The organism is Stenotrophomonas sp. PS02289, from assembly GCF_029960115.1.
In the GTDB taxonomy this organism is placed as follows: Bacteria; Pseudomonadota; Gammaproteobacteria; order Xanthomonadales; family Xanthomonadaceae; genus Stenotrophomonas.
This window is the reverse complement of record NZ_JASCOZ010000019.1, coordinates 1-44,583: the sequence shown is the minus strand read 5'-3', so window position 1 is coordinate 44,583 and position 44,583 is coordinate 1. Positions and strand designations below refer to the sequence as shown.

Here is a 44,583-nt window from a genome sequence, read left to right as displayed (position 1 = left end):
ACGGAAATACGTCGCGCCGGTTCCTCTGACGGTTCTTACCCTCCCGACTCCCCCGCCATTCCGGCGGGGGAGGACTACAGAGGATATACACCATGAACGAAGAGCCCGAAGACTGGGACGACCTGACCGAAGAACAGAAAGAATTCCGCCGCCGCTTCTGGCGGCCACCCAAGAGCATCATCGTCAACGCGCTGCGCCACGACGACGCGAAGACCTACCCGGGCTGCCCCTCCGTTCCGTGCTTCAAAACGCGAGGACTGTGGATCCGCGACCTGGGCATCGATGCCGGCACGAGACTCTACCTGTATCCCGAGTGGCGAGGCTTCCGCTGGCATGCCGACCCGCCGCCGAAGGATCAGGAGGCGGTGAAGGTGTTCCGGAAGGTTTCGCGCGGCAGGTAGGCTACGGTAGAACTCCGCCCCTCATCAGGTAGCGGCTCGAACTATGCGAGGGCGGCACGTCGTGCCGCCCGTCCCGTTCGCACTCAAGCGCACCCCGACCTACAACGGCTACCAGAGATCTCTGCTACTTCGTACTCGTCACCCTACGAAGCGCGGTCCACACGGACACAAAAAGCAAGAAGCCCGCCCATGGGATCGTCAGTAGCCACCAAAATCTTGCGAGAAAGGCAGCAACACCGCAAAGATGACCAGCGGCACCGACGCTACAACCCACCACCCAAGCTGACGCTTGTGGCTTCAGCAAGTCGAACAACGCGATCGACAGCCCCAAAGCAAGGACGAACAGCCCCAGTGAAACTGCCACCCTTCTCACAAAGACGCTCAGAACTCACCCGGTGCGTAGTCCACGATCATCAACGCTGCCATACACAGCAACGCCAGCATCATCGCTCCCCACAGCATCATGTGCACCAGCGAGGCGACGACTGCGGGCCGGCGCAGAGCGCCAGGCCGGATGACTAGCATGCAGGCATAAAACGTGTCCTGCAGATCCTCCACACTACGCGATGCCAGAATGGGTAACTTCGCGAGCACTTCCTCCGACTCGCTGCGCTGCTTTTCCCGGCGCGCCAAGATGACTGCGAATGGGCGACTAATAATGATCGCCAGCATGAGCCAGAAAGTGACGTGAGTCATGTCGTACCAATGAACTGTCATGGCACAGTTCCGGTCATGTCCACACCAACGAGGCGGCGCGACCTAAGATCTCGATGAATCCATCCCTGAGGTAAAGGCGCACCCTGCCCTGCTCTGCATCAACATGGCCGCCCACGACATTGCCGAAGCGATGTTCGCCGGAAAGCTTGGTGACATCCAGATGTGCGATGCAGGACGACACGCTCTCGAAGATCAGCGTGGCCATGGCGCGCTCGGAGAGGTTGGTTGACGTCCGCACCTGGATGCCCAATCGGCAGGTACTGGTTACGGGCGAAATCTCGATCAATTCCAGATGAGAGAAGTCGAGGTCAACGGCCTCGATAGACCTGAAGGATGCTTCCAGACCTTCGGCACCGGGGCAAGCAGAGACCGCCCCAATTGGGGCAATCTGGCTCAGCAAGATGCTCTCCGCAACCGCCTCCAGCGTTCCGCCCGTCAGATGCATCCGAAGCCGACTGTCGGTTGCATCTACATAGCCATCCTGAACATTGCCGGCCCACGCATTCTCGGCCAGATCAATGAAGTCGAATCGCCCGAAGACTGAAACCATCTCTTTGAAGAAAAATTCGCATACGGTGCGATCCTTCCCAACATCCCAATCGCCCAGTCTCAGGCCGATCCTGCAGGTGCGCTGCACAAGCGAGATAGAGACCTCGTTGAAGATCGAATCGTGAAACGCGATGTCATCAAGCGACATGGTAGAGCTCACGGCACCTCGCCCATCTGCTTGTATGCATAGAGTCTCGCGAGAACGTAGTACCCAAAGTCTGCGAGCTCCTTGTCATCAAACTTCATGGCTTCAAACCGCTCCTCGTCCAGCGCCCCCTCAGTGACAAACACGTCTCGCCTCCACAGGTCGGAGCCGATTTCGACCTGTACTGCATCATCCAGCCGGATCGCCAGTGCGACGTCTTTACGAATCACGCGAACGAGCACACCCCGCTTCGACTTCTCCCGCCCCATGGTTCACTCCTGATCAGAACAAGGGTGTCTGCCAGTTCCAGAGCACATTGGTACCGGGCTAGCTTACCAGCTCATACAACCCCACTTCGCCCAAAGCAGTGGCCAAGTCCAAGGCCGTCCAGCCCAGATCATTCCTGGCACCCCGATCCGCTCCGTTCTCGATAAGCCACTTGACTGCGTCTAAGGCCCCCTGTTCGGTTGCATTGTGAAGCGGGGTATAGCCATGCTCGCCAGGACTATTGATGTCGGCACCGGCAAGGAACAGAGCCTGCATCTCAGCAACGCTCCCTCTTGTGGCTGCGATGTTGATGGGCCTGTCGCCGAAAAGACTGACCTGGTTGACGTCTACGAGCTTCACTCCCGAGTACTCGGGGAGGCCTGCGTAGTCGGCGAGCACCTCAGATAGAAGCATGGTCAGTGTCGTGCAAACGGGGGGCCGTACAGGCCAGCCTAGCCATCAAGATCAAAAGAATATGCTTGCAAGAACTCAACCGCATACTCGTCTCCTTCCCGGGCCGAACGCCGGATTAGTGCCAGTGCCGCGCCAACATCCTGTGGCGCACCTATGCCATGGAACAGTGCGAGTCCATACTCGTACATGGCTTCCGGGTAGCCAGCATCGGAGGCCACTCGAAGCATTTCCGCGGCAAGGGTTACATCCATTTCAACCGAGTCGCCGAACCGATACCTCATACCCAAAGCGTAAACCGCGGGGATGTACCCCATTGACGCGGCCTCTTTCAGAGCCGCGTCGCTGGCAGCCTCGTTGTAGCGCTGATCGTCATCAATGATCAGGCAGTGCGACAAATAGATCGCTTCTGCGTTACCCGCCGCGAGATATGGCTCCAACAACTGCAATTCCTCCCTTGAGGTGGAATGCCGCTCGCGGAGGGCGTTAAACGCCTCCGTAAGTGCAGATGGCATGACATCACGTTGGGATTTGCGTGTCGCCATTGACGTATCCATCGTTACCGCTGGCTATGGTTCCGAGATACTCATGACCGAAGCCCCCTCCAGCGGGTGCAAAACCGTGATCTGCGGTTTTGCGCCCATATCCTTCCACTATGGTAAACCACATGGATCATGAGTCTGAGTTTTCCACAGAGTCCCAGCCGGTCCACTTCAGGCCAGCAGGATTTCCATCAGCGTCAGTAAGCCAGGCATCGCCCAGCATGGCTGTGACGAACTCGACGGCCAACTGACTGGCTTGATCCCCATCGATTCCTGCAATTTCCACATCGTGGTTGAAAAGCAACTCGGATCTGATCAAGCAGCGATACTCGACCTCCCCAAGCACGGGAACAGGCTCCGAGATGCATATCTCGATGGGGGAGTCCCCTCCTGAACTGCGCAAGAGACCGGTGAATCTCACAAACCACCTGATTGTCATCGACTGTCACCCGCACTGACGTCTGGATGCCTTGACACATCCGCAACCCGAACCTGATCTGATTTGACTGACACTGTTAGTGAGCCGGCAATTAAGAAACGCGCTTTAGCGGCCAATTCGATCACCTCAGATCTCCTCGACGAGGAACGGCTCGGACATCACAGAGCACTGGAACAAAAGGTCCCGAAACAGGACGGTGTAACGATGGCCGGCTTCTGCCTGCCCTCGAAAGACGGCATCACTTACTGCCGCCTTCACGACATGCCCTGGGCGGACGCTCAGCTCGCCAGGGGGACGCCTCCATGAGTCCAGTTGCACGCTGCGGGGCTTCCACCCGCCGCGACCGTCTTCGACTTGCACCTCTGCGTACATGTAGTGCATCACGCCCTTGCGGTCAGGCACCGCAAACTTATATACACCGTCCCCGGTGTTTCTCACTGAGAAGACTCCCACGGTGTCTTTCCCATAGGCGTTGCTAGTGCCCAGATATCGGATCTCCGCTGAACAGTTTTCAGCCGCGCTCGCGACTGAACTGGACCAACCAAACCCCGTGACGGCCCACGCAAGAACCAATGCAACAGGCAGGCAATGGAAGTACTGTGGCGCCATTCTCATCATGTCAGTTCACCGGATGCCCATTCTCACCATTGGCATATTGGAATGGGCAGGATTTCGTGGAGACTGCAACTTCGTAGCGAGACATCGTCAGAGCCTGCACCAGGTCATTGATCATCATTGAATCTGCCAGGCATGACCCTGCCGAAAATGGCAGTACTCACGGTCAGACTTCCTGCAAGAGCCCCGATACCGAGACTTAGCATCAGCATCACTTGCTCCGCCCTCACTGAAGCGACAAGCGCCAAACCTGTTGCCTGCGCAATGATCGCCAAGACTCCAATGTAGATAGTCTGCATAGGGTCGCCGAAATTGATTGGGCATCGACGAACTGAGGGCTTCTTCCAACCTTTCCCATTGCCGGATAGATGATAGCCCGAAGCGCCAACTGCGATGACCGCTAACGCAGCGGCGATCGCCAGCACGACAAGTTCCTTTGCCCCGCCTGACGCGACTGGCAGCGCAGCGCTGCCGCTCATCGTTGAGCCACCGACGACGTTCGCAATCAGGAAAATTCCGTTAACCCATGCCCAATGCTTCGCTTGCAACAACTCAGATCCTCTCAAGTGCACTCTGGACTGGTGAGGTTCTGGGTCGTCCAGAATTTCGAAGACTACGCAGAGCCACAATCAATGGTAACGAGAGAGGTGCCCACGAAATCTTGGCCGGTCCAGTCACTGATTCGTTGCCCGACCACGCCTTCACAGTTGTCATCGACACAGAATGTACTGGACAACTTGACGGAAAGGCCCGCAGTTCAGCAGCATACGCTCTGAACTCACTATCGAGCCGCCCTCCCTTGCCGTCAAATGTAACCAAGCCGATCGCCAGCCAGTTCGACGTGCCGCCCCCGCTCCGTTAGTTCGGCCAATGAAATCCCCTAGCCTGTCGCGATGATCAGCATTCCCACAAAGAAAAGGATCACTATCGCTATCCAGATAAGCGCGCCGAGCAGTACGAGTGCACCAGCTGGCCCGGTGACGCCCGACTTCAATACCGAGCGTACCGCCGCGAACCTGTTCCGCGCTTCGCCAGGCGAATTCAGAGGGAGAATGTCCAGCTCCCCAATCTGCTCTTCATTTCCGGACTTGTTAACAGTTCGCCTTGCGACGATTACGGCAGCAGCGCTTACCACCATCGCCGCCACCAGCAGATAGAACAGTGTCGGTACCAGCCAACTCAATGCCGTCATGGTGCGCATCCAGATTCAGTAATTTAATTGTGACGCGATAGCGTGCCTATAGGAGCCCGGCCGGTCCATCACTAAAAAAGTCGCTCTTCTGGAACGATTGTGTAGTGACACTACAACCAGTTTCACGATCAAACAGGTTCACAGAGAATTCCATCTCCTCCTCATGTGAACCTTGGCGAATACCCTCCATGCCAACTGCTACATTTGCCCTGTCCCCCGCCTTTACCTCAACGCTACCATCAGGAGGCGCAAAGGTACCCAGGACAATGTGCGGTATCCAGCTCGAATCACCGACACTGCGCGATTGGACAAAGTACGAGACCGGATGAAGTACTTCGACTTCATAACCCAGTTTTGGATCAAGTGCGCGCCCGCCCCAATCGAGTGAAATCACCTCATCGCCACTATTGCGCACGGAAACAATTCCGACAGAGCCGTGATCGGTCTCTGCGACATGGGTTAACACTGCCTCAACAGCTACACATTCTCTCATTGCCGCACCCGCCGGCTGCGCAATCATCATCGCCAGGGCAAACGCGAAGGAATGCACCAAAATGACTGTTCGATATCGTGAAAATTTCATCGAGCGACCTTTGACATCACCATGGATTGGTTTCGTGAAGACCACTTCGACCCCATCTCTGGGACGAATCCAGAATTGCCGCGATGATGCTGCCCCGCATGCGCCCCTACAGGATAGCCTCATTCTGCTGCTCGCATACGCGCGGATCCTGACGCGACCTATTCTTCAGCGTTGAATCAAGGCTCTCTATCCCCGGCGTCGCGCGATCACCCCACGTCCGAGAGTCGTTCACATGATCCACTTCTTTCGAGCGAACCGGGGACGCAAATTCTTCAGATACGCAGCCATGCCACAAATAGACGCGTTACATTCCGCCGATGATCTTTTGCAGATTACCTGATTCATCAAACGAAAAGTACTTCTCGTCCCCAAGGGCACCCAGGCATTTCCCATCCTCGGCGAATACCCTTGCGATCCTGACCGTCCTGCCTCCGCGTGTTTCGTACGCAGCTATATCGCAACTCGCCCCTTCGATACTGCAGTAGGCGAGAGTCTGCTTCGTTGCAACCTCCAGAATCTTCGATTCGACCTCGTTCGGGTTAGCAGGCTTTACGCTACCGCAAACCACATGCTCTGCGGAGCAGGCAGCAAGGAGGACCGCAACACCGGCAATGCAGATCCCCAGCTTAGTTTCCGTACGTCCCATCTCTCACCTTTGGAAGAATGCCATTTATGATGTCGTTGATTCTCTTTCTGACCACCGTTTCACAGTTATCCCCGATGCAGAACGCATCCGAGAATTTCGCCGCAAGGCAACGAAGTTCGGCGGTGTAGGCCCTGAACTCGCTGCAGCCTCGGCACCGACGTTCCTGTTTCCGACCAGAGGAGGTACGAAACAGGCGCATCACTCGTGTTTACAATTCGGAAAAGCCCGAGTAGCCAGCCATCAGATACTTCCATACGAAGGAACTTGAGCTCAATCGCCGAGTACTGAGGAGAGGAATAGACAGGCATTCCCTCGCTCGATGAGCTGACGAATGAGATTCCTAGCGCGACTGCGATTGCAATCCAGTGCTTCATAGATCCCTTGCGGCTCTGGAAACGGAAAGGCCCCGCTGCTGCGGGGCCTTCAAGTTCATCACTGCTGCGGCTTCGCGTCTGCCCGGGATGCAAGCAACGCCAGGAGCCTGAGCGAGGCGCTTGCTTGCGCCTGACGATCCAGACGTTGCCAGTATCGCTGCACCAGTTGTTGGGCAATGGCGGAATCACCTTCGGCCAGCGCCGCGTACTGCATGGATCCCATGATGTAGTAACCCGACACGGGCTCCTGCAGGAGGGCTTGGCCATGCGGGCCATCCAGCAGTTCAAGACCAGTGCGGATAACGTCCACATGACGTTCCTCGGCCACCGCCGAAACGAACTCAAGGACCCCCTTGAGCGCGTCATCCTGCACCGGGCAGCGCAACCATTCCGGCTTACCCCAGAGGCGACGCAGCCGCTCCGGATCAAGGTGAGCAGTTGTTTCACTGGCCAGCGAGAAGATCAGGTTCGCACTATGTTGCGGGCGGCTGTCCAGTTCGCATGCAGTAGCGAGACCGCGCAAGGCATCCACCTCCACATCATCTCGGACGGTCATGCTTTTGGTGGTGTCCTTGCTCCCCTCCACCAGCGACGCGAAGATCTCGCGCGCAACCTCGCCCTGCCTGACGGCATCCAGACCAAGACGATTGGTTCCCGCGGGCGTAGTGGCAGTACGGGCGGCCGGCCCACCCAGCCACCGCGACACCGGCCAGGGAGCCGCGCCCAACTCGACGAAATCGGTCACCGCCCCCCGCTCGAACCGGGCGCGCGGTGCCTGCAGCTTCAGCACCGGGAACATGTCCGAATTCATCTGGTGGGGATACAGGGTGAGGTAACCCTCCAACCCCTTCCGGTTCATGACCTGCGTGTCCTGCAGATCCCGCAGGCCGGACACCCCGATTCGCGAAAGATCTGCAGCCAGTAGGGGCTGCTGGAAGATGGCTCCGCCCAGCTCAGGCACCTGGCCGCGAGGGGACGCGACCAGAATCAGGTCGTTCTCATTTGCCAGGTAGGCCCTGACGTCCTTGAAATTGGACAACATGGCCGACAGCACAGAGTTCACCAGATCTGGGGTGATCTCATACAGCTGCAGCCACTGGACGAACAGACCATCGTCGTTGAGCTGCTTCGGAATGTAGCCGTAGAACTCGGTACTGAACAGCGACGCGGTACCGCCCACCCAAGGATTGGACGGTTCGGAGATGATGAGATCGTACTTGTCCGGAACCGAGGCGAAGTACGCCTTTGCGTCATCGATGATCACGTGTGAGCGGGGATCTGTGTACGCGCGGGCAACACGCTCGCCGAAATGACGGGCACCTTCAACCATTGCCGGCTCAATCTCGACAGTATCAACCCGACCAATCTTTTCATGGCCCATCAACGTATGGGTGCTCAATCCGGAGCCGAAACCGATGACACCCACCCGATCATAATGATCCCGCATCGACAGCGGCACCGCCGCCAGCAGGACCATCGTGGCCTCATCGGAGGTCGGGGACTGGGCGATGGAGCTGGCCATGCCAGCATCCACCTTTCCATTGGTGGAAATCATCCGAACGGCGTTGTTCCCGTCACCCACTTCGGACACCACTACTGTCGCGGTCTTTCCATCCTTGAAGAACAATGTCTTGACGTTGCCTTGCTGCTTGGTCGTGCCATGACGGAAGACCGAGGAGTTGAGCACCACAGGATCGAACGTCACGAACCAGGAGGCGCAGATCAGGGCAATGGCGGAGACGGCACCCGCTGGTGCCAGCGCCGGCACACGTGCCGACGAGGATGCCGGAGCAAAGCGGGCCAGCAAGATCAGACCAAGCGCAATATCAAGGGCTGCAGCAGCAAGCAGCGCATATTTCAGGCCCAGGACCGGCATCAGCACATGCACTGCTGCCAGCACACCAACGATTGCGCCCAGCGTGTTGAAGGCGTAAGCCTGGCCGATGGATTTCTCACCATGCCCCTCGCGAAGCAGCGCGAGCGTAAGCAGCGGAAGGGTCATGCCTGCGAAGAATGCCGCCGGGAACATGACGAGCAGGGCGATGCCCGCGCTGGCAAGGTTGAAGACGCCGTACCCCTCCGCTGTATGGGTGATCACCCTCATCAGCCAGCCGACCCATTCAAAGGCATTGGCGTACACAAACATCGACGCCAGGGCAGCAATGCCCATCCAGACCTGGATCCAGCCGGCCGTGACCAGTGGTGAGGTCAGCCGGTCGGCACGATTCTTCAGCCACAGGCCGCCCATGGCGATGCCCAGGATGAAGGCCGCCAGCATCAGCTCGAAGGAATGGATAGTGGTACCCAGCGCCAGCGACAGCATCCGGATCCAGGTGATTTCATAGACAAATGAGGCTGCACCGGTAAGACCTGCCACCAGCAGGACCAGCAGCGGCGTGGAGATCCCTGACTTCCCGATGTGCTCTTCGCGCGCGGCAGCAGGTTCCGGCACGGGAGCGACCGGCTCACCAGGTAGCGCGATCTCGCTCTTGCTGAGCGGATAGACCATTACAGCTACGAGGATGTTGATCAGTCCAGCAGAGAAGACCGTGCCGGGCATACCGATGGCCGGCAGCAAGACATAGGTGGACGCAAGAGCACCGATGGCCGCGCCAAGACTATTGGAGAAATACAGGCCTGCCAGTACGCGCCCTTCCGCATGCTCCTGCAGGCGGATGTACCCGGCGCTCATCAGCGGGAACGTGGCCCCCAGCAGGATACATTGGGGAAGGACCATCACTGCCGCCAGCAGCCAGCGCACATTCTGCAGCTGGCCGGCGGGAAGCATCGGCAACAGGTGACCGTAGGCCCAGCCCGTCAAGCCCTGGTAGATGCCGTCAAAGCACAGCCCCAACAGGCCAATTACAACTTCGATGATGGCGTACGCCAGCAGCGGTCGTCGCACCCGGCTGCTCCAGCGGCTGACCAACCAAGCCCCTACCGCCATGCCCCCCATGAAGAGGATAAGCACGAGCGACTGCGCGTAGGAAGAGTGGCCAAGGAACAGGCCCAGATACTGCGTCCAGATTGACTGGTAGATCAGCCCGGAAAAACCGGACAGCACAAAGATCCACAACAGCCAGGTACCCGCCCTGCTTTTCGCCAACGTCATGCTTGCATCCCCACTGCGTTCAGCCGGGCCAACTACCCGTATTCATGGTTGCAGCCAAGCGCGGCACCGTGGTCGGCACCGGCTGGCAATCGAATGTTGAATCCGGCTCCCCGCCGGCGTGTTGCGTTACCGATGGTAACAGGCCCGATCAATCCTTGGTCACGCGATTGATTTCGGCCAAGCTGGTCGTTCCCGCTGCCGCCTTGACCAAGGCAGACTGACGCAGGTCGTTGATACCTGCCTTCTGAGCAGCCTCGGCAATCTGGATGGCGTTGCCGCCGGCCAACACGATGACCGCGATTTCTTCGGTCATGGGCATGACCTGATAGATGCCGGTACGTCCCTTGTAGCCCTCTGTGCATTCTTCGCAGCCGACCGCTTCATACAGGGTGATACCCGCATCCAGCTGGGCCTGAGTGAAGCCTTCGGCCAGCAGCGCATGCGGCGGCAGGTCTACCGGCCGCTTGCAGTTGCTGCAAAGCCGGCGCGCCAGGCGCTGGGCAATCACCAGGGTCACCGAACTGGTGATGTTGAACGGGGCGATGCCCATGTTCATCAGACGCGCGATGGTTTGCGGCGCATCGTTGGTGTGCAGCGTGGAGAGCACCATGTGACCGGTCTGCGCGGCCTTGATGGCGATTTCCGCGGTTTCCAGGTCGCGGATTTCGCCGACCATGATGATGTCCGGATCCTGTCGCAGGAACGAGCGCAGCGCAGCGGCAAAGGTCATGCCGCGCTTGTTGTTCTGCTGCACCTGGTTGACACCCGGAAGGCGGATTTCCACCGGATCTTCGGCGGTGGAAATGTTGCGGGTTTCATCGTTCAGAATGCCCAGCGCGGTGTACAGCGACACCGTTTTACCCGAACCAGTCGGGCCGGTGACCAGCACCATGCCGTAGGGCTTGTGGATGGCTTCAAGGAACAGTTTCTGCTGCACCTCCTCATAACCGAGCTTGTCGATACCCAGCTTGGCTGCACTGCCGTCCAGAATACGAAGAACCACCTTTTCGCCGAACAGGGTCGGCAGCGTGCTGACGCGGAAGTCGATCTGCTTGGTCTTGGACAGATTGAGTTTGATGCGACCATCCTGCGGCACGCGCTTTTCGGCGATGTCCAGCTGGGACATCACCTTCAATCGAGCTGCGATGCGCTGGTTGAGCTTGACCGGTGCCTTGGCCACATTCTTGAGCAGACCGTCGATGCGGAAGCGAACGCGATAGTCGTCTTCGTAAGGTTCAAAGTGGATGTCCGATGCGCCCTTGCGGATCGCATCCACCAGCACCTTGTTGACGAACTTCACCACCGGGGTGTCGTCCCCCTTGGCATCAACGCCCGAGTCTGCGGCTCCGCCGTCCTCATCCCCCCCGGCCGAGACGTCAAGGTCTCCCATGCCGTCGTCGTCCCCCCCAAGGCCACCACCAAGGGCGTCATGCTTGGACTGCCACTGCTCCAGGGTACGACGGATCTGGTCTTCATCGACCAGGATCGGTTCCACCACCAGATTGGTGTGGAACTTGATTTCGTCAAGGGAGTGAGTCGGGTCACTGGTGCCGATGAACAGCTTGCCGCCACGCTTGAATAGCGGCAGCACATGATGCTTACGCAGCAGTTCTTCGCTGACCAGGCTGATTGCGCTCTGATTGGCGTCGAAGACCGACACGTCCAGCAACGGCATGCCAAATTCGAACGCGTTCGCAGCGGCCAGCTGAGCCGGCGTCACCAGCTTCTTGTCGGCGAAGAACTGCGGCAAAGGCTGCTTCGCCGCCGCCGCCTTGGTCATGGCATCGCGGGCGGCAGCCTCATCCAGCGCGCCGTCCTGCACCAGGCGGCGGGCGATGCCGGTGATGCCGACGAGATTGGCGGTCACTACTGCGTTCATAGAGGCGTCACGGCACGTTGCTCCGGGGGGCTACAGCTTAACCCAGACAGGGGGAAATCAATTGCAGTTGCGGGGGCGATGGATCTCACTGATTGCCGGAGCCGCGCACGTCCACTGGCCACCGGCATCACGGTTGAGGGTCAGGCTTGCTCCCTGCACGCGCGCGTTGCCAACAACTACGCAGTTGATGCGTGCTATACCATCGGCCCCTACCGTCGCCACAACAGCAGAACAGTGACTACTGGGTGACCGCAGCCCGATATAGGTTGCATCCACCGAGGTGGTCTGGCCGTTGGCCAAGGCTGTCTCGATCCCATTCTTGCCAGGCGCGATTTCAGACAGCGCCGCAGTCACCTGGGTCTTGGCCACGTAGTTCTGGTAGACCGGCATGGCAACGGCCGCGAGCACGGCAACAATGGCCACCACGATCATAAGCTCGATCAACGTGAAGCCTTTCGATTCGCACCGCATCAGAAATCCCCTGTTCTTTGCAACAGATGCAGCACAATCCGTGCCAGTTTCCCGACGATTAGCCAAAAAAAAGCCCCCGCTTCCGCGAGGGCTCTTTCTTTCAGGCATTTGACGCTATTAGGTGCACTTGCCCGGCTTGTACTTGGCGTCCAGGCCCGACGTGCAAGCCCAGGTACCGGCAGCCGCGTCGCGGGTCCAGGTGATGGTCTTGCCGTTGAACTTGGTGGCGTTGCCGCCCTTGGCCGTGCAAACGATGGTGGTGGCCGAGTCGGTGGACACGGTGCAGTACGAGGTGTCCTTGGTCACGCCGATGAAGCCGGCATCGGTGGCGGTCAGCGACGGGGTCTTGCCTTCGTTGATGGCCTGCTCGAAGCCAACCTTGCCCGGGGTGATTTCAGCCAGAGCCGAAGCAGCCTGCGAGCGGACAACGTAGTCCTGGTAGGCCGGAATGGCGATTGCGGCCAGGATGGCGATGATCGCGACGACGATCATCAGTTCGATGAGGGTAAAGCCCTGCTGCTTCTTCATGAGTACATCCCCTAGAGGTAGGTAAAGTTTTTGAACACCGGGCCTGCGCCTGGCCGGAAGCCGGCTGAGCAAGGCGATTGGCCTGTGCGGGTGGATCAAAGCAGGTTGCGTGCCAAGTCTTGGCGACGCTCCCCAGCGTTCCCCGGGCGCAATGATGGCACCAATCTTCAGGATTGGAACCCCCCTCCCCCCAAAATGCGACCCAGCCGGCATTGTGACCCCCTGCGTCACCTTGTGACGATAGCGGTCCGGAACCTCGGTCACGGATTGCCCCCGCCAAGGGGATGCCACACAGGCTCGGAACCGGCTACCATTCCGGGGAGAAGCCCGCCTGGGGATGGCGCGGCTGGGGAGCCTGTATGTCTGTGAGCCGTAGTGCCGTCAAGAAAGAGCCCGTGGTACGCAATACCATGGAGCTGGTTCCGTTTGTCTGGGAGGGGACCGACAAGCGGGGCGTAAAGATGAAGGGCGAGTCGCCCGCCAAGAACGCCAACCTGTTGCGGGCCGAACTGCGCCGCCAGGGCATCACCCCGAACGTGGTCAAACCCAAGCCCAAGCCTCTTTTTGGTGCCGCAGGAGCCACGATCAAACCCAAGGACATCGCCTTCTTCAGCCGCCAGATGGCGACAATGATGAAGTCGGGCGTGCCTATCGTCTCTGCTCTGGACATCATCGGTAGCGGGCACAAGAACCCGCGCATGAAGAAGCTCGTTGACACCGTCCGCATGGACATCGAAGGCGGCTCTTCCTTGTACGAAGCCATCAGCAAGCACCCGGTCCAGTTCGACGAGCTCTACCGCAACCTGGTGAAGGCCGGCGAAGGCGCGGGCGTCCTGGAAACGGTGCTGGACACGGTTGCGACATACAAAGAGAACATTGAAGCACTAAAAGGAAAGATCAAGAAGGCGCTGTTCTACCCTGCCATGGTCATGGCGGTAGCTGTGTTGGTCAGCGGCATCTTGCTGGTGTGGGTTGTTCCTCAATTTGAGGACGTCTTTGCCAGCTTCGGCGCAGAGCTGCCTGCGTTCACCCAGATGATCGTGAACCTGTCCAGGTTCATGGTTTCCTGGTGGTGGCTGATGCTGATTGCAGCTGGCGGTGCCATCGGCGGCTTTATCTTTGCCTACAAGCGGTCCCCGTCCATGCAGCACGCGATGGACAAGTTCATCCTGAAGGTGCCAGTGATCGGTCAGATCATGCACAACAGCTCCATTGCCCGCTTCTCGCGGACAACCGCTGTTACCTTCCGTGCCGGCGTGCCATTGGTGGAAGCCCTGAGCATTGTTGCCGGAGCCACCGGCAACAAGGTCTATGAAGAAGCTGTACTGCGCATGCGAGACGACGTGTCGGTGGGCTTCCCGGTCAACATGGCCATGAAGCAGACCAACCTGTTCCCGCACATGGTCATCCAGATGACCGCCATCGGTGAAGAAGCCGGTGCCCTGGACACCATGCTGTTCAAGGTGGCCGAGTACTACGAGCAGGAAGTGAACAACGCTGTGGATGCCCTCAGCAGCCTGCTGGAACCATTGATCATGGTGTTCATTGGTACCATTGTCGGCGGCATGGTCATTGGTATGTACCTGCCGATCTTCAAACTGGCTTCGGTGGTCTAACAACACATGGCTTTTCTGGATCAGCACCCCGGCCTCGGCTTTCCCGCCGCGGCCGGACTGGGACTGCTTATCGGCAGTTTCCTCAACGTCGTCATCCTGCGCCTGCCCAAGCGGCTGGAGTGGCAGTGGCGGCGCGACGCCCGCGAAGTGCTGGAACTGGAAGATATCTACGAGCCGCCACCGCCGGGCATTGTGGTGGAACCGTCACATTGCCCGCACTGCAAGCACAAGCTGAGCTGGTACGAGAACATTCCGCTGTTCAGCTGGCTGGTCCAGCGGGGCAAGTGCCGTCATTGCCAGGCCCCCATCTCCATCCAGTACCCACTGGTGGAGCTGATCACCGGCCTGCTGGTCGTGGCCAGTGTGTGGCAGTTCGGCTTTGGCTGGCAGGGCTTCGGAGCCATCGTGCTCAGCTGCTTCCTGGTGGCCCTGTCCGGCATCGACCTGCGCACGCAGCTGTTGCCGGACCAGCTCACCCTGCCCCTGATGTGGCTAGGGCTGATCGCCAGCGTGGACAACCTGTACATGCCGGCCAAGCCGGCCCTGCTGGGTGCCCTGCTGGGCTACCTGTCGCTATGGTCGGTGTGGTGGCTGTTCAAGCAGCTCACCGGCAAGGAAGGCATGGGCCACGGCGACTTCAAGCTGCTGGCGGCGCTGGGGGCCTGGTGCGGGCTGAAAGGCATTCTGCCGATCATCCTGCTCTCGTCGGTCATCGGGGCCATCATCGGCTCGATCTGGCTGTACTCGCGCGGCCGCGACAAGGCCACGCCGATCCCGTTCGGCCCCTATCTGGCCATTGCCGGCTGGATCGTGTTCATGTGGGGCGAGCCGCTGATCAACAGCTACCTGAGAATCTCCGGCCTGCGTTGAGGGCCTGCCGATGAGTCGGTTTGTCATTGGATTGACCGGCGGCGTCGCCGCCGGCAAAAGCGAAGTCAGCCGACGCTTCGAGGCGCTTGGCGTCACCGTGGCCGATGCCGACCTGGCCGCACGCGCGGTGGTGGCTCCGGGTAGCGAAGGGCTTGAGCGCATCGTGGCGCAGTTCGGGCCGGGCATTTTGCTCGCAGACGGACAACTGGACCGGGCGGCGCTGCGCGAGCGCATCTTTGCCTCGCCGCAGGAACGCCAGGCGCTGGAAGCCATTACCCACCCGGCCATCCGGCACCTGTTGCGGGAGGCCTGCGAGGCTGCTGCTGGACCTTATGCGATTGCGGCCATTCCGCTGCTGACCGAAGCCGGTGGGCGCGCGCAGTACCCGTGGCTGGACCGGATTCTGGTGGTGGACGCGCCAGTGGCGGTGCAGCATGCGCGGTTGATGTTGCGCGATGGCAGCACGCCTGAGCTGGCTGATCGGATGATTGCGGCGCAGGCGAGCCGGGAGGCGCGGCTGGCGCTGGCCGATGATGTGGTGGTCAATGATGGACACCCGGATCTTTTGGAGGCCGAGGTGTTGCGATTGGATGGGGTGTATCGGGAATTGGCCGCTGGCGCGCGGTGACGCGGTGCGTGGGCCGGCCAACGGCCGGCGCTACCGGGGTTGTTCCGGTAGAGCCACGATGGACGGGGTTGTTCCGGTAGAGCCAAGATGGACGGGGTTGTTCCGGTAGAACCAAGATGGGCGGGGTTGTCCCGCTGGCGCCACGATGGGCAGGGTCAGGTGGCGGGGCTGAACTTCAGGGTCGCGACGACGCCACGGTCCTGGCCAGGCCGCACGCTGACCTGCCAGCCGTAGAGGTCACACAGGCGACTGACGATGGAAAGCCCGATTCCGCCACCCTGCGAATGACCGGCATGGGTGCCCCGGTAACCGCGCTGGAACAACTTGGCGGCATCTTCGGCGCTCAGCCCCGGGCCGCTGTCGATGACGTCGACCTGGTCGCCGGTCACCCGGACCCGCACCGAACCTTCCTGCGAGTACTTCACCGCGTTGCCAATCAGGTTGCCCAGGGCGACCGAAAGTGCCGACTCCGGGGCATCGACCACCAGCTCGCGGTCCCCTTCCACCACCAGCTCCAGCGGCTTGCCGCCGAGCTGGGCGCGGTGCGCTTCCAGCAGCTGCTCGGCCACGCGGGAGACATTGCTGCTGCCCTGCCCGCGCTCGTTGCGCGAAAGCAGCAGCAGCGAGCCGATCAGGTCGGTGCACTGTTGTTCGGCGCGCTGGATGCGCTGCAGGCGCTGCAGCACCTTGGGATCGAGGTCGGGCCGGGTAAGCAGCAGCTCGGTCGCGCCGCGGATCACCGCCAGCGGGGTGCGCAGTTCGTGGCTGACGTCGGCATTGAACTCGCGGTCGCGCTGCACCACTTCGGTCAAACGCGCGGAGTAGTCATCCAGGGCCTGCGCCAGCTGCCCGACCTCGTCGTCCGGGAAGCGCGGGGCCAGCGGCTCGGGTTCGCTGGTGCCACCACGGTAGGCGCGCAGGCGCGCCGCCAGGTCGGACACCGGCTTCATCACCTTCGACGCCGACCACCAGCCCAGCACCCACGAGAGCAGGCTGAACACCAGCACCGAGAAGAACAGCGCGCGCTTGAGCTGCTGCTCGCCGCGCAGGCTCTCGGTCATGTCATAGGCGAGGAAGAACCACGCCTCGGGGGTTTTGCGCACCGCCAGCTTGTAGGAGAACGCGTTGCCCTGCTCGTCAACGCCGCCCAGGCTGTGGATGCCGTCCTTGAAGTCGTACCAGTCAGGCTCTTCCGTTCGGAGTGCCTCGAACCGGTCCGGACCGACGATACGCGCGCGCATCTGCTGTACGGGCAGGTCCGGGTTGCGCGAGGGGTCCAGCTGGAACCGCCGCGCGTACTCGTTGATGTTGCGGTTCATCACGTCTTCGACCAGCTGGTTCTCCACGCGGGCGCGGGCCCAGTTGGTGGCGAACGCAAACAGCGTGGTCAGGCAGAAGCCCAACAGCACGAACGAGACGATGATGCGGCTGCGCAGCCGGCGCCGATACGGCGCACGGCGGCGCCCCCCTGTAGTCGGCACGGGATCAGGCTTCCGGCGCGGCGATGCGGTATCCGATGCCATGGCGGGTCTGGATCAGCGGTACTTCAAACGGCTTGTCCACCACGGCACGCAGGCCATGGATGTGGACCCGGAGCGAGTCCGAATCCGGCAGCTCCTCGCCCCATACGCGGGTTTCCAGTTCCTGGCGGGTCACCACAGCCGGCGCGGCCTCCATCAGGGCCTGCAGGATCTTCAGTGCGGTGGGGTTGAGCTGCAGCAGCTTGCCCTGGCGGCGCACTTCCAGAGTGTCGAGGTTGTACTCCAGGTCACCAGTTTCCAGCACGCGGGTCTGCACACCCTTGCCACGGCGCGAAAGCGCATTGAGGCGGACTTCGACTTCCTGCAGCGCGAACGGCTTGATCAGGTAGTCGTCGGCACCGGAATCGAACCCGGCCAGCTTGTTGTCCAGCGAGTCGCGGGCCGTGAGCATCAGCACCGGAGTCTGCTTGCGCGCTTCATTGCGGAGCTTGCGGCAGACCTCGATGCCATCCATGCCCGGCAGGTTGAGGTCCAGCACGATGGCATCGAACTCGTGCACCACAGCCAGATGCAGGCCGGTGACGCCATCGGCCGCGAAATCCACCGTATGTCCCCGATCTTCCAGGTAATCGCCCAGATTGGCGGCGATGTCGCTGTTGTCTTCAATAACTAGAATGCGCACTGGAACCTCTGGTTCGTAAATAGGTCACTGCCCCTCGCGCCAGGACAGCGCGCGAGGGGTCACGTTCAGCTAGCGAACGATACAGCGTCCAGTCTTAACATTTCGTACCGATGCCCGGGCGTGAAGGCAACTTACCGACCGCCACTCGGGCCGTAGTTGTTGAAGCGCTGGTTGTTGTTCATCACGTTGCGAGCGGCCTCCTCGGCCTTGCGACGTTGCGCGACGGTCATGCAGACGTTTTGCGGGAAGTTGCTGCCGGTGCTGCGCTCGCGGCGGCACACCAGGCGGCTGTCGGCATGGCTGCTGGTCAAAATCACATTGACCTTTTCCTGCTCATTGAAGATGTCGGTCTTCGTTTGCGGCGCGACCTCACTGATGAGGTCATGGTCGCCCATGAGCGTCGAAATGCGGCTCAATGCCTGACGCACCGCGCTTTTGTCTTCCATGCTGATTTCGCTGTAGCGCTCGCTGCCGATCGCCTTCTCGACTTCCTGGATCTGTTCGGCCACCGGGGTGGTCGAATTCATCTGCACAGCCTCCTTGCTGCCCTTCTCCTTGGCCTGCGTTGCACCGGCCACACACAACAGCACTGCTATCGACAACATGCGGATCATTGGTCTCTCCCATTCCATCCATGAACGAAGCCCTAACTGTACGATCGCGGATGGCGCTCGGCAATGTGCCGGTTGGCACAAAAGAAAAAGGCCCGGGTGGCTGCCCACCCGGGCCTGAAGTCATTCCCGATTACCGTTTCTGCTGAGGAGGGCAGAGCTGCGGTTCGTTGAAGCCTACGCGGGGGTCGATTAAACCCGTGTTAAAACCTGCCCGGATTCTGTACGAAAATTTCAAACCTTTGATTTCGTTGGTTTTTTATGCGCAACAACCTGCCCTGCCACGTGCTCGATGATGCGCCCGGCGAGGTCGCCCTGGCAGATCCCCTCGATGCCCTCCAGCCCGGGCGTGGAGTTCACCTCCAGCACCAACGGGCCGCGATCGGACCGGATCAGGTCGACCCCGGCCACCCCCAGGCCCAGCGCACGGGCCGAGCGGATCGCCACCTGCTGCTCGGCGCGGGTGGCCTTGATGGCCAAGGCGCTGCCGCCGGCGTGCAGGTTGGAGCGGAAGTCGCCCTCGGGGGCCTGGCGGCGCATGGCACCCACCACCTGGTCGCCGACCACCAGGCAGCGCAGGTCCGCCCCCTGCGCCTCGCCGATGAACTCCTGCATCAGGAAGTTGGCGTACAGGCCACGCAGGGCTTCGACGATGCCGCGCGAGGCGCTGGCCTTCTCGGTGAGGATCACCCCCCTGCCCTGGGTGCCCTCGTTGAGCTTCACCACATGCGGCGGCGGCCCCAGCATGGACAGCAGGTCAACGGTGTCGTCCGGATTGTCGCCAAACACGGTCACCGGCATGTCGATGCCCTTGGAGGCCAGGATCTGGTGGGCGCGCAGCTTGTCGCGCGCGCGCAGGATGGCGTCGGACGGGTTGGGCGTGACCGCCCCCATCATCTCGAACTGGCGCAGCACGGCGGTGCCATAGCGGGTGACGGACGCGCCGATACGCGGAATCACCGCGTCCACGCCGGTGATCGGCCGGCCCTTGTAATGCATTGAAAAACCGTCGGCGGCAATGCGCATGTAGCAGCGCAACGGGTCCAGCACCCGCACGGTGTGCCCCCGGCTACGCGCCGCCTCCACCAACCGCCGCGTGGAGTACAGCTTGCTGTTGCGGGAAAGGATGGCGAGTTTCATCGGGGTGTGTGGATGGGGAAAGCGCGAAGCATAGCGCGCAGACCCCTGCGCGCGGATGACGGCGTTGTGCAGCCGCCGTGCTGCACTCTTCGCCTCACCTTGCAAGGAAAGCGGTGATAAGAAATGGTGCCAGGAGCGTCAACAGGAACCCGCTGACGAATGCCATCGGCACTTCCTCCGGCCTGCACGTCTGCCGGACGATGGGGAGCGTCGAGTCCATGGCAGTCGCCCCGGCAGCAGCGATACCCAGCCGAGCGTGCCGCCTTCCGAGCAGATACAGCAGAACTATGGCGACGAACTCGCGACCCAGATCAACGAACAGCGCGGTAGCCCCATAAATCTCGCCAGCCAAGGAGCCCACCAGCGTGCTTGATAGCGTGAACCAGCCAAACCCCGTAGCGAGAGCAAGCAACAGTCGAAGATCATCGCCCGTAACCAGGTGGACCACAACCGCGCCAAGCAGGGATCCCGCAACCACGATGATGGGCACGCTCAACACCTGCCGGGAGAACCAGTGACGTTTGATATCCAAACCCGCTAGATCAACGCCCACCAGGACGATGAGCACCATCAAAGCAACGTGGCTCAGCGGAATACCCAATGGACTAGCTGAGATGCCAGATGGTGCCATCGCTGCGCTAGCCACTAGCCCCGCCGAGACCATCAATATGGCGAGCCCGCACTCCCGCAGGGCGGGCAGCATCGCAGCTCCCCGCGCCCGCAGCCCCTTACGCGACGGGAGCGTGCGCCGAATCGGCACCTGACTGCGCGCCGGCCGGAAAAACATGGTGAGCAGCAGACACGGCACTGCCGTGGTCGTCACCACCATGAGCAGCGCCGCACCCATGACCTGCCTGACAGCATCCAATGATCGCAGTGCATTTTCGAACTCGACACCGATCAGAAACAGCATCAGCCATACCAAAGGCCCGATAAGGCGAACAAGCCCCTTGTTCACCATGCCTGACAGCAGATATCGACCAGCCAGCCAACCGCCTGCGAGAGCTGCAAGTATGGGCAGCATCGAATGAACCGCCTTGGTGATCATATCTTCTGCACAGTTGGCGAGAAGTCCACAAGCACCATGCAACGCTCGCAGACCATCGCGTCACGATCACTATCGCTCGCCATTCGAACAGGACTGACGTAGTGAGACACTTTGGGGTCATGAACCACAAAACTGTCCAGGGGATTCACCAGAGTGAACTCCGAAATGATTTGATCCGGCCTCACATGCTCCATCGGGGTATCTCTCAACGCGGGCGATGCGATGTAATTGACACCCCCATCCAAATTGGGAGATCGATGGATCAGGTGCGCAAACGTGAATGTCTCCCCATCCTGGTGAAAGCAGTTTGGCGAGCTGACTCCCCACTTATCGGGGCCACATGACGTCAACTTGATGAAATGAACACCGAAGTAGATTGGCATCGCCTGTCCCGGCGAATCCCAGAACGTATTTGAATAATCTTCGCGAATCAGGTCGAGCAGGAGTTCGCATTCCATTACGTCTTCGCTTAGGCAGGGGAACTGCCGCGAACGATGATGATCAGGGTTGAATGAGCCTTGCCCGTACGCGGCGAGTCGCTGCCCACCCTCCCCTTGCAGGGCGGGCATCCAATGCGGCGTGGCCTGATGGCACCATGGAAGAATTACGCCATTGCCATAGCGTCGGTAGCGGTTTGCATCCGATGGCGCGTAGGGATCCAACTCCAGCTTCGCGAACTCGCTCCTGAGCAGTTCGATCTCCCCATCCAAGCTGGCTCGCTTAGGTCGAATGGCGTAGTGGGCATATCCGTTTTCCAGCAACGCATCGCGGGGCATCGTCCGTCCTCAATCAAATGGAGGAGTGATGGTGAAGATCAAGTTGCGCTGCGTCGATCAGGGTTTTCTGACCTCACACGGAACAGGTTCACATTGTAGTTACGTTGCCGATTCCGGCCCATTTTTTCCGGACAATTGCGTCAAGTTGCGTCGTCCCAGCGATTTTCAGGCTCCAATCACAAACGCATCGAGCTCACACATCTTTCCATCCCGGAAACGCCAGACGTCGCTATAGGCAAGTTCCGCGGGCTTGCCTTCGGGGCCATCCCCCATGATCGTGCCGATCGCAATCACGCGATCCCCCTCCGCGACCATGTACTGCACCTCAAACTGCGGCGGCACTGAATACGCCCCTTTCATCCACGCGCGAACCGCCTGTTTGCCCTGCAACGTGCCCTCACCCACGGTCGTCCAGCGGATATCGTCGGTGCAATGGGCAAGGAACCCTTCATTGTCACCCGCGCGAACCGCAGCGTTGGCGGCTTCCAGCACTGCCTTGTTTGATCCGCACATGTAGAACCCCACGCATGACGCAATGCGCCGTTCGCGCCATCATTTCAGCGCGCGGGTCAATAAAGCGTGCGTGGAATATGTCGAAATAGCAGCCCCCTTGAGTCAAGGGGGCGCGCCGACAGGCGCGGGGATCTGGTGGCATGCCGCCACGCTCCATGGTTTGCTGCGCAAACCGTGGAGCGGGTGAAGGGAATCGAACCCTCGTCAGTAGCTTGGGAAGCTACAGCTCTACCATTGAGCTACACCCGCTTGGTGCCCGGGAATTCTATGCGCCCGGGCGGGAAAAAGGCAACGGGCGGCATTGCGCCGCCCGTGCCGTTGGATCAGAAGCTACCGCTGAACTGCGCGAAGATGGTCGCGTCGCGGGCGCTGTTCTGCGCGGCGGTGGTGCTGATGCCGATGTTGCTGCTCAGGCCGAACATGTCCATGCGCACGCCCATGATGGCGGTCACGTAGTCCTCGTCGAACTCCAGGCCCGGCACCTTGTACATGCCGGCTTCCGGCATGGTCTGCAGCCACGCGCTGGCCTGCTGGCCGTCTTCGAACTCATGGTCCCAGGTGATCTGCGCGTACGGCTTGACGCTGCCGCCATCAAAGCGCATCTGCCAGCCCAGGCGGCCCACGGTCGAGTCCACGTCCTGATTGCCATAGCCCAGCGCGGTGGCGCTCAGGTTGGACTCGTTGTAGGCGTCCAACTTGACCTTCTGCCAGATCACCGAGGCGACCGGACCGTGGCGCAGGCCGCCCTCGGTGCCGAACTCGTAACCGGCGTTCAGCGCGGCGGTCAGGTTGCTGCCCTCCGGCTTGCCGGTGTGGGTGCGGGTGGCCGGGCCGAGCTGGACCTTGCGGGTGACGTCGTAATCGAGCCAGCTGTAGCTGACCTGGCCGTTCACCCACACCTTGTCGCCATACCAGCCGGCAAACAGACCCAGGGAGGTGTCGGACTGGGTGAAGTCACCCTTGTTGTGGCCGAAGTCGGCGTCCATGCGGCCGTAACCGGCGAAACCGCCGAGCACCAAGCCGTCCTTCGCCCAATCCATGCCGAACAGGCCGGCCGGAGCCAGGCCGTCGTACAGGTCGGCGTGGTCGTAGCGCTGCATGTCACCGCGCACGCCACCCCACCAGCTCAGGCCATCGGCCGGACGACCGCCCACGTGCAGGCTGACCTGGTCGGCGCGCGAGCGGCCGATGGTCTGCGCCGAATGGGTCAGGATCTGCTGGTTGCGCGGGGCTTCCAGAATGGACAGCGTGTACTGCCCCAGCATTTCATGCGTGGCCGTGGTCGGGTGCACGCCGTCGGCGAACACGTAGTTGTTGGCCGCGTTCGGATTGACGTAGGCAGTCGGGTTGCAGGTCAGCGAGGAGGCCGTGGCGCAGGCCGGGCTGGTGACGTTGACGAAGCCGTAGGTGCCCGGGCTGGCGACGATTTCCTGCAGGATGTGGAAGGTGTCGACCGGAATGACCTGCAGACCGGCGCTCTTCAGGCCGGCGAACAGGGCGTCGTTGTAGGCCTTGGCCAGCGCGGTGCCCTGCGCCATGCCCACCGCGCCGCCGGCGCGCGCGGCCGGGGTCAGGCCGATGTCAGGCAGGGTCGGCACGACGATGTACTGCGCGCCAGCGCCCTTCAGGGTGCCCACGATGCCGACCTGGTCGGTCACCGCCGCGCCCAGGGTGGCCTGCAGCGGCGCACCGGCCTGGATGGCGAACAGGTCGTTGGCCCCGCCCCACACGGTGTACAGGCCGTTGGCATCGGCCTTGCCACCGTTGGCAGCCAGATACTGCTGGGTCTGCTCCTTGAGCGAGTAAACCGGCACTGCCGGCGTGTTCGGGGCCAGGATCTGGCTGCCGTGCACGCCCACGCGCGCGCCGCCGATGGCGTAGTTGTCACCGCCTTGGCCATTGCCGTTGGCCGTGGCATTGGTGCCGTAGTAGTCGGCAACGTACTGCGCCCACACCCAACCCGGGTTGGTGGTGAACTGACCGGTCACCGGCCGCACTTCTGCAGGCAGCAGCGGGCGGAAGTAGCCCTGGTCGGTCAGGCTGTCGCCAATGAACACGGTCTTGGAATACGGGGACTGCGCCATGGCCGGCACTGCGGCCAGGGCAATGGCCACGGCCATCAGGGAACGCAGGGGACGCTTGCTGAGCAGCATGAAAAACTCCTTGAGGGTGGAAGCGGCCGACGTACGCCGGCGCACGGTGCCATGGTCCTACTGCACCCCGGCTGTTTCACGCTGCATTGCGACATGGAACCGGCCGGGATCGGCGCAGAACCACGCCAGCACAGGCATGGACGGCCACCGACGGGGGCGGCAAGGGTACGCGGAAGTGGGGCCTTTAGGGGACAATGGCGTCATGAACATCCAGCTCAATGGCGAACCCCGCCAGCTTCCGCAAAGCACCACCGTCCAGCAGTTGCTTGACCTTGAACAGCTGACCCAGCGCCGCGTGGCGGTGGAGGTCAATGGCGAGATCGTGACCCGCAGCCTGCACGGAACGCACGAACTGCACGACGGCGATGTGATCGAGATCGTCCACGCATTGGGCGGCGGTTGAGGGTCGAAATCGGGCGGGGCGGCCGACGCCACGTGTGTGATAATTCACCGCATGACAGCTCACGCCTCCCCCGATTCGCTGGTGATCGCCGGCAAGACCTACACGTCCCGGCTGCTGACCGGAACCGGCAAGTTCAAGGACCTGGAAGAAACGCGCATCGCCACCGAGGCAGCCGCGGCCCAGATCGTCACCGTGGCCATCCGCCGCACCAACATCGGGCAGAACCCGGGCGAGCCCAACCTGCTGGATGTGCTGCCGCCGGACCGCTACACCATCCTGCCCAACACCGCCGGCTGCTACACCGCCGAAGACGCGGTGCGCACCTGCCGGCTGGCGCGTGAGCTGCTCGACGGCCACAACCTGACCAAGCTGGAAGTGCTGGGCGACCAGAAAACCCTGTACCCGGACGTGGTGCAGACCCTGAAGGCCGCCGAGCAGCTGGTCAAGGACGGCTTCGAGGTCATGGTCTACACCTCCGACGACCCGATCCTGGCCAAGCGCCTGGAAGAAATCGGCTGCGTGGCGGTGATGCCGCTGGCCGCGCCGATCGGCTCGGGGCTGGGCATCCAGAACAAGTACAACCTGCTGGAAATCATCGAGAGCGCCAAGGTGCCGATCATCGTTGATGCCGGCGTGGGCACCGCCTCCGATGCCGCCATTGCGATGGAACTGGGCTGCGACGGCGTGCTGATGAACACCGCCATTGCCGGCGCACGCAACCCGGTGCTGATGGCCAGCGCGATGCGCAAGGCGGTCGAAGCCGGCCGTGAAGCCTTCCTGGCCGGGCGCATTGCGCGCAAGCGTTATGCCAGTGCGTCTTCTCCGGTGGAAGGAGTGATCGGCTGATGACCAACCCGTTCTCGAGCAGCGGTGCCAAGGCTCCGCCCAAGCCGTTCACGGTGAGCGAAGGCCGCCGCGAGATCCGCAGCTTCGTGCTGCGCCAGGGGCGCTTCACGCCGGCCCAGCAGCGCGCGTTTGACGAGCGCTGGCCGCGCTTCGGACTGGACTACTCCGGTGAACTGCGTGATCTGAACGCCACGTTCGGTCGCGACGCGCACAAGGTGCTGGAAATCGGCTTCGGCAACGGTGCAGCGCTGCGCTTTGCCGCGCAGCAGGACCCCAGCCGCGACTACATCGGCATTGAGGTGCATGCCCCCGGCGTGGGCCGGCTGCTGAATGCACTGGCCGACGACAACGCCGATCACGTGCGCCTGTACCACCACGACGCGGTGGAAGTGCTGGAAAAGGAAATCGCCGATGGCGCGCTCGATGAAGTGCGCATCTATTTCCCCGACCCGTGGCACAAGAAGCGCCACAACAAGCGCCGCCTGCTGCAGCCGGCGTTCGCGGCGCTGCTGGTGCGCAAGCTGCGCCCGGGCGGTCGCCTGCACTGCGCCACCGACTGGGAAGACTACGCCGAGCAGATGTGGGAGGTGCTGGACGCCACCGAAGGGCTGGTCAACCGCGCCGGTCCGCGTGGCCAGGTCGATCGACCGGAGTGGCGACCACAGACCCACTTCGAGACCCGCGGCCAGAAACTCGGCCACGGCGTGTGGGATCTGCTGTACGACCGCACCTGACCCAAGGCCAAGGACCCGCGCCACCCCATGGAAACCGCGCTGACGCTGACCAACGACATGAAGCTCGTCCTCGGGCTGGTTGGGTTCACGATGGCGATGTTCCTGTTCGAGCGCATCCGCGCCGACGTGGTGGCGCTGGTGGTGCTGGTGGTGCTCGGCGTGACCGGCCTGATCGCACCGGAAGAAATCTTCGGTGGCTTCTCCGGTAACGCGGTGATGAGCATCATCGCCACCACCATTCTCGGCGCGGGCCTGGACCGCACCGGCGCGCTGAACCGGCTGGCGGCGTGGCTGCTGCGGCGCGGCCACGGCGTTGAACAGCGGTTGCTTATGATGACCACGGCCATTGCCGGCCTGAACTCGTCCTTCATGCAGAACCCGTCGGTGATGGCCCTGTACCTGCCAGTGGCCTCCCGGCTGGCCGCGCGCACCGGGCTCACCCTGCAACGGCTGCTGCTGCCAATTGCCGCGGCCATCGTGATGGGCGGCGCGCTGACCATGGTCGGCAATTCGCCACTGATCCTGCTCAACGACCTGCTGGCCTCGGCCAACAACAATCTGCCGTCGGGCCTGGCCACCATCGAGCCGCTGCGGATGTTCGCGCCACTGCCGATCGGCCTGGCACTGCTGGTAGCCTCGCTGCTGTACTTCCGCTTCTTCGGCGACCGTAAGCTGGTGGAAGAAGAGACCCTGGCCAACGATGGGGTGACCCCGACCCGCACCGAGAACTACTTCGCCAAGACCTACGGTATCGAGGGCGATGTGTTCGAACTGGTGGTCAGCGCGGAGAGTCCGCTGGTCGGCATGACCCTGGGCGAGGCCGAAACAGTGCACGACGCGCCGCTGATGCTGGCACTGAAAACCGGTAACGACACCCGCCTGGCCCCACCGGCGGAAATGCGCATCTGGGTCGGCAGCGTGCTCGGCGTGATGGGCAGCCGCCAGCAGGTCAGCGATTTCGCACAGAACCAGTTCCTGCGCATGTCCTCGCGCCTGAAGCACCTGGGCGACCTGTTCAACCCCAGCCGCGCGGGCATTTCCGAAGCGGTGGTACCGCCCACCTCCGAGGTGATCGGCAAAAGCGCTTCGCAGCTGCGCCTGCGCAAGCAGCGCGGGATCAGCCTGCTGGCGATCAACCGCGACAAGCAGGTCATCCGCGAGGACGTGCGCAACGTGCCGCTGCGTGCGGGCGACATGCTGGTGTTCCACAGCATCTGGACCGACCTGGCCCAAGCCGCCAAGAGCCGCGACTTCGTGGTGGTGACCGACTACCCCAAGGGCGAGCAGCGGCCGCACAAATTCAAGATCGCAATGACGATCTTCGCCATCACCATCCTGATCGCACTGACCTCCAAGCTGCCGGTGGCGCTCACGCTGATGACCGGCGTGGCGGGCATGCTGCTGACCGGCGTGCTGCGCATGGACGAGGCCTACGCCTCGATCAACTGGAAGACCATCTTCATGATGGCCGGCCTGATTCCGTTGGGCTGGGCGATGGACAGCAGTGGCGCGGCGGCCTGGGTGGCCGGCCACACCATCGACCGGCTGCCCACCGGCATACCGGTGTGGACCCTGGAAATCGCGTTGGCGCTGCTGACCACGGTGTTCTCGCTGGTGATCAGCCACGTGGGGGCGACCATCGTGATGGTGCCCATCGCGGTGAATCTGGCCTTGGCCGCTGGTGGCAACCCGACGGCCTTTGCGCTGATTGTGGCGCTGTCGGCCTCGAACAACCTGATGACGGCCTCCAACCCGGTGATTTCGATGATCACCGGTCCGGCCAACTACACCCCGCGCGAGTTGTGGCGGGTGGGTGCGCCGCTGTCGTTGATCTACACGATCGTGGTCGTGTTGATGATCAATTTGATGTTTTAAAGCGTACCGACCAACGGTCGGTACCTACCGGGTGGTGCGACAAACCGGTAGATGCCGACCGTTGGTCGGCATTCCGTCAGACGAGATACACCTGACCGTCGCGCACCTGCAACGCCACCGACCGCAGCGCATCGCCCTTGCACGGCCCCGCCACGCATTCGCCATCGTCCAGCGAGAACGATGCCCCATGTGCGGCACACACCAGGTGCCCTTCGCGGCTCTTGAGGAACTGCCCCGGTGCCCAGTCCAGCCGGCGGCCGGCGTGCGGACAGATGTTGAGCCAGCCGCGCACGCTGTTGCCCTCGCGGAACAGCACGGCCGATTCGAAATCGCCGTCAAGACGCACCTCGACCTCGGCGAATGCACCGTCGGTGATGGCGTCCACGGCGATCAGGGGCGACGGCGATTGGGCAACGGACATGGCGTTTCACACGAGCGAGCGAGGCCGGAATTGTCGCATGCCTGACCGCCGGCTGGCTGGAAAATGAACGCAAGCCATTGATTTGAAATGACAGAATGTCGCAGTTAACGTATTTTTCACTCATGCACCCAAGTGACCCGAGATACTGGCCCCCTGCTGACTCCAGCCGAATGATCACCATGCCGCTTCGCTTCCAGTTCAACCAGTTCCGCACCCTGTTCGCGCCGCGCAAGCCGCGCCACCCGTTGGTGCGCGTTGCGGTCGGCCTGCTGGGCCTGGCCGTGCTGGCCGCCCTGGTGTTCGTGGGCGTGTTCGTGGGTGCGGCGATGATCATCGCCGGCGTGGCGTGGAAGCTGCTGGCCAGCCGCAAGCAGGCCGCGCGCCAGGGCGACCCGAAGGTCGTTGAAGGCGAATACCGCGTCGTGCGCAAGCAGGCGTTGCCGTTGTCGCGTTGAGGTCATTCGCCGTTTGAGGTTGTTGCCGACCGGCCGTCGGCCCTACCATCGCGTGAACCCCTGCAACAGGACACGCGCGCATGACCGATGTAATTCCCACACCTGAAACGCCCCGCATTCCGGTGGCCGGTGGCGGCACCTTCCCGGTGCGCCGGATCTACTGTGTGGGTCGCAATTTTGCCGACCATGCGCGTGAAATGGGGGCCGCCGTTCCCGCCGCCGATGACCGCGGTCGCCCGATGTTCTTTGCCAAGCCCGCCGATGCCATCGTGGTGGGCCACGATGACGTGATCCCCTACCCGCCCTCGACCTCCGACCTGCACCACGAAGTGGAGCTGGTGGTGGCGATCGGCCGCGATGCACCCGCCGGCGTGTTGGCGGTCGACCAGGCGGAGGCGCTGGTGTTCGGCTACGGTGTCGGTCTGGATCTGACCCGTCGCGACCTGCAGGCCGCCGCCAAAGCCAAGGGTCATCCCTGGGACGCCGCCAAGGGCTTTGATGCCTCTGCTCCGGTCAGCGAACTGGTACCGGCAGGCGAAGTGGGTGACCTGGCCGCACTGAACCTCTCGCTGGAGATCAATGGCGAAGTACGCCAGCAGTCGCTGCTGGACCAGATGATCTGGAACGTCCCGGAGATCCTGCACGAACTGTCCAAGCTGTGGGCCCTGCGCGCGGGCGACCTGGTGTTCATGGGCACGCCCAGTGGCGTGGCCGCGCTCAAGCCGGGTGACCGCTTCAGCGCACGCCTGGAAAATGTCGCCGAGCGCCACGGCATCATCGGCGGATGACATCGGCTGCGTTACCCTGCCTTGCCTTTTGAATGCACCACAACAGGAGAACCCGATGGGGATGCTGACTGAGTTCAAGGAATTTGCCATGCGTGGCAACGTCATCGACCTGGCGGTCGGCGTTGTCATTGGTGCGGCGTTCGGCAAGATCGTCACCGCGTTGGTCGACAAGATCATCATGCCGCCGCTGGGCTACCTGATTGGCCGCGTGGACTTCTCGGAACTGGCGTGGACGTTGTCACCGGCCCGGGTAGCGGCGGACGGCACCGAGATTCCTGCGGTGGTGATCGGCTATGGCGATTTCCTCAACACGCTGGTGCAGTTCATCATCGTGGCCTTTGCGATCTTCATGGTGGTGAAGGTAATCAACCGCCTGGCCAAGAAGAAGGAAGCCGCGCCGGCGGCACCCAAGGAAGAAATCCTGCTGCTGCGCGAGATCCGCGACAACCTGAAGAAATAAGGCGTACGCACCAACGGTGCGCACCTACCGGTAGGTGGCGCACCGTTGGTCGCCACGCCGGAAATTGGAAAACAGCATCTTCCAGAACCATGACCTCCCGCCCATGTGCGGTGGGGCGATGCTGTTACTCTCAGACGCTTCCGCCCCGTTTTCCGGAGTTGCCATGCGTCGCCGCGTCCTTGCCATCGCATCCACCCTCGCGCTGCTGGCTTCGCCGGCCTTCGCGGCCCCGTCCACCACCACCCTGCCTCCGGCCTCGCTGGGCACCGCCGCACAGCTGCGCGAGCAGGCGCTGAAGGACGACACGGGCTGGAAAGTGGTGGAGTCGCTGACCACCGAAATCGGTCCGCGCATTGCGGGCAGCGAAGCGGATGCGCGCGCCGTGGCGTGGGCGGTGGCCAAGTTCAAGGCACTGGGGTTTGACAAGGTCTGGACCGAGCCGGTGGAGTTCCCGAAGTGGGAACGCCGCAGTGAAAGCGCACAGGTCGTCGGCAAGCACGCGCAACCGCTTGCCATCACCGCACTGGGCGGCAGCCCGGGCGGCACCGTGGAAGCGGAAGTGGTGCGCTTTGCCGATCTGGCCGCGCTGCAGGCCGCGCCGGAAGGCTCGCTGAAGGGCAAGATCGCGTTCGTCGACTACCAGATGACGGCCTATCGTGATGGGCGTGACTACGGCAAGGGCGGCGCAGTGCGCAGCAAGGGGCCGTCCGAAGCGATCCGCAAGGGGGCCGTCGGCTTTGTGATGCGTTCGGCGGGCACCGATTCGCACCGCGTTCCGCACACCGGCATCACCCGCTTCGACGACGGCCTGACCCCGGTCCCCTCGGCGGCATTGTCGGTACCCGATGCGAACCAGCTGGCACGCCTGGTCGCGCTGGGCGATACCCGTATCAAGCTCAGCCTGGACTGCGGCTGGGATGGCAAGGCCACCTCGTACAACGTGATCGGTGAAATCACCGGGCGCAGCTTGCCCAAGGAAGTGGTGGTGATCGGTGGCCACCTGGATTCGTGGGACCTGGGCACCGGCGCGGTGGATGACGGTGCCGGCGTGGCCATCACCATGGCCGCCGGGCATCTGATCGGCACGCTCAAGCAGGCCCCCAAGCGCACCATCCGCGTGGTCGCGTTCGCCAATGAGGAACAGGGTCTGTACGGCGGCAAGGCCTATGCCGAAGCCCACGCCAAGGACATCGCCGTGCATCAGCTGGCCGCCGAGAGCGACTTTGGTGCCGGCCGCATCTATGCCTTCAACACCGGCTCGCCGAACCCGGAAGGGTCGCGCGAAGCAACCCGCCAGATCGCCGAAGTGATGAAGCCGCTGGGCATCGAATACGTCGCCGACAAGGGCGGCCCGGGCCCGGACATTGGCCCGCTGGCGGCCAAGGGCGGTGCCTGGGCGTGGTTGGCGCAGGACGGCAGCGACTACTTCCATCTGCATCACACCGCTGACGACACGCTCGACAAGATCGACCCGGCCGCGCTGGCGCAGAACGTGGCCGCCTACACGGTGTTTGCGTATCTGGCGGCAGAAGCCGACGGTTCGTTCGGCAGCGAGGCCAAGCCGACCACGCCGCCGAACGAATGACCGATCATGACCGGGCAGTTCCCCACACATTAGGGGCTGCCCGGGTCACCGCCTTGGGCTCATACCGCGGGTCGGCACCCTTGCCACGGCTGGCTTCGTAATCACGCAGCGCCGCCAACGCCGGCTTCTGCAGCAGCAGCAACGCGATGATGTTGAGCCAGCACATCATGCCCACCCCGATGTCACCCAGCGTCCAGGCCACCGTGGCGGTATTGAGCGCCGAGTACAGCATCGCCGCCACAAACGCGACCCGGAAGCCCGCCACCAGCAGCGGCGAGGGACGGTTGCGGCTGAGATACACCAGGTTGGTTTCCGCGGTGTAGTACAGCGCCAGGATGGTGGTGAAAGCGAACGGCAGGATCGCCAGGGCAATGAAGGAGCGACCAAAGCCCGGCAAGGCCGATTCCACCGCCTGCTGCACGTAACGCGGCCCGGCTTCCAACGCCCCCACATGCCAGACGATGAACTGCCCGGTCTGCGACAGCGGATCGTAGACGTTGTACGCCCCGGTGGAGAGGATCAGGAACGCCGTGGCACTGCATACCACCATGGTGTCGATGTAGACCGAAAACGCCTGCACCAGACCTTGCTTGACCGGGTGCGAGACATCGGCGGCGGCCGCCGGATGCGCACCGCTGCCCATCCCGGCCTCGTTGGACAACACCCCACGGCGCACGCCCCACTGGATGGCCGTACCGATCATCGCGCCAAACGCCGCGTCGGTGCCGAAGGCGCTGCGGACGATCATCATGAACATCTCCGGCACCGCATCCACGTTGAGCACCATCACGATGCCCGCGACCACCAGGTAGCCGACCGCCATCACCGGCACCACGACCTGTGCCACCTGGGCGATGCGGCGTACCCCACCAAACACGACCAGGGCCACGCCGGTTCCAATGACAGCGGCGGTCACCCAGCCTGGAATCGCCCAAGCCTCATCCACTGCACTGACAATGGCGTTGGACTGGGTGCCCGGCAGGAACAGGCCACACGCGATCACCGTGCTGATGGCGAACAACACTGCGTACCAGCGTTGGCCCAGACCACGCTCGATGTAATACGCCGGCCCGCCGCGGAACATCCCGCTGCTGTCACGCTCCTTGTAGATCTGCGCCAGGGTGGATTCGACGAAGGCACTGGAGGCTCCCAGGAATGCCACCAGCCACATCCAGAAGATCGCCCCGGGGCCACCGTAGGCAATGGCCATGGCCACACCGGCGATGTTTCCCACGCCCACACGACTGGACAAGGACATGCTCAGCGCCTGGAACGAGGACACGCCCGAACCGGAGCTGCGCCCCTGCACCATCAGGCGCAGCATGTCCGGCAAGGCTCTCAGCTGGATGAAGCGCGTACGCAGGCTGAAGTAAAGACCGACCAGCAGGCACAGGCCCACCAGCACCGGACTCCAGACGACACCGACCACGTAGGTGACGATGGCTTCAATGTTCATGGGGACCCCCAATGGTTCAGAAGAACATGCCCAGCGCGATCTGCGGGCTGATGTAGTGCCCGGTGTTGCGGCCGGCCACCGAGAACTCCACGCCGGCAATCAGACCGACGTTCGGCGAGAAGTGGTATTCCACCGCCGGTGCCAGACTGACCACGCGGGTGGCGGGCAGGCGCAGTTCCACGCGTTCCGCGTGTCCGTCAGTACCCGGTGCATAGCCGCTCAGGCGGCGGTCGGACTGCCGGCTGGCGGCGACCTCGAACACCCCCACCCAGCGCGAGCTGAAGCTGTACTCGGCGGCGGCGGAAACACCCAGCAGCGAGCCCGGTGCATAGTTGCCGCGGAAGCCGTAGGGCGTGCCGTACACGCTGTTGTCGTTCAGCGCGACCCGCGCCGGCGACGGGCTGGCGGTGAGCTGCGCGCGCCAGCGCAGCGGGCGCTCGTTCGGCATCCAGATGACCTGCTGCATGCCCAGCCCGAAGCTGGTGCGCTGCACGCCATCGCCCTGGGCATTGAGCGGGTTGCCGCCAATGCGGTCATAGCTGCCGGTGGCGTAGCGCTGGTTGACCGAGACCGAGATGGCCGGACGGGTGCCGTCCTCGTTGGACTTCTGCAGGGCGTACTGGACCATGGCCGTGGTGTCGCCCGCGCGGAAGCCGCGGCTGCGCGCGCCCGCCGTTTCCACCCGGGCGGCGCTGAGGTTGACCTGCGCGGTGACGCGCTCGCCCAGACCGTAGGCGATCGGCAGGACCATCAGCCAGGCGCTGCTGTCCGGGCTGTCGTGGCGGCGGCCTTCGCCGTCGTAGAAACGGTCGCTATCAGTGCGGATCAGGTACGGCTCGACGTAGGCGTTGCCCTTGGGCATGCCGGCGGGATTGGGGGTGATCAGCGGGCCGGTGAAGTTGACGCCCTCCAGGGTGCGGCCGCTGGCCGATGCCACGCCGGGAACGAAGAACAGGGTGGCCAGGGCCAGGGGAATCAATCGCGACATCGGGTGCTTCCTGTGGTGTTGGAAGCTGCAATCTGCCGGGCGCTGTCGCGGTGAAAAATCGTTAAATGTTCAAAATGGGGGTTTCGTGAACTTTGCAGGCATGTTGGTGTTGAAGGCGACACTGTGCGTCGCACATGGCCTGTCGCTTCGGCTTCCGCAAAAAAAAGCCCGGTCGCACTGCGACCGGGCTACCGGGATTCCTCACACCCCACGCGGTGAGCGACACGGACGATCCGTGAACCGGACAACGGTGCCGCACTGCGTGGGTGTCTCTCCTCACCAACGCAATACGGAACGGCGGTGCACTGTGGCGCCCTGCCCGACCCGCTGACCATCCGATAACTCTGAATCGACTGACGTCACTGCAGGTCTGCAGCGGTCGATCGCACCACGTGGGGCGGCGCTTGCGCGTCGCCCCGATCAAACGTCACATCGCGTTGTGGCCGTACCAGTGCGACAACAGCACGGCCGTGGCCGAGGCCACGTTCAGACTTTCCACCGCGCCACTGCCGGGAATGGACACCTGCAGATCGCAGTCCTGCGCCAGCGCGCGGTCCATGCCCTCACCCTCGGCACCCATGACGTACACCAGGCGCGCCGGCAAGGTCGTGGCGAACAGGTTGTCGCCGCCTGAAACCAGCGTGGCAGCCAGCCCGAAGCCGGCCTGGCGCAACTGCGCCATCGCCTCCGGCAAGGCCGGCAGACGCACCAGCGGCACGGCTTCTGCGCCACCTTCGGCGACACGCGCGGCGGCACCGGACAGCGCCAGTGTCGCGCCCGGCGGCAACAGCAGACCGGCCACTCCGAAGTGCGCGGCCGAACGCAGGATGGCTCCGAAGTTGTGCGGATTGCCGACCCCGTCCAGCCACAGCGCGAGTACCGGCTTGTCGTCCGGCAACCCATCCAGCCATGCGCCCAGCTCGAGCATCGGTGCGCGCAGCACGTCGGCCACCACGCCTTCATGGTGGGTGGTGGCGGCCAGCTTGTTAAGGTCGCCCTCCTCCACCACGCGGTACCCCACGCGATTGGCCACGCACCACTTCAGCAGCGGCTGCAGCCGCGGAATCAGCGCCTCGGCCAGATACAGCTTGCGCAGCGCCTGCGGCCGACGCTCGAACAAGGCCAGCACGGCGTTCAGACCGTACAGGCGCAGTTCGTCGTTGCCGCGACCCGGCGGCGTGCCATGACCACCGCCCTGCCCGCTGCCCTCACGCGGGGGCAGCGGGGTGGCGCGTGGCGGGCGCGCCGACGGGCGACGTGCGTTTTTCCAGGGATCATTCACTACGGGACAGCTCCAGCTTGCGTTGACGCCAGAAGTCGGCGTTCTTGATGCCCAGTGCATCCGGGTCGAAGGTCGGGTCCAGGCCCAGCTTCTTCTGCCGCTCGTAATCGCGCAGCGCCAGCATGGCCGGTTTCTGGATGATGAAGATGGCAATGATGTTCAGCCACGCCATCAGGCCCACGCCGATGTCGCCCAGGCCCCAGGCCAGGGTGGCGTTGTGGAAGGCACCGAAGATGACCATGCCGATGATGCCAAGCCGCAGCAGCAGCACGGTCAGCGGGCGATGCTTGTTGTGGTTCACATAGCTGAGATTGGTCTCGGCCATGTAGTAGTACGCCATGATGGTGGTGAAGGCGAAGAAGAAGATCGCCATCGACACGAACGACGCACCCCAGCCCGGCAGCACAGCTTCCACACCGGCCTGCGCGTAGCCCGCACCTTCCGGAATGCCGGCCAGCCCCTGGAAGATCGGCGCTGCGCCTTCCACCGGCGAGTACACGTTGTAGGTGCCGCTGGCCAGAATCAGGAACGCGGTAGCGGTGCACACCATCATGGTGTCGAAGTAGATCGCGAAGGCTTGGACGTAACCCTGCTTGGCCGGGTGCGAGACTTCTGACGCGGCTGCCGCGTGCGGGCCCGAACCCTGGCCGGCTTCGTTGGCGTAGATGCCGCGCTTGACGCCCCATTCAATGGCCAGGCCCATCATCGCGCCGAACGCGGCGTGGGTACCGAACGCACTGTTGAAGATGATGCCAAACATTTCCGGCACGCGATCGTAGTTGATGATCATGATGACCACGGCCATCAGGATGAACCCGGCGGCCATGAACGGCACCACGATCTCGGCGAAGTTGGCGATGCGCTTGACGCCGCCGAAGATCACCACCGCCAGCAGCAGGGCGACCACGATGCCGATGCCCAGCTTGAGCGCGGCCACCGATTCCATGCCGAACGCCTGGCCATCCAGCGGACCGCACAGCGCGCCGCCGCGGCAGGCATTGATGATGCTGTCGGCAATCGCATTGGCCTGCACGCCCGGCATCAGGAAGCCGGCGGCGATGATCGTGGCAATGGCGAAGGCCATGGCATACCACTTCAGGCCCATGGCCTTCTCAATGTAGTACGCCGGACCGCCGCGGTAACGCCCTTCGGCGTCCTTGGTCTTGTAGATCTGCGCCAGGGTGCATTCCACGTACGAGGTGGATGCGCCGAGGAAGCCCATGATCCACATCCAGAAGATGGCACCGGGGCCGCCGAAGGCAATGGCGGTGGCCACGCCGGCGATGTTGCCGATGCCCATGCGTCCGGCCATCGACATGGCCAGCGCCTGGAACGAAGAGACACCGGCGTCGGACTTTTCGCCCTTCACGGTGAGGCGGCACATTTCCACGAAGCCGCGGAGCTGCATGAAACGGGTGCGCAGGCTGAAGTACAGCCCCGCGAGCAGGCACACAGCGATGAGTGCCTTGCTCCAGATGATGCCATTGATGAAATGTACGGCTGCTTCCACGCGCTCTCTCCAGTCGGCGGAAAATGAAGGGCGTCCCGTCGGCTGGAAGGGACCGCCCCGATTCTCGCTGATTGAAGGCCCCGCCGATAGGTGCCAACCGTTGGTTGGCACCGTTCAGGTTACGCGTGGCCGCCGACGGAGGGCGTTTCCGCTTCCTGCTTCTCCAGTTCCCGTGCCACGGCTTCAGGCGAGCGGGTGTACGGAGCCAGCACGGCGTAGAAGGCCGGGACCACGAACAGGGACAGGAAGGTGGACACGGTGACGCCGAAAATCACCACGATGCCGATAGTGCCGCGACTGGCCGAGCCCGGCCCCCCGGCCACCACCAGCGGGATCGCACCGACCACGGTGGCAATGGAGGTCATCAGGATCGGACGCAGGCGGACCATCGACGACTCGACAATCGCGCGGTGCACGTCGCGGCCCTCGTCGCGCAGCTGGTTGGCGAACTCCACGATCAGAATGCCGTTCTTGGCCGCCAATCCAACCAGCATGACGATGCCGATCTGGCTGAACAGGTTGATGGTTCCGCCGCTGACGTACAGGCCCAGCAAGGCCCCCAGCACACCGAGCGGGACGGTCAGCATGATCACCAGCGGATGGATGAAGCTCTCGAACTGCGCGGCCAGCACCAGGAACACCACCAGCAGGGCCATGGCGAAGGTCAGCAGCACCGCGCCGCCGGCGTTCTGGTACTCGCGCGATTCACCCTTCCAGTCGATCTGCGCGTGCTGCGGCAGCTCTTCACGCGCGGTCTGCTGGGCCCAGGCGATGGCCTCGCCGAGCGGATATCCGGGCGCAAGACCGGCGCTGATGGTGATCGAGCGTAGTCGGTTGAAGCGGTTCAGATTGCCGGCCTCGGCCACCTCGCTCAGGGTGACCAGGTTGGACAGCGGCACCAGTTCGCCGCTGTTGGCGCGCACCCGGATGGCGGCCAGATCGTCCGGCGTGGCGCGGCCTTCACGGCCCGCCTGGACCAGCACGTCGTACTCCTCGCCGTTGTCGACGAAGGTGGTGACCCGGCGCGAACCCATCATGGTTTCCAGCGCCGAACCAATCGCGGTCACTGAAACCCCCAGGTCGGCCGCACGCTGGCGGTCGATGTTGACCCGCATCTGCGGCCGGGTTTCCTTGTAATCCGAGTCCGGCCCGACCAGACCCGGGTTGTCGGCCATGCGCGCCAGCATGCGGTCGCGCCACTGGGCGATCTCCGCGTATTCCGGGCCGCCGAGCACGATCTGGAACGGTTGCCCACCGCTGCGAACCAGTCCGCCGCCGACCTGGGTGCGCACGCGCACCCCGCGCATCACATCCAGGTGCTTCTGCAGATCCGCGGCCACGTCCATGGTGTTGGTGTCACGCTCGCGCCAGGGCTGAAGGAACACGCTGATGCGGCCAGTGTGCATTTCCTCGCTGGCCCCGAAGCCGCCGGGCACACGCGGATTGGCGCGGGCAATGGGTTTGTCGTCGCCGACGAAGCCGCCGACAATCTGTTCGACCTGCTGCACCTGGCCCACGGTGTAGTCGTAGCCGGCACCTTCCGGTCCGTCGATCATGATCTGGAACGAACCACGGTCTTCGGCCGGAGCCAGCTCCGAGGGCAGCACCTTGAGCAGCAGCGCGCTGGCGGCCAGCGACAGGATCATCACCACGATGTAGATCCAGGTGCGGCCGACGTGTGCGTCGAGGAAGCGGCCGTAGCTGGCCGAGACGCGGTCCAGGTTGCGGTTGATGAAGCCGTGCAGCCCCTTTGGGGCCTGGCCGGTATGCGGCTTGAGCAGCTTGGAGGCCATCATCGGGGTCAGCGTCAGCGACACGAACGCCGACAGCGCGACGGCCGAGGCCAGCGCCACCGCCAGTTCGCGGAACAGACGCCCCGTGTTGCCTTCCAGGAAGCCCACCGGCAGGAACACCGCCACCAGCACGGCGGTGGTCGCGATCACCGCAAAGGCGACCTGCGCGGTACCGCGCTTGGACGCCACCAGCGGCGGCTCGCCCAGATCGATGCGGCGCTGCACGTTCTCCACCACCACGATCGCGTCGTCGACCACCAAGCCGATACACAGCACCAGCGCCAGCAGAGTCAGCAGGTTGATCGAGAAGCCAAAGGCATACAGCGCGATGAACGCGGCGACCAGACAGACCGGCACCGTGACCGCGGGAATGAGCGCAGCGCGGAAACTGCCGAGGAACAGCCAGATCACCACCAGCACCAGCAGCATCGCTTCCACGAGCGTGGCGTAGACGCGGTCCACGGCCGCTTCAATGAAGGTGGTGTTGTCGAAGGCCACGAAGATGTGGGTGCCATCGGGCAAGGTCTGCCCGACCCGCTCGGCCTCGGCGCGCGCGGTCCGGGCCACGTCCAGTGAGTTGGCGGTGGAGGTCTTGACGATGCCCAGGCCGATGCCGGGCTCGCCATTGCTGCGGTAGTAGGCGCGGCGTTCGGAGGAGGCCAGTTCGATCTTCGCCACATCGCCCATGCGTACGACGTAACCGTCCGCGCCCTTGCCGAGCGGAATGGTGGCGAAGTCTTCCGGCTTCACATAGTTGCGCTCCACGCGCAGGGTAAAGTCGCGGTCGGTGGATTCCAGGCGACCGGCCGGCAGTTCGACGTTCTCGTTGCGCAGCGCGGTTTCCACATCGCCGACGGTGAAGCCGCGTGCGGCCAGCTGGTCGCGATCCAGCCACACGCGCATGGCGTAGCGCTGGCGGCCGCCGATGCGGACCTGGGCGACCCCGTCGAGGCTGGAGAAGCGGTCGACCACGTAGCGGTCGGCGTAGTCACTCAGCTCCAGCGTGTTCATGCTGGACGAGGTCATGTTGAACCAGATGATCGGGTCGGCGTCACTCTCGACCTTGGCGATTTCCGGCGGGCGCGCCTCCTCGGGCATGCGGTCGGCGACGCGGCTGACGGCGTCACGCACGTCGTTGGCGGCGGCTTCGATGTCGCGGTTGGAGGTGAACTCAATGCTGACCTGCGAGCGACCATTGGAGCTGCGCGCATTGATGGTGTCGATGCCTTCGATGCCGGCCAGGGCGTCTTCCAGCACCTGGGTGATGCGGCTTTCGATGACGGCGGCCGAGGCACCGGTGTAGTCCACCGAGACCGAGACGATCGGCGGGTCGATGGCGGGGAGTTCGCGCAGGGTGAGCCGGGTGAACGACATGATGCCGAGCACCACCAGCAGCAGGCTCATCACCACGGCGAACACCGGCCGCTGGATGGAGACGTCGGAGAGCTTCATCCGGCGCTTTCCACCGGAGTGGTGGCCTTCTGCGCAGGCGGCTGCGTCGGGGCAGCGGCCGGTTCTTCAACGGGTGCCGCGGCAGGCGCGGTTGGGGTGTCGCTGACCTTGAGGCCGGGACGGAGCTTGCCGGTGCCATCGACGACGATGCGGTCGCCGGCCTTCACGCCTTCACGGATCTCCACCACGCCGGCGCGGCGTGCGCCGCTGACCACGTCGACGCGCTCGACGCTCTGGTCGGGCTTGACGCGGTACACGAAGGAATCGCGCCCCACCTGGACGACGGCGATCTCGGGAATGACCAGGGCCTGGCGTTCCGGACGGAACATGCGCACGTCGAGCAGCATGCCGGGGCGCAGGGCGTGGTCGGCATTGATGAAGTCGGCACGGACGGTCACGGCGCGGGTGCCGGGATCGACGCGGGTGTCGATGGTGGCGACCTCGCCTTCGAAGGTGCGGCCGGGATAGGCGACGCTGGTGGCCGTGACCTTGTCGCCTTTGCCGAGCGAGGCGAGTTCGGCTTCGGGCACCTGGAAGTCGACGTGCATGCGCTCGATGTCATCGAGGGTGGCGATGACGGTGGTGGGGGTGACCAGCGAGCCTTCGCTGACCTGGCGGATGCCGAGCACGCCGGCGAAGGGCGCGCGGACACGGCGGTCGCCGATGTCGGACTGCATTTCCAGCACACGGGCCTCGGCCGCATCGCGGATGGCGCGCTGGGTATCGAGGGTGGCGCTGGCAACCAGCTGCTGGGCGGCGAGTTCGCGCTGGCGCTTGTAGAGCTGGTCGGCCTCGGCAAACGTGGCCTGGGCCTGGACCAGGGCCGCCTGCTGGGCCTGGCCGCGCAGCGTCACGAGCGGGGTGCCGGCGGCGACCTGCTGGCCGCTCTCAAAGTGGACCCGCTCGATGATCTCGCTGACCTTGGCGGTGACGGTGACCGATTCGCGGGCCTTGGCGGTACCGAGGGCCTGCAGGGTGTCGCTCCACGCAGAGGGCTGCACCACCTGGGTGGTCACCGGGACCTGTTCAGCCTGCCGGCGAGCGGCCTCGTCCTTGCTGCCACAGGCGGCCAGAAGGGCCAGACCCAGGCCAGCGACGATGCGCGCGGTGATGCGTACCAACATGCAGAACAACCCCAAAGATTCTACGACGGCCGAGTGTAGCGGCCGATCCGTGAGGGCATATGTGCCAAGCGTTTACCGGGGCCTTCACGGCCACGCGGTGACACCGGAAACCCCTTTCGTGCTGGGCTATACGGGGCGTGTATCGACGTGTGTCAGTGCGTGTCGGTTTGCCTCGAGAGAGTGTCCCACCGGGGGCCGCCTGACGGCCGCCCCCGGTGGTTCATCGCTCGCGGCCGGCCGTAGAGCCACGCCCTGCGTGGCTTCGCGGTGCCTGATTCGTTCGACCCTCAGTACCGGTAATTCACCTTCAACCAAGCCGTCCGCCCCGGCTCGTTGATGCGCACGGGGTCTGCCGGGAACCCGAAATCCGCGCTCCCGGCCAGATTCAGATGCTCGCTGTAGGCGCGGTCGAATACGTTGTCGATGCCAGCGCTGACCGAGAGGCTATCGCTGAAGCGGTATCCGGCATTCAACGCCAAGGTGGCGAATCCCGCGCTCGGCCCAAGATCCTGGGCCACGACATTGCCCTGCCCGGCCGCAACACGATGCTGATGCGCCACCGCGCGAACCAAGGCACCAGCACTCCAGCGCGCGCCTTCCCAGTTGGCGGTGAGGCGGGCTTCCAGCGGTGGCATCTGCGGCAATGCGCTGCCGTCGCTGCGGTTCTCACCCCAGGCATAGGCCAGGGTGCTGCCGAGTTTCCAGCCCTGCCCGACCTGCAGTTCGGCACCGGCTTCGGCACCGGCGATGCGTGCGTCGATGTTGCTGGCCTGGCTGCTGCTGCCCATCATGCCGCCGGCGTGATAGGTGAACAGGATGTAGTCCTGGATGCGGCCGGCGTAGGCGGAAACCCAAGCGTTGAGTCGGTCGCTGCGGTACTGCAGACCGAGGTCGAGCTGGGTGGTCTTTTCGGGCTGGATGCTGCTGAACGCGTTGAGGCTGCCGGTGGGGCCGCTGTCGGGCGAGAACAGTTCCCAGTAATCCGGCATGCGTTCGCTGTGGCCGAGGCCGGCATACGCGGTGAGCGCACCGCTGATATCCCGCTCCCAGCGGAAGAAGCCGCTGCCGAGATCTTCGCGACGGGTCTGGCCGGCGGTGGGATTGGGCATGCCCATCATGCCGCCGCTGCGGCGCTCGTCGGTCACTTCAGCGCGGTCGATGCGCAGGCCGCCGATCCAGCGCTGGGCGGTGCCTTCGCCGAGGGTGATCTCACTGAAGACACCCCGTTGTTCAAAGCGGGCGTCGACGCTCCACGGCTGCTGGCGGTAGGTGTTGCGGCCCATGCCACTGCGGCTGCGGTGGCGGCTGTCCTGGGCATCCACGCCGGCGACGACGGCCACGTTCTGCCAGCGCCATTCGGCGGCGACGCGGCCGCCGGTCGTGCGGCGGTCCACGTTCGCGGCCATGGGCATCGGCATGCTGCTGGCCATGTTGGGCTCACGCAGGGTGTAGTTGTCCATCAGGTGGTCGGCGTCGTTGTAGTAGACGTTGGCGAGCACCTTGTCCCACGCACCGGGCAGATTGTACTTTTCAAAGCGGGCGGCGTAGCTGGTGCGCTTGAACGCCGCGCCGTCCATGCCGCGTCCGGCATAGCGCGCAATGGCGTCGCCGGTGCCGGCGGAGAGCTCCAGCACGGTGTCCGCATCGGGGGTCCAGCCGACGGCGACGTCGCTGTTCCATTTGCGCCATTTCGAGGGGACGACATCGCCGTTGCCGTCTTTGTAGTCATCGGCTTCGGAACGGTTGCCATTGACCCGCACGTAGCCCTGCGACGCTCCGGCGGTGAGGTCGAGGACCTGGTCGTTGCGGTTGCGCGAGCCGACCAGGGCGCTGGCATCCAGGTTGATGCCGGGTGTGTCGAAGCGCGGGGTTTCGCGTTCGAAACGCACGGTGCCGGCGGAGGCACCGGCGCCCCAGCGCACGCTCTGCGGGCCCTTGATGATGGTGAGACGGTCGAAGGTTTCCGGCGCGATGTAGGACAGCGGATTGTCCATGCGCGAGGGGCAGGCCCCGATCAGATTGCCTTCGTTGCTGACGATGTTCAGGCGTGAGCCGAACATGCCGCGCAGCACCGGGTCGCCGTTGGTACCGCCATTGCGGATGGCGGAGAAGCCGGGAACGGTCTTGAGGTAGTCGGCCCCGTCGCTGGCGGGAACGGGCTGGCGTGGCAGGCGGGGGTCGGTGACCCACTGCAGCGGTGAGGACGGCGCGGCGGCGGTGACCACCAGGGTATCGAGGGTACGGGCGTCGTCGCGTTCTGCCGCATGCAGCGAGGGCGCGATCAGGGCAAGGGACAGGCAAACGGACAGGCGCGTCAATGCGCCCGGGTTGCGGGAAGCAAACGTCATGTTGGAACTCCAGGAACACGCAGAGGTGCACGCGGCCGGTTGGGCCGCGCGCAGCAGAAAAATCAGGGGGCGGTGTTCAGGCGTTCAGGGGTGGGCCGCGCGCGGCATGGGCCGGCCAGCGCAGGCTGCGTGGCGTGGCGACGCTGCGCAGGATCGGCGGCGCGATCTTCGGCAGCGCTGGCAACAGGACCAGGAGGACCGCCAGCCACGGCATCAGCCGCGAGGCCATCATGCAGTACTCGCAGGCCTCGCCATGCCCGGCGTGGGGGTCCAGCGGCGGTGGCGGCGCAGGCTCGGCCGGCACCGCGTGATGGGCGTGCGCCGGCATGGCATGCGATGCACCGCGATGCATCATCGCGTGGTCATGCATCGGGGGCGAAGACGCCACCTCGGACGTGGCCGGCATGACGTGTGCCATGCCACCGGGCATCAACATCACCGGGTCGCCGTGCGCCTGCTGCCAGCGGCTCAGCAGCGGAGCCAGCGCCATCAGCAGCGTCGCCACGAAGGCGAGCTGCAGCAGGAGGGCGAAGGGACGGCGACGGCGATTCACCGGGGAATTGTAGCGAGCAGGATGCGGCCGAACGCCGCGTGCGACCAAGCGTCGCAGGGGTCAGGCACCGCCTGGGCCGGCCAACCGCCCGCGCTACCCGAAACACGGCGGCCTCGGTAGC

43 protein-coding genes and 1 tRNA gene are annotated in these 44,583 nt (G+C 63.5%); 12 read left to right on the top strand and 32 right to left on the bottom strand.

What is annotated here, in order from left to right; genetic code table 11:
• The first annotated feature begins 92 nt into the window (after positions 1-92).
• Positions 93-401: a hypothetical protein gene (locus tag QMX83_RS04780; protein WP_282295515.1), complete on the top strand. Its 309-nt coding sequence runs from the start codon at positions 93-95 to the stop codon at positions 399-401.
• Positions 402-782: 381 nt separating this feature from the next.
• Here the strand turns inward: QMX83_RS04780 and QMX83_RS04775 are convergent, their stop codons facing one another.
• From QMX83_RS04775 to QMX83_RS04710, 14 genes are all read right to left on the bottom strand, one after another.
• The gene (locus QMX83_RS04775; protein WP_282295514.1) at positions 783-1,118 is read right to left on the bottom strand and encodes a hypothetical protein; all 336 of its coding nucleotides are present in this window, start codon (positions 1,116-1,118) and stop codon (positions 783-785) included.
• Between the two features lie 13 nt (positions 1,119-1,131).
• Positions 1,132-1,815 carry a hypothetical protein gene (locus QMX83_RS04770; protein ID WP_282295513.1) on the bottom strand — a complete coding sequence of 228 codons (684 nt, stop codon included), beginning with the start codon at positions 1,813-1,815 and terminating at the stop codon, positions 1,132-1,134.
• Between the two features lie 8 nt (positions 1,816-1,823).
• Positions 1,824-2,081, bottom strand: a complete 258-nt coding sequence (locus QMX83_RS04765; RefSeq protein ID WP_282295512.1) for a hypothetical protein — start codon at positions 2,079-2,081, stop codon at positions 1,824-1,826.
• 58 nt (positions 2,082-2,139) lie between these two features.
• On the bottom strand, positions 2,140-2,493 hold the full coding sequence (locus tag QMX83_RS04760; protein WP_282295511.1) for an ankyrin repeat domain-containing protein: 354 nt from the start codon (positions 2,491-2,493) through the stop codon (positions 2,140-2,142).
• Positions 2,494-2,531: 38 nt separating this feature from the next.
• Positions 2,532-3,035, bottom strand: a complete 504-nt coding sequence (locus tag QMX83_RS04755) for a hypothetical protein (protein ID WP_282295510.1) — start codon at positions 3,033-3,035, stop codon at positions 2,532-2,534.
• Between the two features lie 127 nt (positions 3,036-3,162).
• Positions 3,163-3,351: a hypothetical protein gene (locus QMX83_RS04750; RefSeq protein WP_282295509.1), complete on the bottom strand. Its 189-nt coding sequence runs from the start codon at positions 3,349-3,351 to the stop codon at positions 3,163-3,165.
• Between the two features lie 842 nt (positions 3,352-4,193).
• A complete protein-coding gene (locus tag QMX83_RS04745; RefSeq protein WP_282295508.1) occupies positions 4,194-4,637 on the bottom strand; it encodes a hypothetical protein in 444 nt (147 codons plus the stop codon).
• Positions 4,638-4,966: 329 nt separating this feature from the next.
• The gene (locus tag QMX83_RS04740; protein WP_282295507.1) at positions 4,967-5,278 is read right to left on the bottom strand and encodes a hypothetical protein; all 312 of its coding nucleotides are present in this window, start codon (positions 5,276-5,278) and stop codon (positions 4,967-4,969) included.
• 46 nt (positions 5,279-5,324) lie between these two features.
• The gene (locus tag QMX83_RS04735; RefSeq protein ID WP_282295506.1) at positions 5,325-5,861 is read right to left on the bottom strand and encodes a hypothetical protein; all 537 of its coding nucleotides are present in this window, start codon (positions 5,859-5,861) and stop codon (positions 5,325-5,327) included.
• A gap of 304 nt (positions 5,862-6,165) precedes the next feature.
• Positions 6,166-6,507, bottom strand: coding sequence for a hypothetical protein (locus QMX83_RS04730; RefSeq protein WP_282295505.1), 342 nt, complete (start codon positions 6,505-6,507; stop codon positions 6,166-6,168).
• Between the two features lie 432 nt (positions 6,508-6,939).
• Positions 6,940-9,993 carry a spermine synthase gene (locus tag QMX83_RS04725; protein WP_282295504.1) on the bottom strand — a complete coding sequence of 1,018 codons (3,054 nt, stop codon included), beginning with the start codon at positions 9,991-9,993 and terminating at the stop codon, positions 6,940-6,942.
• 148 nt (positions 9,994-10,141) lie between these two features.
• Positions 10,142-11,872 carry a type IV-A pilus assembly ATPase PilB gene (gene pilB / locus QMX83_RS04720; protein WP_282295503.1) on the bottom strand — a complete coding sequence of 577 codons (1,731 nt, stop codon included), beginning with the start codon at positions 11,870-11,872 and terminating at the stop codon, positions 10,142-10,144.
• Positions 11,873-11,929: 57 nt separating this feature from the next.
• Entirely contained in the window at positions 11,930-12,343 is a 414-nt protein-coding gene (locus tag QMX83_RS04715; RefSeq protein ID WP_282295502.1) for a pilin, read from the bottom strand.
• 117 nt (positions 12,344-12,460) lie between these two features.
• On the bottom strand, positions 12,461-12,871 hold the full coding sequence (locus QMX83_RS04710; protein ID WP_282295501.1) for a pilin: 411 nt from the start codon (positions 12,869-12,871) through the stop codon (positions 12,461-12,463).
• A gap of 359 nt (positions 12,872-13,230) precedes the next feature.
• On the opposite strand from QMX83_RS04710, the gene QMX83_RS04705 reads away from it, so the two are divergent.
• Genes QMX83_RS04705 through coaE form a run of 3 tightly spaced genes read left to right on the top strand, consistent with a single transcriptional unit; the run spans position 13,231 to position 15,985 of the window.
• Positions 13,231-14,487, top strand: coding sequence for a type II secretion system F family protein (locus tag QMX83_RS04705; protein ID WP_282295500.1), 1,257 nt, complete (start codon positions 13,231-13,233; stop codon positions 14,485-14,487).
• A gap of 6 nt (positions 14,488-14,493) precedes the next feature.
• Positions 14,494-15,357, top strand: coding sequence for an A24 family peptidase (locus tag QMX83_RS04700; RefSeq protein WP_282295499.1), 864 nt, complete (start codon positions 14,494-14,496; stop codon positions 15,355-15,357).
• A 10-nt stretch (positions 15,358-15,367) separates the two neighbouring features.
• Complete coding sequence (coaE, locus tag QMX83_RS04695) at positions 15,368-15,985, top strand: dephospho-CoA kinase (RefSeq protein ID WP_282295498.1); 618 nt, start codon at positions 15,368-15,370, stop codon at positions 15,983-15,985.
• A 155-nt stretch (positions 15,986-16,140) separates the two neighbouring features.
• Here the strand turns inward: coaE and QMX83_RS04690 are convergent, their stop codons facing one another.
• From QMX83_RS04690 to QMX83_RS04650, 9 genes are all read right to left on the bottom strand, one after another.
• On the bottom strand, positions 16,141-17,508 hold the full coding sequence (locus QMX83_RS04690) for a HAMP domain-containing sensor histidine kinase (protein WP_282295497.1): 1,368 nt from the start codon (positions 17,506-17,508) through the stop codon (positions 16,141-16,143).
• The gene (locus QMX83_RS04685) at positions 17,471-18,148 is read right to left on the bottom strand and encodes a response regulator transcription factor (protein ID WP_017356179.1); all 678 of its coding nucleotides are present in this window, start codon (positions 18,146-18,148) and stop codon (positions 17,471-17,473) included. The genes QMX83_RS04690 and QMX83_RS04685 overlap by 38 nt, the downstream gene beginning before the upstream one ends.
• 131 nt (positions 18,149-18,279) lie before the next feature.
• Positions 18,280-18,762: a hypothetical protein gene (locus tag QMX83_RS04680; protein ID WP_282295496.1), complete on the bottom strand. Its 483-nt coding sequence runs from the start codon at positions 18,760-18,762 to the stop codon at positions 18,280-18,282.
• Between the two features lie 231 nt (positions 18,763-18,993).
• The gene (rimK, locus tag QMX83_RS04675; RefSeq protein ID WP_282295495.1) at positions 18,994-19,899 is read right to left on the bottom strand and encodes a 30S ribosomal protein S6--L-glutamate ligase; all 906 of its coding nucleotides are present in this window, start codon (positions 19,897-19,899) and stop codon (positions 18,994-18,996) included.
• Positions 19,900-19,993: 94 nt separating this feature from the next.
• Positions 19,994-20,947, bottom strand: coding sequence for a lysine exporter LysO family protein (locus QMX83_RS04670; RefSeq protein ID WP_282295494.1), 954 nt, complete (start codon positions 20,945-20,947; stop codon positions 19,994-19,996).
• Positions 20,944-21,723, bottom strand: coding sequence for a 2OG-Fe dioxygenase family protein (locus QMX83_RS04665; RefSeq protein ID WP_282295493.1), 780 nt, complete (start codon positions 21,721-21,723; stop codon positions 20,944-20,946). The genes QMX83_RS04670 and QMX83_RS04665 overlap by 4 nt, the downstream gene beginning before the upstream one ends.
• Before the next feature lie 165 nt (positions 21,724-21,888).
• On the bottom strand, positions 21,889-22,215 hold the full coding sequence (locus tag QMX83_RS04660; RefSeq protein WP_282295492.1) for a nuclear transport factor 2 family protein: 327 nt from the start codon (positions 22,213-22,215) through the stop codon (positions 21,889-21,891).
• A 196-nt stretch (positions 22,216-22,411) separates the two neighbouring features.
• Positions 22,412-22,485: transfer RNA gene (locus QMX83_RS04655), tRNA-Gly, on the bottom strand.
• 74 nt (positions 22,486-22,559) lie between these two features.
• Positions 22,560-24,389: an autotransporter domain-containing protein gene (locus QMX83_RS04650; protein ID WP_282295491.1), complete on the bottom strand. Its 1,830-nt coding sequence runs from the start codon at positions 24,387-24,389 to the stop codon at positions 22,560-22,562.
• A gap of 202 nt (positions 24,390-24,591) precedes the next feature.
• Here QMX83_RS04650 and thiS point away from each other — a divergent pair, with 202 nt between their 5' ends.
• The 4 genes from thiS to QMX83_RS04630 are packed head-to-tail and all read left to right on the top strand — an operon-like array spanning position 24,592 to position 28,247.
• Positions 24,592-24,792 (top strand): sulfur carrier protein ThiS, encoded by a 201-nt coding sequence (gene thiS, locus QMX83_RS04645; protein WP_282295490.1) that lies wholly within the window; start codon positions 24,592-24,594, stop codon positions 24,790-24,792.
• 51 nt (positions 24,793-24,843) lie between these two features.
• Positions 24,844-25,638 (top strand): thiazole synthase, encoded by a 795-nt coding sequence (locus QMX83_RS04640; protein ID WP_282295489.1) that lies wholly within the window; start codon positions 24,844-24,846, stop codon positions 25,636-25,638.
• Positions 25,638-26,372, top strand: coding sequence for a tRNA (guanosine(46)-N7)-methyltransferase TrmB (gene trmB / locus QMX83_RS04635; RefSeq protein ID WP_282295488.1), 735 nt, complete (start codon positions 25,638-25,640; stop codon positions 26,370-26,372). The genes QMX83_RS04640 and trmB overlap by 1 nt, the downstream gene beginning before the upstream one ends.
• Before the next feature lie 27 nt (positions 26,373-26,399).
• Positions 26,400-28,247: an SLC13 family permease gene (locus QMX83_RS04630; RefSeq protein ID WP_282295487.1), complete on the top strand. Its 1,848-nt coding sequence runs from the start codon at positions 26,400-26,402 to the stop codon at positions 28,245-28,247.
• A gap of 76 nt (positions 28,248-28,323) precedes the next feature.
• On the opposite strand, the gene QMX83_RS04625 is transcribed toward QMX83_RS04630, so the two are convergent.
• Complete coding sequence (locus tag QMX83_RS04625) at positions 28,324-28,668, bottom strand: Rieske 2Fe-2S domain-containing protein (protein WP_282295486.1); 345 nt, start codon at positions 28,666-28,668, stop codon at positions 28,324-28,326.
• A gap of 179 nt (positions 28,669-28,847) precedes the next feature.
• Here QMX83_RS04625 and QMX83_RS04620 point away from each other — a divergent pair, with 179 nt between their 5' ends.
• The 4 genes from QMX83_RS04620 (at position 28,848) to QMX83_RS04605 (ending at position 31,956) form a co-directional block, all read left to right on the top strand.
• The gene (locus QMX83_RS04620; protein ID WP_282295485.1) at positions 28,848-29,123 is read left to right on the top strand and encodes a hypothetical protein; all 276 of its coding nucleotides are present in this window, start codon (positions 28,848-28,850) and stop codon (positions 29,121-29,123) included.
• An 80-nt stretch (positions 29,124-29,203) separates the two neighbouring features.
• Positions 29,204-29,911 carry a fumarylacetoacetate hydrolase family protein gene (locus tag QMX83_RS04615; protein WP_282295484.1) on the top strand — a complete coding sequence of 236 codons (708 nt, stop codon included), beginning with the start codon at positions 29,204-29,206 and terminating at the stop codon, positions 29,909-29,911.
• Between the two features lie 55 nt (positions 29,912-29,966).
• Positions 29,967-30,371, top strand: coding sequence for a large-conductance mechanosensitive channel protein MscL (gene mscL, locus QMX83_RS04610; protein ID WP_282295483.1), 405 nt, complete (start codon positions 29,967-29,969; stop codon positions 30,369-30,371).
• Between the two features lie 163 nt (positions 30,372-30,534).
• A complete protein-coding gene (locus tag QMX83_RS04605) occupies positions 30,535-31,956 on the top strand; it encodes a M28 family peptidase (RefSeq protein ID WP_282295482.1) in 1,422 nt (473 codons plus the stop codon).
• A 4-nt stretch (positions 31,957-31,960) separates the two neighbouring features.
• Here the strand turns inward: QMX83_RS04605 and QMX83_RS04600 are convergent, their stop codons facing one another.
• The 8 genes from QMX83_RS04600 to QMX83_RS04565 all read right to left on the bottom strand — a co-directional run bounded on the left by QMX83_RS04600 (position 31,961) and on the right by QMX83_RS04565 (position 44,462).
• Complete coding sequence (locus QMX83_RS04600) at positions 31,961-33,412, bottom strand: alanine/glycine:cation symporter family protein (protein ID WP_282295481.1); 1,452 nt, start codon at positions 33,410-33,412, stop codon at positions 31,961-31,963.
• Between the two features lie 16 nt (positions 33,413-33,428).
• Entirely contained in the window at positions 33,429-34,400 is a 972-nt protein-coding gene (locus tag QMX83_RS04595) for a hypothetical protein (RefSeq protein ID WP_282295480.1), read from the bottom strand.
• A gap of 427 nt (positions 34,401-34,827) precedes the next feature.
• Positions 34,828-35,682 carry a TrmH family RNA methyltransferase gene (locus QMX83_RS04590; RefSeq protein WP_282295479.1) on the bottom strand — a complete coding sequence of 285 codons (855 nt, stop codon included), beginning with the start codon at positions 35,680-35,682 and terminating at the stop codon, positions 34,828-34,830.
• Complete coding sequence (locus tag QMX83_RS04585; protein WP_282295478.1) at positions 35,675-37,192, bottom strand: alanine/glycine:cation symporter family protein; 1,518 nt, start codon at positions 37,190-37,192, stop codon at positions 35,675-35,677. Before QMX83_RS04585 ends, QMX83_RS04590 begins: the two co-directional genes overlap by 8 nt.
• A gap of 119 nt (positions 37,193-37,311) precedes the next feature.
• Positions 37,312-40,437, bottom strand: a complete 3,126-nt coding sequence (locus QMX83_RS04580) for an efflux RND transporter permease subunit (RefSeq protein ID WP_282295477.1) — start codon at positions 40,435-40,437, stop codon at positions 37,312-37,314.
• Positions 40,434-41,561 (bottom strand): efflux RND transporter periplasmic adaptor subunit, encoded by a 1,128-nt coding sequence (locus QMX83_RS04575; RefSeq protein WP_282295476.1) that lies wholly within the window; start codon positions 41,559-41,561, stop codon positions 40,434-40,436. The genes QMX83_RS04580 and QMX83_RS04575 overlap by 4 nt, the downstream gene beginning before the upstream one ends.
• A gap of 287 nt (positions 41,562-41,848) precedes the next feature.
• Positions 41,849-43,909, bottom strand: a complete 2,061-nt coding sequence (locus QMX83_RS04570) for a TonB-dependent copper receptor (RefSeq protein ID WP_282295475.1) — start codon at positions 43,907-43,909, stop codon at positions 41,849-41,851.
• A gap of 76 nt (positions 43,910-43,985) precedes the next feature.
• Positions 43,986-44,462: a DUF2946 family protein gene (locus tag QMX83_RS04565; protein ID WP_282295474.1), complete on the bottom strand. Its 477-nt coding sequence runs from the start codon at positions 44,460-44,462 to the stop codon at positions 43,986-43,988.
• Positions 44,463-44,583 lie beyond the last annotated feature (121 nt).

Bases quoted from the DNA above. Each gene is read 5' to 3' on its own strand.
- QMX83_RS04680 (WP_282295496.1), bottom strand. From the start codon at position 18,762: ATGATCCGCATGTTGTCGATAGCAGTGCTGTTGTGTGTGGCCGGTGCA.
- QMX83_RS04665 (WP_282295493.1), bottom strand. From the start codon at position 21,723: ATGCCCCGCGATGCGTTGCTGGAAAACGGATATGCCCACTACGCCATT.
- QMX83_RS04690 (WP_282295497.1), bottom strand. From the start codon at position 17,508: ATGGCATCGGATACCGCATCGCCGCGCCGGAAGCCTGATCCCGTGCCG.
- QMX83_RS04705 (WP_282295500.1), top strand. From the start codon at position 13,231: ATGTCTGTGAGCCGTAGTGCCGTCAAGAAAGAGCCCGTGGTACGCAAT.
- QMX83_RS04670 (WP_282295494.1), bottom strand. From the start codon at position 20,947: ATGATCACCAAGGCGGTTCATTCGATGCTGCCCATACTTGCAGCTCTC.
- pilB (WP_282295503.1), bottom strand. From the start codon at position 11,872: ATGAACGCAGTAGTGACCGCCAATCTCGTCGGCATCACCGGCATCGCC.
- QMX83_RS04715 (WP_282295502.1), bottom strand. From the start codon at position 12,343: ATGCGGTGCGAATCGAAAGGCTTCACGTTGATCGAGCTTATGATCGTG.
- QMX83_RS04600 (WP_282295481.1), bottom strand. From the start codon at position 33,412: ATGAACATTGAAGCCATCGTCACCTACGTGGTCGGTGTCGTCTGGAGT.
- QMX83_RS04650 (WP_282295491.1), bottom strand. From the start codon at position 24,389: ATGCTGCTCAGCAAGCGTCCCCTGCGTTCCCTGATGGCCGTGGCCATT.
- rimK (WP_282295495.1), bottom strand. From the start codon at position 19,899: ATGAAACTCGCCATCCTTTCCCGCAACAGCAAGCTGTACTCCACGCGG.
- QMX83_RS04605 (WP_282295482.1), top strand. From the start codon at position 30,535: ATGCGTCGCCGCGTCCTTGCCATCGCATCCACCCTCGCGCTGCTGGCT.
- QMX83_RS04740 (WP_282295507.1), bottom strand. From the start codon at position 5,278: ATGACGGCATTGAGTTGGCTGGTACCGACACTGTTCTATCTGCTGGTG.
- QMX83_RS04780 (WP_282295515.1), top strand. From the start codon at position 93: ATGAACGAAGAGCCCGAAGACTGGGACGACCTGACCGAAGAACAGAAA.
- mscL (WP_282295483.1), top strand. From the start codon at position 29,967: ATGGGGATGCTGACTGAGTTCAAGGAATTTGCCATGCGTGGCAACGTC.
- QMX83_RS04760 (WP_282295511.1), bottom strand. From the start codon at position 2,493: ATGCTTCTATCTGAGGTGCTCGCCGACTACGCAGGCCTCCCCGAGTAC.
- QMX83_RS04570 (WP_282295475.1), bottom strand. From the start codon at position 43,909: ATGACGTTTGCTTCCCGCAACCCGGGCGCATTGACGCGCCTGTCCGTT.
- QMX83_RS04725 (WP_282295504.1), bottom strand. From the start codon at position 9,993: ATGACGTTGGCGAAAAGCAGGGCGGGTACCTGGCTGTTGTGGATCTTT.
- QMX83_RS04595 (WP_282295480.1), bottom strand. From the start codon at position 34,400: ATGTCGCGATTGATTCCCCTGGCCCTGGCCACCCTGTTCTTCGTTCCC.
- QMX83_RS04700 (WP_282295499.1), top strand. From the start codon at position 14,494: ATGGCTTTTCTGGATCAGCACCCCGGCCTCGGCTTTCCCGCCGCGGCC.
- QMX83_RS04710 (WP_282295501.1), bottom strand. From the start codon at position 12,871: ATGAAGAAGCAGCAGGGCTTTACCCTCATCGAACTGATGATCGTCGTC.
- QMX83_RS04575 (WP_282295476.1), bottom strand. From the start codon at position 41,561: ATGTTGGTACGCATCACCGCGCGCATCGTCGCTGGCCTGGGTCTGGCC.
- QMX83_RS04765 (WP_282295512.1), bottom strand. From the start codon at position 2,081: ATGGGGCGGGAGAAGTCGAAGCGGGGTGTGCTCGTTCGCGTGATTCGT.
- QMX83_RS04580 (WP_282295477.1), bottom strand. From the start codon at position 40,437: ATGAAGCTCTCCGACGTCTCCATCCAGCGGCCGGTGTTCGCCGTGGTG.
- QMX83_RS04625 (WP_282295486.1), bottom strand. From the start codon at position 28,668: ATGTCCGTTGCCCAATCGCCGTCGCCCCTGATCGCCGTGGACGCCATC.
- QMX83_RS04620 (WP_282295485.1), top strand. From the start codon at position 28,848: ATGCCGCTTCGCTTCCAGTTCAACCAGTTCCGCACCCTGTTCGCGCCG.
- coaE (WP_282295498.1), top strand. From the start codon at position 15,368: ATGAGTCGGTTTGTCATTGGATTGACCGGCGGCGTCGCCGCCGGCAAA.
- QMX83_RS04640 (WP_282295489.1), top strand. From the start codon at position 24,844: ATGACAGCTCACGCCTCCCCCGATTCGCTGGTGATCGCCGGCAAGACC.
- QMX83_RS04755 (WP_282295510.1), bottom strand. From the start codon at position 3,035: ATGGCGACACGCAAATCCCAACGTGATGTCATGCCATCTGCACTTACG.
- QMX83_RS04730 (WP_282295505.1), bottom strand. From the start codon at position 6,507: ATGGGACGTACGGAAACTAAGCTGGGGATCTGCATTGCCGGTGTTGCG.
- QMX83_RS04775 (WP_282295514.1), bottom strand. From the start codon at position 1,118: ATGACAGTTCATTGGTACGACATGACTCACGTCACTTTCTGGCTCATG.
- QMX83_RS04770 (WP_282295513.1), bottom strand. From the start codon at position 1,815: ATGTCGCTTGATGACATCGCGTTTCACGATTCGATCTTCAACGAGGTC.
- thiS (WP_282295490.1), top strand. From the start codon at position 24,592: ATGAACATCCAGCTCAATGGCGAACCCCGCCAGCTTCCGCAAAGCACC.
- QMX83_RS04630 (WP_282295487.1), top strand. From the start codon at position 26,400: ATGGAAACCGCGCTGACGCTGACCAACGACATGAAGCTCGTCCTCGGG.
- QMX83_RS04615 (WP_282295484.1), top strand. From the start codon at position 29,204: ATGACCGATGTAATTCCCACACCTGAAACGCCCCGCATTCCGGTGGCC.
- QMX83_RS04735 (WP_282295506.1), bottom strand. From the start codon at position 5,861: ATGAAATTTTCACGATATCGAACAGTCATTTTGGTGCATTCCTTCGCG.
- trmB (WP_282295488.1), top strand. From the start codon at position 25,638: ATGACCAACCCGTTCTCGAGCAGCGGTGCCAAGGCTCCGCCCAAGCCG.